Source organism: Achromobacter xylosoxidans (assembly GCF_001457475.1).
In the GTDB taxonomy this organism is placed as follows: domain Bacteria; phylum Pseudomonadota; class Gammaproteobacteria; order Burkholderiales; family Burkholderiaceae_B; genus Achromobacter; species Achromobacter xylosoxidans.
Genome location: NZ_LN831029.1, coordinates 1,705,428 through 1,763,098, shown reverse-complemented (window position 1 = coordinate 1,763,098; position 57,671 = coordinate 1,705,428). Strand labels below are relative to the sequence as shown.

The following is a 57,671-nucleotide window of genomic DNA, read 5'->3' as shown; positions in this document are numbered from 1 at the left end:
CAGCGGGCGCATCGTCGACGCGCTATGCGGCCGGCCGGTTTCGGAATTCGATCCTCATGGACCGGCCGCCGGCACCGCGGCCTGACGCCCTGCCCTGCATATCCGCCCGGAGTTCCCATGCCAAAACCCTCCTCCTTTTCCGCCCTGACGCTTCGACGCGCGCTGATGGCCGCCGGCCTGTTGCTGCCGCTGGGGACGCTGGCCAGCCCGGCCGGCGACGCACTGCGCCAGTTGCAGGGCGACGATTGGGTGACGCGCAACACCACGCTGGCCGATCTGGGCATCAGCGAGCCGGTGGTCCTGAGCAACAGCGACGCGCGCCATGAGTTCTACGTGCCGGTGCCGCGCGGCGTGCCGATCGCCGACGCCACGCTGAACTTCGATGCCAAATACACCAAGGGCGAGCCGGGCCGTACCAGCCTGGTGCTGTGGGCCGACGGCGTGCCGCTCAATGCGCAACGCATCGCCGACGGCGACGGCAGCATCGCGCACGGCTACACGGTGGACCCGCGACGCCGCGAGACCGGCTTCCTGCGGGTGGGCGTGGACTGGCAATCCGAAATCGCGCTGCGCCACTGCGAAAGCAACCGCGCCACCGCCAACGCGCTGACCATCTCGCCGCAGACGCGCCTGACCTACCGCTACGATGCCTCGGCCATCGGCAACCTGGATGATGCCTGGGGCACGCTGCCCGGCAAGCCGACCCTGATCGTGGCCGGCGCCAAGCTGGACCAGCAGGCCTTCGACAGCGCCTGGCGTGTCGGCGTGGCGCTGGAACGCGCCGGCAAGCGCGTCGCGGTGCGCGCCTTCCCCTCGGTGGGCGACGAGATCGACACGCGCGGCCTGCAGGCGCCGGCCGGGCTGGCGCAGGTGCCGGCCTTCGCCGCGCTGGCGGACAACGGCAAGCACAAGATCGCCAATGCCGCCGAGATCGGCGCTTTGCTGGTGATGGGCGCGCCCGCCGTCGCCGGTGACGTGGTGATCGCCGATGCCACGCTGCGCGGCAAGTTGAACGAAGCGCTGGACGCGTTGCAATCGCAGCTGGCCAACGATGCCGACGCCGCGGCGGCCTTCAAGTCCTGGCGCGAGCGGCGCGTGCCGCTGGCCAACGCCGACATGCAGTCCAAGGAAATCCGCCTGGCCGCGATGGGCCGCCAAGCCGTGATCGCATTGGCCGCCGATGCCGGCGCGCAGGGCGCGGGCGCGTTCGACACGGCCTGGCGACGCATCCTGGTGACGCGCCAGGTGCGGGTCAAGGCCGCGATGCCGCCGGAAACCTTCAAGGACGGCGGCCTGCGCCTGACGGCGCTGGGCGGGTCGCCCAACAGCTTCAACGTGGTCGCCAGCGGCGACTGGACCACGACGTTCCCGTTGGCCGCGGTGTCGGCGGACGGCCGCATGCCCGGCGAATTGGTCATGGACGTCTCGGCCGCGCCCGGCGCCTCGTCGACGCGCCCGGTGGCCTCCGTCTTCTGGAACGGCATCCTGCTGGCCGCCAAACAGCTGGATGCCGACGGTCGCCCCGAGCGTCTGACCGCCCGGGTGCCCGGCTACGTGCTGGGGGTCACCAACGCCGTGCGCGTCACGTTCCAGCGCCAGCCGGTGTCGGTGGACTGCAACGAGATCCCGCAAGGGTATCCGGTGAACGTGCTGCCGACCAGCTACGTCAAGCCGGAAAAGGCCGAACCGGACGGCACCTTCGTCGGCCTGCTGCCGCTGCTTGCTGGCACGCCACAGGTCGTCGTGCCCGACAGCTATCTGGCAAGCGCGCCCGACAACCTCAAGCGCCTGATCGGCATCGCTTCGGCCAGCGGCATTTCGACGACCCGCGCCGAACTGTCCGTGGCCGCCGGCGGCCAGGCCTTCAAGCCGACGCGCCCCTTCCTGGCGATGGAAGTGCCGGTGGAAGGCGCCAAGCCGATGGTGACGGTCACCGATCGCAGGCAACTGCGCGTGGACGGCAAGGACACGACCTGGCTGGACATATCGGGCCTGGAACAGCTGAGCTCGGCCGAGGTGGTCAGCGCCGCGGGCCAGGACGGCGTGTTGTGGCACACCCTGGGGCAGCGGGCCGGCATGCTGGACGCGCCGTTCGTGCTGAACCGCGGCAACGTCGCGCTGATTGGCGCCGCCGGCCCGGTGGCCTGGATCGACAGCGCCAACCCCGACGCCAGCCATCCGCCGGGCGCCGGGGAAAGCGCTTTCTTCGAATGGCGCCGCTACATCTCGTGGAGCGTGCCCGCCATCAGCGTCGGCCTGCTGGTGTTGCTGCTTATCCTGATTGTCGCGATGCGCGTCAGCCGCAGGAAGAACAAGGAAACCCGATAAACCCGGATCGGCCCGCCCATGTCTTCGCTCTACTGGCCCTATCTCATCGCCGACTACTACCGCGGCCTTGAGATCGTGACCGCCGTCGTTGGCGTGATCATCCTGCTTTCGAGCCTGGATGACCTGTTCATCGACGGCTGGTACTGGGTGCGCGAGCTGCGGCGCGCCTTGACGGTCAAGCGCCGCTACACGCCGTTGACGGCAGCGCAATTGCGCGCCAAGGAAGAACAGCCGCTGGCGATCATGGTGCCCGCCTGGCTCGAGTACGACGTCATCGCCTCGATGCTCGAGACGATGGTGTCGACGCTCGAATACAAGAACTACATGATCTTCGCCGGCACCTACCAGAACGACGAACGCACCATCAAGGAAGTCGAGCGCATGCGGCGGCGATATCGCCAGCTGATAAGGGTGGAGGTGCCGCACGATGGCCCGACCTGCAAGGCCGACTGCCTGAACTGGATCGTGCAGGCCATCTTCGCTCAGGACGCCCGCCAGCCCGTGCCGTTCGCCGGCGTCATCCTGCACGACAGCGAGGACGTGCTGCACCCGCTGGAACTGAAGTACTACAACTACCTGCTGCCGCGCATCGACTTCATCCAGCTGCCGGTGACGTCGCTGGAACGCCACTGGTACGAGCTGGTGGCCGGCACCTACATGGACGAGTTCGCGGAATGGCACACCAAGGACCTGGTGGTGCGCGAGAGCCTGTCGAAGATGGTGCCTTCGGCTGGCGTGGGCACCTGCTTCTCGCGTCGCGCACTGGTCGAACTGGCCGCCGAGACCGACAACCAGCCCTTCAACACCGACACGCTGACCGAGGACTACGACATCGGCGCACGGCTGGCGCAGCGCGGCATGCGGCAGATCTTCGGCAAGTTCGGCGTCGAGTACGTGACGCGGCGCAGCGCCTGGTTCGGACTGGGCAAGGAGAAGGTGTCGACCATCCACATGCCGCTTGGGGTGCGGGAGTATTTTCCCAACACCTTCCGCACCGCCTACCGGCAGAAGGCGCGCTGGACGCTGGGCATCGGGCTGCAGGGCTGGCAGCAGGTCGGCTGGACCGGTTCGCTGGCGACCAAATACCTGCTGTTCCGCGACCGCAAGGGCCTGGTGACCTCGTTCATCGCGATCCTGGCATACCTGCTGCTGGCCAACTTCTTCCTGTTCTACCTGGCCGACCTGTTCGGCTGGTGGACCGTGTATTACCCGTCCTACTTCCGCCCGGGCGGCTGGCTGGTGACGCTGATGTGGATCAATGCGGTGGCCTTGCTGCTGCGGGTGGTGCAGCGCGCCTATTTCGTCGGTCGCATGTATGGCTGGGAACACGCGATCCTGTCGATCCCGCGCATGATCGTCGGCAACTTCATCAATGCCATGGCCGCGGCGCGCGCCTGGAAACTGTTCATCGGCCACTTGATCACGGGCAAGCGGCTTGCCTGGGACAAGACCATGCACGATTTCCCGTCCACCGACCAGCTGGCGCAACAGCGCCAGCGCCTGGGCGAGCTGCTGCTGTCCTGGCAGGCGATCGACGAGGACAAGCTGGCGCGGGCGCTGGAGATCCAGTCGCGCGACAAGCGGCCGCTGGGCGAAATCCTGATGGAACAAGGCTGGCTGGACGAAGGCACGCTCAGAGAGGCGATCCACTTCCAGCAAGGCGGCCAGGCCGATATCGCGCCGACGCACGGCGAAAACAAACCCGCGACTCCATGAAGCCATTGACCCGTTCCTTCCTGCTGTCCGCCGCGCTGGCCTGCGCCGGCCACGCCGGGCCCGCCGCCGCGCAGTCGGCGCCACGCGCCGCCGAGGCGCCGCTGGAAGGCGCCGCCTATCAGTTCGCCGACGAGGGCTACAAGAGCTACGACGCGGGCAACTACGCGCAGGCCCAGCAGCAGGCCGAATCGGCCATCGCACTGCGCCCGGACGTGGAGCGGCTGCGCCTGCTCCTGATCTACGCGCTGCAGAAGCAGGGCAAGCTGCGGGAGGCGGACAAGGCCGCCGCCGACGCCATCGAGAGCGGCCTCGATACCCCCGCCTTGCGCCAAGCGCGCGCCAATCTGCGACCGCGCACCGCGCCGGCCGCCGCCGCGGGCGGCGGCGCGCCCGGCACCACCGCCGCCTATCGTCGCGGCTTCCCGATAGCCACGCGCGCCTACGCCGACTACAACCGCGGCGACTACGTTGCCGCGCAGCGCGGCGCCGAGCAGGCCTTCCGCATCGACCCCAAGCAGGGGCCGTGGGCCATGTTGTGGCTGGATGCGCTGGAAGCCCAGGGCAAGTACGCCGAGGCGCAGGCCGCCGCCGACAAGGCCATCGCGCTCGGCGCCCCCAACAAGAACGACCTGACCGCGCGCCGCGCCACGATGCAACGCCGCCTGGCCATCAAGCCCGCCGAACAGGGCTACCAGGCGCTGATCGCAAACCGACCCGGCGACGCGGTGCCGCTGGCGCGCGAGGCCGTGGCGCTGGCCCCGGATACCGCCAGCCACCGCCTGCTGTTGATGACCGCGCTGATGCTGGACAACCAGCTGGGCGCGGCCGAGGACGCCGCCACCGACGCGCTCGGGCAGGATGACGAGAACACGGTGGCGCTGGTGATGCGCGCCTACCTGCGCCAGCGCCAGGGCAAGACCGACGAGGCCAATGCCGATTTCGATGCCGCGCTCAAGCAGGACTGGCTGGACGACGACCAGCGCCGCAATGTGCGCCTGATCGCGGCCGACGCCGCGCTCGCCGGCGGCGAGACCAAGCGCGCGCTGGCGCTGCTGGAGCCGCTCGGGGCCAAGGACGAAGCCGCCGCAGCCCGTATCAAGCGGGCGCGCTCGGCGCCCACCGTGCCGGCCACGCTGACGCTGGCCAACTACCCGGCGCCGCTGCAGGATTGCCGCGATACGCCTTACGGCACGTCCTGCGAACTGCTGCCGTCGGACGCCGCCGGCAGCGGCGGCCCCGCGGCGCTGGCCTACGCCGCCTATGCGCGCGAGGACTACCAGGAAGCCATTGCGCAGGCGCGCAAGGCCGCCGAGCAGGATCCCGCCAACAAGGAATTGCAGCGCCTGCTGACCACCACGCTGGCCGCGGGCAACGCGGCGCAATTGGCCGAGGCCGAGAAACGCATGGGCGAAGCGCTGTCCGCGCAGCCCGACGACCCCGCCCTGCTGATGCAGCGCGGCTACCTGCACCAGCGCATGGGCAAACCCCGCCTGGCGCTGGAGGACTTCCAGGCGGCCCGCGCCACCGGCAAGGCGCCGCCGACCGTGATCCTGGACGAAGGCTATGCGTTGTCGGGCGTCGGCGACAAACGCGGCGCCGTGGAGAAACTGAAACAGGCCATCGACGAGGCCGATGCCGGCAAACTGGAATTGACACCGCAACAGCGCTACGACACGCGCAGCGGCATCGCCGGCCTGTCGCGCGAATGGGGCGGCTACGTTTCCGCCGGTTATCGCGGCGCGCGGCCGGCGTCTTCCGGGCTCGGGGGCGCGGCGATCACGGTGCCGGGCGATGCGGTGTTCAGCACCGCCGAGATTTTCTGGCGGCCGTCCGACTTCCTCAACTCATCGACGCGCACGTTCGAACTGTATGGACGGCTGTCCAATACGCTGTACGACAACGGCAGCCGCACCAAGAGCCAGACCGTCAGGAACCGTTGCGGCGAAGGGGTGATCGATGTCGCGGGCCAGAACAACGACGGCATCGCCGGCATCCCCACCACCGTCGGCTCGCTCGGCATGCGCTTCACGCCATCCACCGAGGTGGGGCTGACCTTCGGCCTGGAGCGCCAGTTCAACCTCGGAACGGCGACGCGCACCGGCATCCTCACTCCGCGCTCGACCGATACGTTCTGCGGCCTGAACAGCGCCAACCAGACCGCCCACTACAAGGCGGACGCCGGCAGCGGAGGCTGGCTGGCCTACGTCACCTACGGCCTGTACGAAGGCACGACGTTGCGCATCGACCGGCCCGACTGGTTCACGATGGAAGGCTATGTGCAGGCCGGGTATTCCTGGCAGGACATGCCGGCCCGGTTCTGGCTGCGCGACAACGCCACCGGCAAGGACTCGGACAGCGTCCGCGGCAAGCTCAAGCGCGACCAGGCGTTCGGCGCGGGGGAATTGCGGATCGGGCGCAGTTATCGCCTGGACGCCATCAGCGAAAAGCTGGTGTTCTTTCCCTATGGGGTGATCGGCGCCGACTGGCTGTGGACCAACAACAAGGTGACCGGTGTCCAGCTGGGCGACAGCAGCACCCATCCGCTGCAAGGCAACGGATCGAGCTGGTCGCTGGGCGCGGGCCCCGGCTTCAACCTGCGCTACTGGTTCCGCGAGGATCACTACAACGCGCCACGCTCCTACCTGGACCTGACCACCCAATACCGTTTCAACATCGGCGGCGGCCAGGCCGACCGGGCCAAGGGCCTGTTCATCAACCTGACCCTGTCCTACTGAGCCCCGCCGATCCGTATCCATGAAGGAATCCGCAAACATGACTACCGCTATCCGCCCCCTGCCCCGCCGCCCGCGCCTGGCGTCGGCCCTGTGCGGCTTGCTGCTGGCGCTGGCCGCCGCGGGCGCCCAGGCGCAGCGAGCCTCGTCCATCGTCATCCAGGGCAAGGACAACTGGCTGTTCCCGGGCTGGGGCAGCCTGACCCAGGTGGATACGCGCGGCATCGACGCCGCCACCCAGCTGGTGCGCGAAACCCGCGACGCGCTCGCCGCCAGGGGCGTCCAGCTGGAAGTGCTGGTACTGCCAGACAAAACGCTGTTCTACCAGGACAAGCTGCCGGACGGCACGACGCTGAGCGCCGATGTCAGGAAGCGCTACCAGACCATACAGGACAAGCTCAAGGCCGCCGGCATCTCCACCATCGACGACGAGGCCGTGCTGCGCCGCCTGAAGGATGGCGGCCAGGATGTGTTTTATCGCACGGACCAGCACTGGACCCAGGCCGCCGCCGACGCCACCGCCGAGGCCCTGGCCCAGCGCATCAGGCAGGACGTGAAGACGCTGGCCGGCAAGCCGGGCACCGGCATGGCGCTGGGCAGCGTGGTCAACGAACGCCGCTATGGCGATCTGGCCGAACTGTTCCTGACGCCCGAACAGCGCAAGCAGGCGGGGCGCGAGACCTTCACCGTGCGCCGCCAGGCCGACAACCAGAGCCTGATCGATGACGCGCCCGCCCCGGTACACGTGACCGGGCACAGCATGGTGCAACCCTACTTCGGCTTTCCGCAGAAGCTGTCCAATCTGCTGGATCGCCCCGTTTCCGTGAATTGGAAGCCCGGCAACGTCGGCCACTGGATCATGCTGCTGGAATACCTGGAGTCGCCCGCCTTCAAGCAGAACAGGCCGCAGGTGCTGGTGTGGCAGATGTTCGAGCCCACCTATGCGCAGGGCCCCGATGCCAAGGGGCTGTGGGACAACGCCTCCATCATGACCGCCGACGCCTGGCGCGGCCGCATGAAGGCGGCGGTGGGGCAATAGCGCCGTGGCGCAACCCGACAAGGCGGCGCCGCCCGAGACGGGCCATCGGCGCAACGCGATCGTGATCGGCGTGCTGCTGGCGCTCGGCCTGGGCTGGGGCGCCTGGTGCCTGGCGCAAGCCAGGCTGGGGGCCGCCGACGTCGCGCCCACGGCCTGGATGAACGGCACCGCGGGGACCGTGCTGAACCAGTCGCTGCGGCTGCCGGCGCAGGGCGCGGTCAACACCTGGAATGCCGCGATCCGCTACCGCCTGCTCGGCGACCTGGGCGAGCAGGTGGCCATGGGCTGCCCCCAATGGCTGTTCTACCGTGACGGCCTTCGGCCGCAACCCGGGGTGCATGTCTTCGATGAGCGCCTGCGCCTGATGCGCCACTGGGTCGAACAACTGCGCCAGCGGCAGGTGCGGCTGCTGGTGGTGGCGGTGCCCGACAAGTCGCGCATCGAGGCCGATCACCTGTGCGGCCAGACCGTCTCGCTGCCGATGCGGCGCACGCTGGACGACTGGAATGCCGCCCTGCATGCGCAGGGCGTGCCGTTCGTCGATCTGCGCGACGCCCTGGCACAGGCCGAAGCGCCGCGCTACTTCCGCACCGACGTGCACATGAACGCCACCGGCGCGCAGGCCGCGGCCGCGCGCGTGGCGCAGGCCGCCCTGCCGCTGCTGGGCGGCTCCGGCGCCCAGGCCTTCAAGGAAGATCCCGCGGGTGCGCCGCAGCCGCGCATGGGCGACCTGATCGTGCTGGCAGGGCTGGAGCAGGCACGACCTGGCTGGCGCCCCGATCTGGACCTGGCCGAGCCGCGGAAGATCGAACCGGTGCGCGGCGGCGGGCTGCTCGATGACACGCCACCGGTGGAGGTGTTGCTGGCCGGCAGCTCCAACGGCCGCCGCAGCAATTTCGCCGAGCGGCTGGGCATGGGACTGGGGCGCGAGGTCTGGAACCTGAGCCTGGATGGCGGGCAGTTTTCCGGGGCCTTGCTGGTGGCCCTCAAGCAGCGCGAGCAATGGCCCAAGAGCCTGAAGCTGGTGATCTGGGAGTTTTCGGAAATGGCGCTGTCGCTGCCGCTGACCGACGACGAGAAATCCGTGCTGGCCCGACTGCCCTGACCGAAGATGCTATTCAACTCCTACCTGTTCCTGCTGATCTTCCTGCCCATCACGCTGGCCGTGTACTACGGCGCGGGCCGCTTCAATCTGCGGTTGGCGGCATTGTGGCTGTGCCTGACCTCGTTCGTCTTCTACGGTTGGTGGAACCCGCAGTTCGTGGTGCTGCTGGCGGGTTCGATCGCTTTCAACTTCCTGGTCAGCCTGCTGATCCTGCACACCGCGGCACGGCCCCGGTTGCAGGGGCTGATCGTGGGACTGGGCGTGGGCGCCGACCTGGCGCTGCTGTTCCACTACAAATACTTCGCGACGCTGCTCAATTTCCTGACCGACCTGGGCATGACCAGTTCGACCATGGACGCGATCATCCTGCCGCTGGGCATTTCGTTCTTCACCTTCACCCAGATCGGCTACCTGCTGGATTGCCGCGCGGGCGTGGTCAAGGAACGCAGCCTGCTCAGCTACGTGCTGTTCGTGACCTTCTTCCCGCATCTGATCGCCGGCCCGATCCTGCATCACAAGGAGATGATGCCGCAGTTCGCGCAGCCCGAGAATTACCGCTTCAAGGCCGAGAACCTGTCGGTGGGCGGCATGCTGTTCGTGATCGGCCTGGCCAAGAAAGTGCTGCTGGCCGATGGCATCGCGCCTTACGCCGATGCCGGTTTCGCCGCGCCTGGCGAACTGCAGTTCTGGGGCTCGTGGGGCGCCAGCCTGTGCTATGCCTTGCAGCTGTATTTCGACTTCTCCGGCTATTCGGACATGGCGCTAGGCCTGGCCAAGATGTTCGGCATCCGCTTCCCGCTGAACTTCAACTCGCCCTACAAGGCGGGCAGCATCATCGAATTCTGGGCGCGTTGGCACATGACACTCACACGCTACCTGACCGCCTATCTCTACTACCCGGTGGCCATGGCCATTTCGAAATGGCGCACCGATCGCAATCTGCCGGTCGGGGCGCAGGGCGTGGCCACGGCGGGCGGTTTCCTGGCCAGCATCGTCACGCCGACGCTGTTCACGATGGCGCTGGCCGGCGTCTGGCACGGCGCCGGCTTCCAGTTCCTGGTATTCGGCCTGCTGCACGCCATGTACCTGTCGGTGAACCACGCCTGGCGCATCTTCGTGGTGGGCCGCAAACCCGCCGCCGCGCGCAACCTGAACGTGGTCAAGCGAGCCGCCTGCGTGCTGCTGACCTTTGTCGCGGTGCTGGTGGCGCAAGCGTTCTTCCGCGCCCACGGGGTCGGCGACGCCATGCTGCTGATGCAGGGCATGATCGGCCTGCGCGGCATGGAAACGCTGGACCTGGCCACCCACGTCAGCGGCCTGGCCTGGGGCGATGCCTGGCGCGTGCTGGTCGGCCACCACCTGCAGTTGATCTATGCTGTGGTGCTGCTGGGCATCGCCTGGTTCGCGCCCAATGCGCACCAGATCCTGGGCCGCTACTCGCCGGCGCTGTTCAAGCCGCAGGAAGCGCCTTCGCCCTGGATGCGCTGGCGTCCCAACCTGCCCTGGCTGGCCGCGATGCTGGCCCTGCTGTTCTTCTGCCTGGTCAACCTGCACAAGGAAACCCGGTTCCTCTATTTCCAATTCTGACCGCGGCGCGGTCGCGGAGTACGCTATGGACATCAACGATATCGAAGCCAAGGTGGCCGACCTCATCGAAGGCATCATCCTCACCAAGGTCGATCCCGATACCCTGCTGATCGAATCCGGGCTGGTGGATTCGCTGGCCGCCGTGGACGTGGCGTTGGCGGTGGAACGCCAGTTCGGCTGCAAGATCCCGCCGACCGAGATCGACGTGCACCTGGAGTCGGTGCACACGCTGGCGGCCTTCATCGCGGAGCACGCGCGCGCCTGACGTCTTCCTGGGGGGCAGCATCATGCGTTTCGACTTCAACGCCTACGATTTCGCCGATACGGCCGTCGCTGCCGACGCCATCGCGGTGGTCGACGCGCAGGGCGCGTTGACCTGGGCAGCGCTGCGCGCCGCCACGCAGGCCTGGGAACAGGACGCGCTGCGCGCCGGGGTCACCGCCGGCGTGCCGCTGGTGATCTCCGGCCACAAGGAAGCCGCCTTCCTGGTGGCGATCCTGGGGTGCCTGCGGCTGCGGGTGCCATTCGTGCCGGTCGACGTCATCAACCCGCCCGAACGCATCGCCCGCATCGGCGAACTGGTGCGCGCCGGCCTGCGCTACGACGCCCAGGCCAACACCTTCGCCGCCGGTTGCGCCAGCCCCGCGCCGCTGGCCGAGGCCGGACTGGCCTACATCATGTTCACCTCGGGCAGCACCGGCGACCCCAAGGGTGTGCAGATCGGCCGCGAAAGCGTCACCCTCTTCGCAGGCTGGATCCGCGACTGTCTGAACCTCGGCCCGGCGCCCGCGTTCATGGACCAGATGCTGTTCAGCTTCGACTTCTCGCTGTTCAACTGGGTCGGCGCGCTGGAACTGGGCGGCGCCTGCGTGCTGTGCCCGCGCGAGACGATCGCGCAGCGCGACCGCTTCGTGCAATACCTGGCCGACACCGGCATCAACGTCTGGGCCTCGACGCCGTCGTTCGTGCGCCAGCAGCTGTTCAACCCGGATTTCGACCACGCCCACCTGCCGCGGCTGCGCGCCTTCGTATTCGGCGCCGAGTCGCTCACGCCGACACTGGCCGAGGAGCTGTGGCAGCGTTTTCCGGACGTTCGCATCATCAACTCGTACGGCCCCACCGAGGCGACCTGCTCCACTACCTGGGTCGAGATCGACCCCGCCCTGCGCGCCCAGGCGCCCAACCCCTTCCCCATCGGCCGCGCCAAGCCGTATGCCGAGGTCTTCATCGAGAACGGCGAAATCAGCATTGCCGGCGACCACGTCATGCGCGGTTACCTCAATCGCCCGGACCTGAACGCCTCGCGCATGTTCACGCGCAATGGCAAGCGCGGCTATCGCAGCGGCGACCTGGGCGAGATCGATGCGCGCGGCCTGGTGACGTTCCGCGGCCGCATCGACGACCAGATCAAGTTGCACGGCTACCGCATCGAACTGGCCGAGATCGATGCCGCCATCGCCGCCCTGCCCGGCGCGCGCGCGGGCGCCACCGTCGCGCTGCGGCGGCCCGATGGCGCTATCATCCGTCTCATAGGATTCGTCGAACCGGCCGAGCCCGGCGCCGCGGGCCTGCAGCCGCTGTCCGCCGCGCTGGCGGACTGGAAAGCCCTGTTGGGCCGCAAGCTGCCTCCCTACATGATCCCGTCCGAACTGGTGGCCTGCCACCGCTTCCCGACGACCAGCACCGACAAGGCCGACCGCAAGCAGCTCGAGCGCATGTATCTCGACGCCCGCCTCAGCAAGAAACCGGAGCCGCAAGCATGATCCGTCGCACCCATTTCCCCATCCTGGCATTGACGCTGGCGCTGGCCAGCGCCAGCGCCGCCACGCAGGCCGAAGGCGTGCTCGCCCAGCTGTATGCCGCCCGTCCGCCGGCCGGCTCATCGTTCGTGCGGGTCGTCAATCCCGAAACGGGTCCCGTGCGCGTGCAGATCGCCAACGGTCCATCGCAGGAAATCAGCCCGACCCAGCCCGCCAGCACCTACGCCATCGTCAAGGGCAACCAGCCGTTCAACCTGCTGATCGACGGCAAGCCGGCGGCCAGCCTGCAGGTCAAGCCCGACACCTTCACCACGCTGGTGGTGCGGCGCGACGGCGTCAATGTCAGCTACACGGCCATCGACGACAGCAATGGCGCCCAGGACGCGCTCAAGGCCGAGCTGCGCTTCTACAACCTGGCGGCCGATTGTCCCGGCGCCAAGCTCGAGGTGAGCCCGACCGGCCCCACGCTGTTCCAGGACGTCCAGCCGGGTGCATCGATGGCGCGCGCCATCAACCCCGTCAGCGCCACGCTGGCAGCGGGCTGCGGCACCGTGCTCTCGCCCTCGCTGGCCCTGCCGGCCCTGCAACCCGGCGATCACTACAGCCTGTTCCTGACCGGCAGCGCCACCGCGCCCACCCTGCACGGCCAGGCCAGCGCCACGGACCCCTACGGCAAGTAAGGAGGCCGCATGCGCCGCGTATTCCGGGACGACCACGAACTCTTTCGCGACCAGGTCCGGCGCTTCGTCGCCCAGGAGATCGCGCCGCACTACGCCGAATGGGAAAAGGCCGGCATCGTGCCGCGCTCGCTGTGGCGCCGCGCCGGCGCGGAAGGCCTGCTCAACTGCGCCCTGCCCGAACCCTACGGTGCCGGCGGCGATTTCGGCCATGCCGCCGTCGTGATCGAGGAACTGGCTCGCGCGAATTTCCTCGGCATCGGCTTCTCGATCCATTCCGACATGGTGGCGCCGTATCTGGACGCCTTCGGCACCACCGCGCAGAAGGAACGCTGGCTGCCCGCCATGGCGCGCGGCGACATCATAGGCGCGATCGCCCTGACCGAACCGGGCGCGGGCAGCGACCTGAAGGCGGTGCGCACGCGCGCGCGCCGCGACGGCGACCACTACGTCCTGGACGGCCAGAAGACCTTCATCACCAACGGCGTCAATGCCGGCCTGGCGATCGTGCTGGCCAGCACCGATCCCGACCTGGGCGCGCGCGGCCTGTCGCTGTTCTGCGTCGAGGAAGGCCAGCCCGGCTTCACCAAAGGCACGCCGCTGAGCAAGATCGGCCAGCATTGCCAGGACACCTGCGAGCTCTATTTCGACGGGCTGCGCCTGCCCGTCGATTGCCTGCTGGGGCGCGAGAACAACGCCTTCGAATACCTGACCCAGGAACTCGCGCGCGAACGCCTGGCGATCGCGCTGCGCGCCGGCGCCTCGCTCGAAGGCATGATCGACGAAGCCGCCGAGTACACCCGCAACCGCAAAGTCTTCGGCCGCCGCGTCATCGACTATCAGAACTCGCGCTTCAAGCTGGCCAGCGCCCGCGCGCAGGCCACCATGCTGCGGGTGTTCCTGGACGACTGCCTGGAAAAGCACATGGCCGGCGAACTCGACGCCACGCGGGCGGCGATCGCCAAGCTCAATGCCACCGAAATGCAGGGCGCCATCCTGGATGACCTGCTGCAGCTCTATGGCGGCTATGGCTACATGGCCGAATACGGCATCGGCCGCGCCTGGGCCGACGCGCGCGCCCTGCGCCTGTTCGGCGGCACCAGTGAAATCATGCGGGAAATCATCGGCCGCGGCTTCGCCTGAAGCCGCGTGGCGTCAGACGCGCGCGGCCATCCAGGCGTCCATCAACGCGCGGGCCTCCGGCGTGTCGCCGATGACCCAAGGGTCGAGGGTGAATGCCACGATGCGCTTGGCGCCGTAGCCGCGGGCCACGTCCCATTGCTGCCTGACCCGGTTGAAATCGGCCGAGCGCGCCTTGAACGTGGTGCCGTCCGTCTTGCCCGACGGCAATTCCTCGAACAGCTCCATGACCAGGTCGAACGCGGCGCGGCGCTTGAGCAACATGTCGTGCAGCGGCTCCAGCGCCTGGTAGTTGGCCAGGCCCGCCACGCCCACGCCGTCCTGGATCATCGGATGGATGCGCACTTCGTCCAGCACCCGTGACCACAGTTGCATCAACGAGCCGGTGCCGCCGAGCCGGCTATGGTAGGTCGAGACCGACGGGATGCGATGGCAGCTGGCCAGCGAGGCGCGGGTGAAAGCGTCCAGCCATGGCACCAGCAGCGCCTGGCGCTCCGGCCGGGCCCAGTTGTACTGCTCCAGTTCGTACGGCACATACCAGCCGCGGAAATTGCGGCGCTCGGGCCAGGCGGCCGCGCGCATGTAGGCAACGCCGCGATCGCGGGTGTGGTCAAGGTAGGCCGCCAGCGCCGCGTCGTCGGGCGCGGCCAGCATGTTCCACCAGCGCTGATCGTAGGGCAGGCCCACATGCACGCCCAGGCCGCTACGGTCGGCTTCGTCGAAGATGGCATCCAGCATCGACCGCGGCGCCATCCAGTCATCCGGCCGGCCGCCTTCCAGGCCGACCCATTGCAGGAAAATCTCGCGGCAACCCAGCCGCCGGTAGGTGGCGATACGGCACCGCCATTCATCGCGCGTCAGGTCGAGATGGCTGAGCCACAGTTGCAGAAAGGTCGCGTTCAGCGAGATCGGCGGCGCGCAGGCCGCCAGGGGCGCAAGCGCGCCCAGCGCCGCCGCCTGCAGCAGGCGGCGGCGCGCCAGCGATTGAAGCCGCGGGCGCGTCAGGGAAAGGCCCCTTGCCGGATCAGCCGCGATTGCCGAACAGGCCGGACAGCGAAGCCAGCAGGTCGGTCGGATTGAAGGACTGGCCCGGCTCGACGGCGCCCTCGGGCGTGGCCTTGTCGACCAGCTGCGGCAGCAGCGCGGACAGCGAGCCCAGCACCGAACCGGTGTCCTGCCCGGTCTTGGCGGCCAGTTCGTTGACCACGCCGGGATCCAGCACCCGGCCAAGCTGATCGGCGCTGACCGGCAGGTTCTGGCCCTTGCCGATCCATGACGCGACGATTTCACCCAGGCCGCCCTGCTGGAAGCTGGCGATCAGGCCGGACAGGCCGCCGGGGTATTTGTTCAGTTGTTCGATCAAGGCCGGCAGCAACGAGGCCGAGCCCCCTTGCTGACCGCCGCCAGCCATCGAGGCCAGGGTATCCAATAGACTCATCGCCGTGCTCCAGGAAAATCGGAAATCCAGTATAGGCCCATGACGCCGCGCATTCCGTCATCCAAAGGATACCGGCCCCGATCTTTGCAAAACTTGTCCTTTGGCGCGCCGGCCGCGCCTCAGGCCGCCTCGCGCAGGGCCCGCAGCGCCTTCTGACCGGCGCGGCCATCGGCCGGCAGGCCCAGGGCGCGCTGCGCCGCCCGCAGCGCCTCGCGCGTGCGTTCGCCGATCATGCCATCGGGTTCGCCCAATTCATAGCCACGGGCAATCAGCAGCCGTTGCAATTCGCGCCGCTCGGCCCGCGACAGGCCGGGATCGTCCGTCGGCCAGGCCTGCGCCAGCGGCCCGCCGCCGCGCAGGCGGTCCGACAGGTGCGCGATCGCCAGGGCGTAGCTCTCGGCCGCGTTGTACGAGTACAGCGCATCGAAGTTGCGCGTCACCAGGAAGGCCGGCCCCGTGGGCCCGGCAGGCAACAACAGGCCTGCCGGGGCCTCTCCCGGCGGCAACGGCGTCCCGTCGACCCGCGTCACGCCCTGGCCGCGCCAGGACGACAGCGGCCGCTTGTTCTTGCGCCCGGCGCCGGCCGTGGCCAGGCCCGCGGGCAGCCTGACCTCATAGCCCCAGTCCAGGCCGCTGTTCCAGCCGGCCCGCTTGAGGAAATTGGCCGTGGACGCCAGCGCGTCCGGCACGCTGTCGATCAGGTCGCGGCGGCCGTCGCCGTCGAAATCCACCGCCAGCCGCAGGTAGGTCGACGGCATGAACTGGGTCTGGCCAAAGGCGCCCGCCCAGGACCCCTTGAGCTTGTCCGGGTCGATGTGCTCGTCCTGGATGATCTTGAGCGTGGCGTAGAACTCGCCGCGGAAGTACGCCTGCCGGCGGCCGAAGCACGACAGCGTCGACAGCGACGTCAGCAGCGGCCGGCCGCCCAGTGTGCGGCCGTAATTGCTCTCGACGCCCCACACCGCCGCGATGGTGGCGGGATCCACGCCATAGCGCGATGCGGCGCGATCGAGTTCGGCACGCCAGCGCGCGATACCTTCCTTGCCGTCGGCGACGCGCTCGTCGTCGACCAGCGCCGCCATGTAGTCCCAGATCGGCGTCTTGAATTCCGGCTGGGCGTCCAGCAGGCCGATCACGGCCATGTCGGGCGCCAGGTTGGCGGTGTGCGTGGCGAAAGTGGCGCCGGACACGCCGGCCTTGGCCGCGGGCGCGCGCAGGCCGGCCAGGCAGGTCGCGAACGCGTCGGCGGCCTGCGCGGAAGTGGACAGCGTCAGCGCCAGGGCGGCCAGCGACGCGGCGTAGCGGATTTTCATGTCGAAGGAGTTCCCGTGGAAGCGTCGGCCGGGTCGCCCTGCAGGCGCCGCTGCCAGTCTTCGACCTGGCCCAGCCGGGCGCGCTTCTCGAACAGCGCGCGCCAGTTGGGCGACAACGCCGGCAGCGCCGCCAGCTCGGCCAGCGTCGGCAGGTCCAGCACCCGGCGGTTGAGAATGTCCTGGATGCGGGCCAGCGACCATTGTGGATGGAGGCGGTCGCGCAGCGACAGCGTATCGCCCGGCGCCAGCCAACCCTCGCGCAGCACGCGGTAGTACCAGCCGGTCTTGCCGCTGGCCTGCACCTGGGCCGACATGCCCTGGTGCGCGAAACGGTGGTTCAGCTTCCAGCATGGCTGGCGTGCCTGGGATACCTGTATCAGCGCCCCGCCCACCGCGTACGTGTCGCCCACGCAGACATCTTGTTCGGTCATGCCGTGAGTGGAGAGATTTTCGCCGAACGCACCCGGGGCGCGCAGCACGGCGCGTTCGCCCAGTTCCCGCAGCCATGCGGGATAGTGCTCGCGGGCATAGTGATGCAGCGCCTTCTCCGGGCCGCCGTGAAAGCGGCGGTCAGCATGTTCGTCGCCGCGCAACCCCTCCAGGCCGAGCCACAACGGCCCTTCGACCGGATGCTTGTCGATGCCGCTGTCGCGGCCGGAATCCCCCAGCGGGCGCACCGCCCCCGCCAGCAGCGCGTCGATCACGATTTCCATGCCGTCATCCTCGATCCGCCTGCAGGGCAGCCAGTTCGGCCTCGTCGAAACCCGCGGCGCGGCGCGCCGCCAGGTTGAAGGGGCCGCGCAAGCGCGGCGCGTTGTAGCGGCTGGCCAGTTCGGCGTAACAGGCGACCGGCTCCCTGCCCTGCCGCGCGCACAGCAGCTTGTACCAATGATTGCCGATCGCCACGTGGCCGATCTCGTCGCGCAGGATGATGTCGACGATGGCCGCGCTGCGCGCGTCGCCGGCGCCCGCCAGCTTGTTGCGGATCAGTGGCGAGGCGTCCAGCCCGCGCGCCTCCAGCGTGCGCGGGACCAGCGCCAACCGGGCCAGCAGGTCGTCGCGGGTACGTTCGGCCATTTCCCACAGCCCGTCATGGCCGGGAAAATCGCCGTAGGCGTAGCCCAGGTCGGCCAGGCGCTGGTTCAGCAGCTCGAAGTGGGTGGCCTCTTCGCGCGCCACGCGCAGCCAGTCGCGGTAGAAGGCGTCCGGCATGCCGGCGAAACGCCAGAGGATGTCCAGCGCCAGGTTGACCGCGTTGAATTCGATATGCGCCAGGGCGTGCAGCAGCGCCGCGCGGCCCTCGAGCGTGGCCATGGAACGCTGCGGCACCTCGGACGGCGACACCAGCACGGGCACGGCGGGCCGCCCCGGCAGCGCGCCATGGGCAACGTAGTGGCGCGCGCAATCCAGCGGCGCCTGGTCGCCGATGGCGCGCACCCGCGCCAGCTTGTCGGCCCAGCCGACGGCGGCCAGCGCCTCCAGCGCCGCCGCCCGCAGGCAAGCCATGCCGCCTGTGCGAGGTTCATTGCCGCCCGGGGCGGCGATTGAATTGCTATCCATGAAAATTTCCGCCGCGAAACGGCTCGGGGCCGCACGCAAGACCATGACCATACGCAATAACCCTGCGCGCTCATCAGGCGCCGCGCACTGCGCGCCAGTGAAGACTTTATCATTCGTGCATGGATTCGCCGCTACGCCTGACCATCGAGACCGACCTGTCCGGCATCGACGCCCGCCAGTGGGACGCCCTGGCAGGCGACCAGCCGTTCCTGCGGCATGCCTTCCTGCATGCGCTGCACGACAGCGGCTGCGCCGCGCCGCGCACCGGCTGGTCGCCGCACTACCTGATGCTGTGGCGCGGCGATGCGCTGGCGGGCGCCGTGCCGCTCTACCTGAAATCGCATTCGCGCGGCGAGTACGTGTTCGACTACGCCTGGGCCGACGCCTTCGAGCGCCACGGCCTGCGCTACTACCCCAAGCTGCTGGCGGCGGTGCCGTTCACCCCGGTCTCGGGCCCGCGCCTGCTGGCCGCCAGCGACGAGGACCGCGACACGCTGGTGCGCGGGCTGGTCGCCTTCGCCGAAGAAATCCAGGTGTCGTCGCTGCACCTGCTGTTTCCGGCCGCGGACGACCTGCGCGCCCTGCGCGAGGCCGGCTTCATGGTGCGCGAAAGCGTGCAGTTCCACTGGACCAACCCCGGCTACGCCGACTTCGACGCCTTCCTGGCCACCATGAGCCACGACAAGCGCAAGAAGATCCGCCAGGACCGCAAGAAGGTGGCGCAGGCCGGGCTGGCGTTCCGCTGGCTGCGCGGCGCGCAGATCGACGCCGCCGAACTGGATTTCTTCCACCAGTGCTATTGCCACACCTACTTCAACCACGGCAATCCGCCGTACCTGAGCCGCGAATTCTTCCTGCGCGCCTATCGCGACCAGCCCGACGCCTTCGTGCTGATCTTGGCCGAGCGCGACGGCCAGCCGGTGGCGGCGGCCCTGAACCTGGCGGGCGGCGACACGCTGTACGGAAGGTATTGGGGCGCGACGGAATACGTGCCGGGGCTGCACTTCGAAACCTGCTATATGCAGGCCATCGCCTACTGCATCGCCCACGGCATGGCGCGTTTCGAGGGCGGTGCGCAAGGCGAGCACAAGATGGCGCGCGGTTTGCTGCCCACGCCCACCTGGTCGGCGCACTGGGTCGCCGATCCGCGCTTCGCGGCCGCGATCCAGCACTTTCTCGATGAGGAAACCGCCGCGGTCGACGACTACCTGGGCGAACTCGAGGCCCACACGCCGTTCAAGCGCGCGGCGGCGGATTGACCGCTCAGAGGAAGCGGTCCAGCAGTTTGCGGCTGTGCTTGTCGAGCGACAGGATGTCGCGCACCAGGTAGAAGATGCCGTGGCTGTCGGCAATCAGCAGCGTCTGCGGGTTCAGGCGCCGGATGTCCTCCTCGCCGCGCAGCGTGAAACTGGTGGGGCCCTTGTCGGTCTCCACCTTCCAGAGGCTGGGCGTGGCGAAGGTGGACACGCTGGCCAGCTTGCGGATCTCGGGCATGAATTCCCGCCCAGCCAGTTCCTCTTCGATCAGGGCGCGTTCGGCGGCGGGCACGTCGGCCAGCCGCTCGATCCACAGCAGTTCGCGGCCTTCGCCTGTCACCAGCGACAATCCGCGATCGGCCTCGCTGATCGGAAAGGCCCGCACCGGAATCACGCCTTCGTGCGCGACGCCGTCGGCGCCCTGGAACACCAAACGCCCGAACGCGTTGCGTCGCAGCTGGAAAACGGGAAGCGTCATGACGGTTATCTCGCTCAGGCCACGGCGGCCATGTCTTCGCTGCCGGAGGCCTGCGCGTCGGCCTCGTTCTGGCGCGCCTGCGCCTGGTACAGCCGGTAGTAGGCGCCTTCACGCGCCATCAGTTCCTCGTGCGGGCCCTGCTCCACGATCTGGCCGCGGTCCAGCACCACCAGCCGGTCGGCCTTGCGCAAGGTGCTCAGGCGGTGGGCGATGGCGATGGTGGTGCGCCCGCGCACCAGATTGTCGAGCGCCTTCTGGATTTCCTTCTCGGTGGTGGTGTCCACCGACGACGTGGCTTCGTCCAGGATCAGGATGCGCGGATCGATCAGCAGCGCGCGCGCGATCGAGATGCGCTGGCGCTCGCCGCCGGACAGCGCCTGGCCGCGTTCGCCGACCAGCGAATCGTAGCCATGCGGCAGCCGCAGGATGAATTCATGGGCATGGGCGGCGCGGGCCGCCGCCACGATCTCGTCGCGGGTGGCGTCCGGCTTGCCGTAGGCGATGTTCTCGGCGATGGTGCCAAAGAACAGGAAGGGTTCCTGCAGCACCAGCCCGATGTTGCGGCGATAGTCGGCCACCCGCACCGAACGGATGTCGGCGCCGTCCACCAGGATCGCGCCTTCCGACACATCATAGAAGCGGCAGATCAGGTTGATCAGGGTGCTCTTGCCCGAGCCGCTGTGGCCCACCAGGCCGATCATCTCGCCGGGCGCGATGCTCAGGTCCAGGCCGCGGATGACCTGGCGGTTGCCGTAGCGGAAACCGACGTCGCGCAATTCGATGCGGCCGTTGATCTGCGGCAGCTTGGCCGGGTTCTGCGGCTCCGGCACGCTCGACACGTGATCCAGGATGTCGAAGATGCGCTTGGCGCCGGCGGCCGCCTTCTGCGTCACCGACACGATGCGGCTCATCGAGTCCAGCCGCGTGTAGAAGCGCCCGATGTACGCCAGGAAGGCCGCCAGCACGCCCACCGTGATCTGCTTCTGCGACACCTGCCAGATGCCGAAGATCCACACCACCAGCAGGCCGACCTCGGTCAGCAAGGTGACCGTGGGCGAGAACAGCGACCAGGTGGTGTTGACGCGGTCGTTCACCTCCAGGTTGCGGTTGTTGGCCTCGCGGAAACGCGCCACTTCGCGCTTTTCCTGGGCAAAGGCCTTGACCACGCGGATGCCGGGAATGGTGTCGGCCAGCACGTTGGTGATCTCCGACCAGATGCGATCGACTTTCTCGAAGCCATGGCGCAGGCGGTCGCGCACCGCGTGGATCATCCAGATGATGAACGGCAGCGGCACCAGCGTGACCAGCGCCAGCCACGGATTGATCGACACCAGGATCGCCGCGGTCATGGTGATCATCAGGATGTCGTTGGCGAAGTCCAGCAGGTGCAGCGACAGGAACACGCAGATGCGGTCGGTCTCGCTGCCGATGCGGGAAATCAGGTCGCCGGTGCGCTTGCCGCCGAAATACTCCAGCGACAGCTGCTGCAGGTGCTCATAAGTGGTGGTGCGCAGGTCGGCGCCGATGCGCTCGCTGACCCAGGCCAGGATGTAGGTGCGGGCCCAGCCCAGGCCCCACGCCAGGATGGCGGATCCAAGCAGTCCGCCCAGGTACAGGCGCACCTTGCCATAGTCGATCGGCGCGCCGTTCTGGAACGGGATCAGCACGTCGTCCATCAGCGGCATGGTCAGGTACGGCGGCACCAGGGTCGCCGCGGTGCCCAGCAGGGTCAGCAGGAAACCGGCCAGCAACGGCAGGCGGTATGGCCGCGCGAAACGCCACAGGCGCAGCAGCGCCCAGGTGGTGGATGGGGATGCCTGTTCCTGGTTGCAGGTGGGGCATTCGTCCTGGCCGGCGGGAATGACGTTATTGCAGATGGTGCACTGGCGTTCGCCCGGCGCCGCCTCCTGGTGGCCGGACAGGCGGATGGCCTGCTGCGCCTCGAACTGGCCCAGCAGCCGCAGCGCGGCCGGGTTGCAGGCCAGGGTGAAGCGCCAGACGCCCAGGCGGGCGCTGTCGTCGTGCAATTCCAGCACGGCGGCGCCGGCGTGGTCGGAAAGATTCAGGGACAGTTGAGGGCCATAGGGCCAGGCTTCCCAGCCGGTATCGGCGGGATTGCGGGCGATCAGGCGGCGGTCGGTCACCGCGACCAGGCCCGGACGGAACTTCAGGCGCTGGTCCAGGTCTATTTCGAGCCAGGCCAGCAGGGTTTCGCCCTCCGCCAGTTCTGCGCGGAATTCATCCCGCCAGCGGGCAGGAAAGGCTTCGGCTAGGCCGGAAAGCAGGTGTGTTTTTTTCATTGGAACGCATACCGGGCCAGGACTCTGCCCTACAAGGCGGCGACGGCATCCCAACCCCGGGTTGGAAACGTGTCCCTTCCTTACAACACAACGAGTTCACGCCTTTGAAGGCGTCGTATAGTATCAGCCGATTTTTCTAATTAGGAATATCTGGGATCCCCCACTCGTTGGCATTATTCTTAAGGCGCAACCCCAATAAATTCGCGGTCTTGCATAGGGGCGTCCGCGCGTGCCAACCTGCTTCTCAAGTAAATTAAAACATGAAAAAGAAAGACATTGAATTTCTCGATGTCGTGGCTTTGCGCGGCCCGAACATTTGGACGTACCGTCCGGTACTTGAGGCGTGGGTGGACATCGGCGAGCTGGAGGACTACCCCTCCAACACGATCCCCGGCTTCTACGAGCGGCTGACCGCCTGGCTGCCTACCCTGATCGAGCACCGCTGCAGCCCGGGTGTGCGTGGCGGTTTCCTGTCGCGCGTCAAGGAAGGCACCTGGCCCGGCCACATTCTCGAGCATGTCACCCTGGAATTGCAGAACCTCGCCGGCCTGCGCGGCGGTTTCGGCAAGGCCCGTGAAACCTCCACCCGCGGCGTCTACAAGGTCGTCGTGCGCGCCTGGCAGGAACAGGTCACCCGCACCGCCCTGAACGAAGGCCGCGACCTGGTCATGGCCGCCATCGAAGACCGCCCGTTCGATGTGGACGCCGCCGTGGCGCGCCTGCGCCGGCTGGTCGACAAGCACTGCCTGGGTCCCAGCACCGCCTGCATCGTCGATGCCGCCGACGACCGCGACATCCCCTACATCCGCCTGTTCGAGGGCAACCTGGTGCAGTTCGGCTACGGCTCGCGCCAGCGCCGCATCTGGACGGCCGAGACCGACCGCACCAGCGCCATCGCCGAAGGCATTTCGCGCGACAAGGACCTGACCAAGGAACTGCTCTCGACCTGCGGCGTGCCGGTGCCGGAAGGCCGGCTGGTCGACAGCGAGGACGACGCCTGGTCAGCCGCCGAGGACATCGGCCTGCCGGTGGTGGTCAAGCCGTACGACGGCAACCACGGCCGCGGCGTCTTCACCAACCTGACCACCCGCGAAGAAGTGGTTTCCGCCTACCGCGTCGCGGTCGACGAAGGCAGCGGCGTCATCGTCGAACGCTTCGTGCTGGGCAACGAACACCGCCTGCTGGTGGTCGGCAACCGCATGGTGGCCGCCGCCGCGGGCGAGCCGGCCTGGGTCACGGGCGACGGCAAATCCACCATCACCGAACTGATCGACAGCCAGATCAACACCGACCCGCGCCGCGGCCGCACCGAAAACCACCCGCTCAACCCGGTGCGGCTGGATTCGGCCGCGCGCCTCGAGATCGCCCGCCAGGGCCTGTCCGAAGACAGCGTGCCGGCCGATGGCCAGCGCGTGCTGGTGCAGCGCAGCGGCAACGTCGCCTTCGACGTCACCGACCGCGTGCACCCCAGCGTCGCCGCCACCGTGACCCTGGCGGCCCGCGTGGTCGGCCTGGACATCGCCGGCGTCGACCTGGTGGCCGAGGACATCTCACGTCCGCTGGACGAACAGCGCGGCGCCATCGTCGAAGTCAACGCCGGCCCCGGCTTGCTGATGCACCTGAAGCCGGCCGACGGCACCCCGCGCCCGGTCGGCCGCGCCATCGTCGATCACCTGTTTCCCGAAGGCGACGCCGGCCGCATCCCCATCGTCGGCGTCACCGGCACCAACGGCAAGACCGTGGTCGCGCGCCTGGTCGCGCGCCTCCTGCACCTGTCGGGCAAGCGCACCGGCCTGGCCTGCAGCGAAGGCCTGTACCTGGACCGCCGCCTGGTGCAGAAAGGCGACCGCGCCGACTTCGCCTCCGGCACGCGCGTGCTGATGAACCGCAACGTCGATGCCGCCGTCATCGAGAACGACAGCGGCGTGATCCTCGGCCAGGGCCTGGCCTACGACCGCTGCCAGGTCGGCGTGGTCACCAACATCGACGACGCCGACCATCTCGGCGACTTCGACATCAATGAAACGGAACGCATGTTCAACGTGTTCCGCACCCAGGTCGACGTGGTGCTGCCGACGGGCGCCGCCGTGCTCAACGCGCGCGATCCGCGCGTGGTGGAAATGGCCGAGCTGTCCGACGGCGCCGTGATCTTCTTCGGCATCGATCCCGCCCTGCCCGCCATCACCGCCCACCTGCAACAGGACGGCCGCGCCGTGTTCGTGCGCGACGGCGGCATCGTGCTCGCCCAGGGCGCCCACGAAGAGCGCCTGGCCGACGTCGCCGCGATTCCGCTCACCCATGGCGGCCGCGTCGCCTTCCAGGTCGAGAACGTGCTGGCCGCCGTCGGCGCCGCGTGGGCGCTCGACATTCCGGTCGAACTGATCCGCGCCGGCATCGAGACCTTCGACATCGACCAGGCCGACGCGCCCTGGCAGTTCACGCTGTTCGAGCGCAACGGCAGCACCGTGGTGGTGGACGACGTCCACAACGCCTCCGCGCTGCGCCCGCTCATCGCCGCCATCGACCAATTCCCGTCGACCACGCGCGCCGCCGTCTATTCGGCCGGCGCCGACCGCCGCGACGCGGACCTGATCGAGCAGGGCAGGCTGCTGGGCGACGCCTTCGACCGCGTGGTGCTGTACGACGACGCCACCGTCACCAGCAAGCGTCCCGCCGGCCAGGCGCGCGCGCTGCTGCGCCAGGGACTGGAACAAGGCAGCCGCGTAAAGCAGATCATCGACGAGCCGGACCACGGCAAGGCCATCGAGAGCCAGCTGTCCGGCATCGCCGCGGGCGACTTCGTGCTGCTGCAATCCGACGAAGCCTTCTCCGGCCCCACCATCGATCTCGTCCGCCGCTGGATCCAGCAACACTGACATCATCGCGCGCGCCACGGCCATCGCCGCCGGCGCGCGCAAGCTAGACAGGAATACCTGCCATGGAAGTTTCCCGTATCCGAGCGCTGCGCGGCCCCAACCTGTGGAGCAAGAACACGGCGATCGAAGCCATCGTGTCGTGCGCCGACGCCGAATGCTCCATCGACAACCTGCCCGATTTCGAAGCGCGCCTGCGCGCGCGGCTACCGCAGACCGGCCTGCTGCGTCCCGAGGGCCACCAGGGCGCCGTCTCGATCGCGCACGTGCTGCAGATCGTCGCCCTGACGCTGCAGGCCTACGCCGGCTGCCCCGTCACCTTCGGCCGCACCTCATCCACCATCGAGCCCGGCGTGTTCCAGGTGGTGGTGGAATACAGCGAGGAAGAAGTCGGCCGCCTGGCCATGGACCTGGCGCAGCAGCTGGTGCAGGCGGCGCTGGACGATGCGCCGTTCGACCTGGCCGACGCCCTCAAGCGCCTGCGCGAGCTGGACGAGGACGTGCGCCTGGGCCCCAGCACCGGCTCCATCGTCAACGCCGCCACCGCCCGCAACATTCCCTACCGCCGCCTGACGCAAGGCAGCATGGTGCAGTTCGGCTGGGGCAGCAAGCAGCGCCGCATCCAGGCCGCCGAAACCGACCTGACCAGCGCCATCTCCGAATCGATCGCGCAGGACAAGGACCTGACCAAGATGCTGCTGGACGCGGCCGGCGTGCCCGTGCCGCTGGGCCGCTCGGTCACCACGGCCGAAGACGCCTGGGCCGCGGCCCAGGAGCTGGGCGGCCCGGTGGTGGTCAAGCCGCGCGACGGCAGCCAGGGCCGCGGCGTGGCGGTCAACATCGAGACGCGCGAGCGCGTGATCCAGGCTTTCGAAGTGGCCGAGGAGATCAGCTCCGAAGTCATCGTCGAGCGCTACATCCCCGGCCACGACTTCCGCCTGCTGGTGGTGGGCGGCGCGCTGGTCGCGGCCTCGCGCCGCGATCCGCCGCAGGTGACCGGCGACGGCGTGCACACCATCCGCCAACTGGTCGACCAGGTCAACGCCGACCCGCTGCGCGGCGACGGCCACGCCACGTCGCTCACCAAGATCCGCTTCGACGACATCGCGCTGGCCACGCTGAAAAAGCAGGGCTTCGACGCCGATTCGGTGCCCGCCCCGGGCACCCTGATCTTCCTGCGCAACAACGCCAACCTCAGCACCGGCGGCTCGGCCACCGACGTGACCGACGAAGTGCACCCCGAGATGGCGGCGCGCGCGGTCTCCGCGGCCCGCATGATCGGCCTGGACATCTGCGGCGTCGACGTGGTGGCCGAAAGCGTGCACTACCCGCTCGAAGACCAGAACGGCGGCGTGGTGGAAGTGAACGCCGCGCCCGGCCTGCGCATGCACCTGAACCCCTCCTTCGGCAAGGGCCGCGCCGTGGGCGAAGCCATCATCGCCAACATGTACGCCGATGGCGACGACGGCCGCATCCCGGTGGTGGCGGTGGCCGGCACCAACGGCAAGACCACCACGGTGCGCCTGACCGCCCACATCCTGGGCACGGCCGGCAACCGCGTCGGCATGACCAACTCCGACGGCGTCTACGTCGACAACCTGCGCATCGACACCGGCGACTGCAGCGGTCCGCGCAGCGCCCGCAGCGTGCTGATGCACCCGGACGTCGACGCCGCCGTATTCGAGACCGCGCGCGGCGGCATCCTGCGCGAAGGCCTGGCCTTCGACCGCTGCAACGTCGCCATCGTCACCAACATCGGCATGGGCGATCACCTCGGGCTGGGCTACATCAGCACCGTCGAAGACCTGGCCGTGGTCAAGCGCGTGATCGTGCAGCACGTACATCCGAGCGGCACCGCCGTGCTCAACGCCGCCGATCCCATCGTCGCGGAAATGGCCTCCAGCTGCCCCGGCTCGATCACCTACTTCGCCGAGGACCGCAACCACCCGGTGATGGCCACGCACCGCGCCCAGGGCCTGCGCGTGGTCTACCGCGACGGCGACGCCATCGTCGCGGCCCAGGGCGGCGAGGAAACCCGCTTCCCGCTGGCCGAGATTCCGCTCACGCGCAACGGCACCATCGTGTTCCAGGTCGAAAACGCCATGGCCTCGATCGCCGCGGCCTGGGCGCTGGGCCTGGACTGGAGCATCGTGCGCCGCGGCCTGGCGACTTTCGTCAACGACGCCCAGACCGCGCCCGGCCGCTTCAACGTGTTCGACTATCGCGGCGCCACCGTGATCGCGGACTACGGCCACAACCCGGATGCCATCCTGGCGCTGGTGCGCGCCGTCGACGCCATGCCGGCCAAGCGCCGCTCGGTGGTCATCAGCGGCGCCGGCGACCGCCGCGACGAAGACATCCGCATGCAGACCGAGATCCTGGGCGAAGCCTTCGACGACGTGCTGCTGTACCAGGATCAATGCCAGCGCGGCCGCGCCGACGGCGAGGTGCTGGCCCTGTTGCAGCAAGGCCTGGTCAACGCCAGCCGTACTCGCCACATCGAGGAGATCCACGGCGAGTTCCTGGCCATCGACACGGCGTTGGCGCGCCTGAACGCCGGCGACCTGTGCCTGATCCTGGTGGACCAGGTGGAAGAAGCGCTGGCGCACATCGCCCAACGCATCCGCGAAGCCTGATCCCGGTCGCGGGACCGAATGAAAACGGGGCGCCTTGTGCGCCCCGTTTTCATTGCCCGGCCCTTCAGCCGCGGGCCGATAGGTCGGGTGCCGCCGCCTGGTACCGGTCCGTCACGTGGGTGCAACCGAGCGCCGCCATCGCGGCCAGCGCCAGCAGGATCGTGCCAAGGAATCGTTGCGTCATGCATGTCCTCTCTGTGTGAAGGGGGCCCGGCCACGCGGGCAGCAAACCCGTGCGTGGAACCTGCCCCAAATATACCGGTGCCCCGGCCACCCGGCCAGCCTCGGATGGCCCGCCTGCCGGCCTCAATTGCCGTCCCGCCCGAGGCGCGGGTCGGGCAGGCCTTCGTCGGGTAGGGGTCCGTTACCTGCCCCGCTCAAAACGGCTCAAGACGTTGCTCAGATGTAACTTCCCCTCCTGGTGCGCCTGCGCTACCTGCCGTCGAAAGACGCGCGCTTTGCCCCGTCCCCCGCCGTTACATTTGCCCACAGCGTCCTTTGACAGGGCTCGCGGACGGCCTGTACCTTGAACTCAAGCTGATCAGTGTCCAACTCAACCGCGAATGCACAAGCTTATCGGCCATAAGCCGCCGCATCCGCCACAACGAAGAGAGGTCACCATGAATAACGACATCATCGCTGGCAAGTGGAAGCAACTTACCGGTAAGGCCAAAGCGGCCTGGGGTGAACTCACCGACGACGAGTTGACCCGTACGGAAGGCAACGCCGAGCGCCTCGCTGGCCTGATCCAGGAGCGCTACGGCAAGACCAAGGAACAGGCGGAAAAGGAAGTGCGCGATTTCTTTGATCGCAACCCCTGATCCCCACGCCACCAGGAGAAGCTGACATGTTGCACTACGCCGTAGTTTTTTTCGTTATTGCGATCATCGCGGCTGTCCTGGGCTTCGGCGGCATTGCCGCCGGCGCCGCGGGCATCGCCAAGATCCTGTTCTTCGTCTTCCTGGTTCTGGCGCTGCTGTCCATCCTGGGCGGCGCATTCCGCAAGAAATAGAAGAACATCGCACCCCGAGAATTTTCGCTTAGCCGTTGCGTCCTGAACGCGCTGAAAACCACATACACAAGGAGCACAACTATGGAATTCCGCAAGCTGATCGCCGCCGCCGCACTGGGTACGGGCGCTGTCTTCACTTCCATGGCCTTTGCCGCCAATGACGGCAAGCCCAAGCAATCCGTGGGCGAATACGCCTCCGACGCGACCGTGACCACCAAGGTCAAGGCCGCCTTTGTGGCCGACAAGCAACTGAGCGCGCTGGACATCGCCGTTGAAACCACCGATGGCGTGGCCAAGCTGACCGGCACCGTCGGCACCGCCGCCGAAGCCGACCACGCCGCCACCGTCGCCCGCGGTGTCGAGGGCGTGAAGCAGGTGATGAACAACATCAAGGTCGACCCGGCCAAGAACAAGAAGTAACCCGCCGGGCCTTGATGGCCATCCAATGAAAAACCGGCGCCTGTGCTCACACACAGGCGCCGGTTTTTCATTGGGCGCGGGATCGCGGCAGCCCGAAGCGCGCGCCAGACCGTTTTGCCGCCAGCGCTACCGCGGCCCGCCTGACAGGCACAGTCCGGTCATGCCGGACCCGCGCGAACACTCAGACGTCCACCGTGCCGCGCCCGATCTCCAACGCGCGGCCGCCCACCTGGATGCGGCCATCGGCCTGCACGTCCAGCAGCAACCGGCAAGGACGGCCCATCTGGTCGCCCTGCTCCACCAGGAAACTGGCGGGCAGCGCGTGCTGCCGATGCCGCAGCCAGCCCCCCAGGTTGGCGCAGGCCGAGCCGGTGCCGGCATCTTCCTGCACCCCGCCGCCGGGCTTGGCGTAGAAATAACGCGTCACCACGACGTCGCGCCCGTCCTGCCGGCGGTTCGGGTCGAAGGCGAACAGATAGCAGACCTTGCGCCCCAGGCTGTTGGCCTGCCAGCGCTCCAGCTGCGAAGCATCCGGATGCGCGCGCCGCAACGCGTCGACGTTCTTGAGCGGCACCAGTAGCTGGTCCGCGCCCGTATCCACCCAGATGGGATCATCCGCCAGGTCGTCCAGGTCCAGCCCCATCAGCCCGGCAATATCAGCGGCCGGCAGCGTCGGCGCCGCCGTGCGCACGCCATTCGGGCAAGGCGCGGTGAAAGTCCAGGCGTCACCCTGCGCGGTGACCGGCACGACGCCGGCCTTGAATTCCAATGTCAATGCATCGCCACGCTTGAGCAGGTCGCGCACCACCTGCGACGTGCCGATGGTCGGATGGCCCGCGAAACCCATCTCGAAGCCGGGCGTGAAGATGCGCACCCGCGCATCGGCCACGTCGGACGGCAGGATGAAAGTGGTTTCGGAAAGATTGAACTGCGCCGCCAGCTCGCGCATGGTGGCATCGTCCATGCCACGCGCGTCTTCGAATACACAGAGGGGATTGCCGGTGAAGGTGCTGGAGGCGAAGACGTTGAGAAGACGGAATGCGTAGGTGGCCATGGGCTGGAGGGAGGTTGCCGTGAGGAGGAAGGCCATTACTTTATCGCAACGGGCCGGCCAAGAGACGCTCCCAGTGCTGCCGGGTCCGCCCTCACCCCGAATCAATAAAAATTAATGATTATTGGCCAAATCAAGTGCAATCAACATCTCTAAATTTCTTAACCTACCCCTTAATTTCTTTGAATACTCAAAAACCGAACTATTCTCCACCCCACAAATAATTCCCGAGATTCTCTCAACCTCAAAACGCACAATAAAACGGCCATTAATTAAAATATGATATATATCCTCATCCTCACCAGGTGTACACACAAAAACTTGTGCTGAATCAATTTTTCCATAATTTTCTCGCAAGAACCTCATGATCAATTCATTTTTCTTTATCGACAAATCGGACGCTATCAGTTGATTCCTGATCGTCAATTCCGTACGAGTTCCTCTCAGCCTCACCCATCTCTCCCGGGTTACCGTAATTTCACGCCCAACACAGCCTAGATAAAGATTTTCACTTAATAAAAATCATCATCCAACATCCCTTCCGATTTCAGAATGGCTATAAATTTCTCATAGGCAACCTTATCCAACTCCAGCAGATCATCCAACAAATTCTCCTGACTACCTCGTTATTGAAGATCGGGTTGATGCTGCCGTCGTTCGCGTGCGCCGCGTCACGGTCACCTACATGCCAGCTTCAGCACGCAGCCTGTAGCCAGGGCAGATGATATTGACAACCCATGCCTTTCTCGCTACTTACCGGAATAGTTGTAGGACGCCGGCAATTCATAGTCCTCTGGAATGTCGGCCCATGGCCTGTCGTCAGCCCACCCGATATTTTCAATGTCATCACAAATACGCTCAAAGAAGTCCGAAAGCGCCCTCGAGGAAGATCGAGCCATCGCTAGTGCGTACTTAACCGCCACCAAGTCATTAATTCTTACAGCCTCGTCCAGGGCATCCAAATGCATCTGAAAGTCCGCCACTTCACCACTAAATTCACCATCTAGATTCGACGTGTAATCAATCTTCCAATTTTCACTGAAAAACCCTTTTTTTAAACCTGACAACTCATACAGGCAGGGCATTACAAATTTAAGCTCGTTGAATCCTTTAAAATCAAACATGTAACTTTTGCATAACTCATAAATCTCAGGAACAGCAGATGTTTTTGGCACATCGCGCAGCCTCCCTCCCTCGGACCAACCAACCCGGTCGAGGTCTTCCACGATATTCGCAAAGAATCCCTCGGCAATATTTGAGCGCCCCCTCACCCTCACCAATGCACACATGATCGCAGGGAGATCAGACTTCCGCACAGCCGCGCTCAGGAAATTTATCGCCAAACCAAGCTCTGCAACATCCTCATTAAACTCATCATCCAAATTTAAACTATAGTCAATGCTCCAATCAGCGCCCACAAAATCGCCACCAATTCCGAACATAACATGCAATTTCGGCAACATTAATTTTATTTTATTTATATTAATCATTTCAAATTCCTCCCACGCGCCGCTCTCGTCTTACGATCATTAACAGAACCATCCAGGTTTAAAACATACCGAAAATTTCCGTGCTTATCAAAAACCTCAATATGATCCATATGCGTCCCATCCAAATAGAATTTGTCGCCTTTTCTAATATTATTACCAATACGACGATCCGCTTGATAAACAGTCTGTCCGTGGTAGTGCTGGCTCGTTTTCCGGGAGGCGTCTTTTATTTCACTACCGAACCCAGGCCGCTCTAGAAATTCCGCCGCCTTTCCAACTGCGTCCTTATTCGGCTGGTATCGGACATTTTCTTTGTGATCCTCACCTGCTTTGCCATGTACCGAATGGCTCTTTGCCGGTGACTTCCCCCCCTTCCCCGCTCCGCCGGTAATTGCCCCCAGCACCGCCCCCGACAGCAACTCGGCCCGCTCTTTGTCGATGCCATAAGTGCGCGCTAGCCGTTCTGCAAACTCGGTACTAGATACAACACCTTCGGCGTCTATCTGCTGCGACAGCAAAGGCCCCATATCCGCCTTCATCTGCCATGGGATATCGCTGTCTCCCAGCACACGATCTATCGCATCGCGGATCAGCATGCTGTTTGCCGGGATATCGCCATACTCCTTCCGGCACGCATTTGGATCGGTGGCGCAGACCGAGATCAACCGGTCCTGCTGCGCAACACTCAGCCGCTCCATCTCCTCGATGACTTGATGGCAATCGCCGCGAGCGCCGCAACCTCGTGCGCGCTCCGCGAACTCGTCCAACTGAGGTGCGTTCAGATTGTTATTCTCGACCGCATTCCTGCCCGCCTGCGCGCCAGTCACGCCGCCGGCCGCATCCCCCGTGGCGAGGCCACCCGCAATTCCCGCCGCCAACTGGCTCAGCGCGCTTACCTGCTGCTTCTCGGTTTCGCTCAGCGCGTCGGGGTCTTTACCTGGAAACAGCTGCCGCGCGATCACCCGCGCCGCCAGTTCGCCGCCGCCCGCGCCCAGGCCGCCAGCCAGCGGCGATTGGCCGTTCAACTGCGCCGTCACCGCGCCCAGCACCGCGTGCGCCATGGCGTTGGCCGCGGGATTGTCCTCGCCGATCCGCCGCTTGATTTCGGTCGCCAGGTAGGGCGCGGCGGCGCTGCCCAATGCGCCGGCCAGGTTGTCGCCCGCCAGTGCCGTCAGCGCGCCGGTCACCGCCTGCGCCGCTTTCTGCAGGTCGCTGCCGGTGCCGTAGTGCTTCATGGCATTGGCATACGCCCTGTCCATCACGTCCGCATCGGTGTAGAGCCGGCCCTCCTTGCCCAGCTGTGCCCTCGCCTCGGCCAGCGCCTTCGGGTCCGTCTGCGCCTTCAGGCCCGCGATATCGCCCTGCGTGCGGATGACGTCCATCGACTGGCTGCCGATCTCGCCGATCAGCTGCACCTGCCTGAGGCGGTTCTGCTCTTTCTCCTTGTTGAAGATCGGGCTGATGCTGCCGTCGTTCGCGTGCGCCGCGTCATGGTTCAGTTCCGCCACGTCCTGGCGCTGGTTGTCCTGGTCGCGCACGCGTAAACCGCCTTCGCTCACCGCCGCCCGGGTGGTGCCCGACGCATGCCCCCCGTGATTGGCGCCGGACAACATGCCGCCGGCCGCATTGGTCAACAGGTCCTTGCCCACCGGCCCGCCGGTTCCCATCGAACCGCCGCTGTGCCGCGCCTGGAAGTCCGCCCGGTTGTCGATGTCGCGCCAACCCAGCGTGCCGGTATCCAACAGGTTCTGGTCCGGGCCGGCCGTGCTTGCGATCACCGCGCCATCCAGCTGGGTGTGATGGCCCACGTTGATGTCGTAGCCGCCCCGGCCCGCGAACAGGCCCGTCTGCTCCTTGACCGAATCGAAGTCGCTGCGCAGTTTGTCCTGGCTGGCGCTGATGTTCGCCGTGCCGCTCATCGAGCCGAAGCTGAAGCTGCCTCCCGCGCTGATGTCGCGCTGGCGCGCGGAATAATGGTCACTGTCTTGCTCGCTCTGCAACGTCAGATTGCGGTCGGCGTTGACCTCGATGTATTCACCGCCGACCTGCGCGCCCTTGAGCAGCGTGTCCCGACCGCTGGCCAACATCACCGTGCCGCCCGCGTCCAGCGAGGTCTCGGTATGGGTCAGCCCACGTCCTTTTTCGCGGCCTTTGCCCGCATTGACGCCGGCCGATACATTGATGCCGTAGCCCCCGGCGCCCGCGCCGATGCCAATGCCGACATTGCCGCCGTGGCTGCTGCTTGTGCCGTCGATGCGCTCGACGTTCCGCGCCGACAGCAATTCAATATCGCGGTCGGCCGAAAGCAGCACGTCACCGCCGGCCTTGACCCGGGTGCCGGCCAACACGACATCGCCGCTGTCGGCCCCCCTGCCCGCGCCGGTGGCGGTGATCGAGATATCCCGCCCCGCATTCAGCGTGCTGCCCTGCGCGCGCCGGCTCTCGCTGCGCGTTTCGGTTTTGGACGACTGGCTGCCATAGGAAATGTTGACGCCGATCGTGTTGGTCGCCCCCTGCGCCGCATCCTTGTCGCCGGCGCTCAGGCCTGCCGCGGTGTTTTTTGCATCGGCGGCTTGCGTCAGCAGATCGTCCCGCTCCAGCGCCTGCGCGGCCTGGACGCCGGACAGCGCCGCCTTGGCGCCCTGCAGCGCCCGCAACCGCCCGTCGCTCTCTTGCCCGGCCTGCCGAGCCGCGCTGACCGCGGTGTTGAGCGCGCTGCCCACCGTTCCCGACAGCGCGATGGTCAGGCCGCGTTGTTTCGATTCAAAGGTCTCGTGGCGGGTACGCTCGTCATAGCCCGGGTCGATACGCACGCTGTCGCCAGTGATGTCCAGGTCCGTCCCCGCCACCAGGTCGGCGCCGCGGACATGCACGCGGTTTTCCGCAGTGATGGTCACGTTGCCCTGGGTACTGCCTATGGTGCTGGCGCTCTGGCTCTGGATGACGCCGTGCTCGTCCGCTTCGTGACGCGAGGACTGGTTGCCGAGGGTGAAGCCGATGCCGCCGCTGTCCAGCAATCCGCTCTTTTTCTTCTTTTCCAGCAGGTAGTGGGATTCGGTTTCGGTGGCCGCTGAAATATCGACGTCGCGCCCCGCGCGCAGATTGACGTCGCGGTCGCCGACAATGGCCGAACCGGTCACCGTCAGGTCATTGCCCGCCACGATGCTGACCCGATCTCCGCTCAGCACGCTGCCCGCCTCGCGCGTCATGCGGTCGTCCTTGACCGTATCGCTGCCGCTTTTGCGCAGGAAGCCTTTTTTCTCGGCGTGTTCCCGCGACTGCCGCGTCTCGCTCTCGGTGCTGCTGGCGATCCGCACATCCTGCCGCGCCTGCAGGGCGAGATCCCCCTGCTCGCTGTGCAGCGTGCTGGCCGTCACGGCGATATCGCCAGTGCGGGCGACGATCGTTATGCCATCCTGGCCACTGAGCGTGCTGCCGGTGGCTTCATTGCGCGACGATTCCATCTCGCGCCAGCCCTTGGTCTTGCCGTCACGCGTATGCTCGACGTCCTGATCGGTCACGCGCCGACGCGCGCTGCCGACGGAGACGTCGTTGGCCTCCAGGCTTATGTGTCCCTGCCGACTGTCGACCTGCGCGCCTTCCAGCACGGCGGCGTTGCCCGCCAGTACTGTGACGCCTTTATCACCGCTCACGCTCGCCAGGCTCAAGCGCTGCTCTTCCCGCTGGTTGTCGACCGAAGACGTGCTGCTGCCGGCCTTGAGCCGGGTCGTGTTGGTGGTGGAGGCCGCCGACAACCGCACATCGCCCTCGGCCTGCAAGTGCGCCGAACCGCCCGCGGCGACCTGGCTGCCCTGCAGGACCAGATCCCGCCCCGCCGTCACGCTGACGTTGTTGCCCGCCTTCAGGCCGCTGCCCTGCGACTGCTGCCATTCGCCGCTGACTTGCGCCATCCGCTGGCCGGCGGTTTCCATGCCCGAACGGGTGCGGTTGCCCATGGCGCCGGAAATCACGTCGACGCTGGCAGTGTGGCGGCTCTGCGCGACGCCGATGTCCAGGCTGTCACGCGCGCTCAGGTTCAAGTCGTGCGTGGCGTCCAGCCTGGCGCCCCGCAAACGGATGTCACCGCCGCTCAAGGCAATGTCGGTGGCGCTCATGCTGGCCTGGCGCAACGCGTCCTGCAGATTGCTGCTGATTGCCAGGTGATCCGCCTGTATATCGATGCGGTCGGCCTTGATATCACCGCCTCGATGCAGGAACTGGTCCGCATCGATCCCGAGCGCCCGGTCGGCGAAGAGATTGCCCGCGTTATCGACGCTGCCTGCCGACAGCTGAAGGGCGCCGCCGCCAACCAGCGCGCCATCGCCAGTAAGGCGCAGCGTGGATGCGGCAAGGTAGACTTTGGGCACCCATACGGTCTGCGGACCGGTAGCGGTATCGACCGATTCGCTCACCATCCACACGATATCCTGCTGCAGCGCCGCGATCTGGGCAGGCGTCAAGGCCACGCCTGGCACCAGTTGCAGGTCTTGCGCCGTTTTTGCGCCATTGGCCATCAACGCCTGGTACTGGTCCATCGCGCTTTCACCGCGCACGGACGGCCGCCCGGTCAATTGCAGCAACTGTTCCCGCACCAGGCGCTGTTCGTAGAAGCCATCCCCCAGGCGCTTGTGCGCCCGCGCCGGATCAAACCCGACCTGCTTCAGCAGATAATCACTGCTGATGAATCCGCTGCGGCTGGTGAAGCGGGCATCGGTCACGACCAGGTATGGGCTGTCCTGGGCCGCGGGCTGGCGGAACAGGCCGTTGTCCGGGATCGAGGTCGCCACGCGGCGCAAATGCCGCTTCTGCGTCAACGCCTGTTCGGCGGGCAGGAGCGGACGGTCGCTCGCCAATTGTGTATCGCCGTCGATGCGGTCCGCGTCCGGCACCGTGACCGCCAGCGGGTTGCGCTCCCATTCGGCGCGTTCGGCCTGCACCGCCTCGAATGCGGCGGCCACGTCGCTGATCTGCGCCTGCGCGACTGTGGTGTTGGTGATGCTGGCGCCGCGGATGGTGACGTTGCCATTGCCGCTGATGATTCCATCGACGGTACTCAGCGCCGTGGTGACGTCGCGATTGAAGGTCGGATACCAGTGCACCGTATCCTTGTCGTAGTGGTCGACAATGATTTCCTGGCGCCGCTCATTCACCGAATACCCGCGGTTGTCGACCACGCCGTCATCAGGGATATCGAGGTTGCCGTTTGCGGTGATGACGCTGGCGTCGTTCAACAGGCTGCCGGAGATGCGCAACGCCATGTCGCCGCCCGCCAGGATGCGGGCGCCCGTGCCTTCGGATACCAGGCTGTCGCGCGTGACGGTGCTGGTGACGGTGCGCTCGCGGAAATTGCTGTAATCGGTCACGAAAGGCGCGGCGGCAATATCGACGTGCCTTTCCGGATCCCACTGTTCCAGGCGCCCCCAGTCGAACTCGCGCCAGACGGTGTTTTGATACGGCGTCGGCACGAGGCCCTGCCGATGCCCGCGCGTTTCGTAGAAGGTCATGGCATAGCTGCCATCCGCGCCAGGCACCAACGCCAGATAGTTGACCCATAGGTCGGTCAGCTTCCCCCATCGGTTGCGGACCCGCAGCTGTGCGCGTTTGGCCGGCGCATCGATCGCCAACAGGGTGCCGTACGGGTTGCTTTTGGCGGCATCCTCGTCCTGGAAGGTCAGGCGTTGCGTGGTGGGCGCCACGCTGCTCAGGTCGGGGTTGACCTTGGAGCCGTAGGAACGCCAGTAGTAGTTGTAGCGTTGCCACTTGGTGGCGGGATCTGTCTGCGCGTCCCGGGCGATCACCAGGCCTTCGCGCAGGTTCTCCAGGCGCTTGGCTTCGATCGCCACGTCGCCATCGGCTTCAATGACGCTTGCACGGTTCTCCAGCAGGTCGCCACTGCCCAGGTTCAGCGCGCCGCCGCTATACAGCAGGCTGCCGTCCCGGTTGCTCAACCGTTCCCGGGCCTGCAACGACAGCTGCTGCGTCGCGGCGACCACGCCATCGCGGCCATGGTTGTCGATCACGCGGCCACGCACGGCGACGTCATCGCCCATCACGCTCGCGGCGTTGTCCAGCGTATCGACATCGAGCGCCATGCGGTCGGCTTCCAGCCGCCCCTGGTTGCGCAAGGCGCCCGTCGTCACTTGCAAGTGCCTGGCCGCCAGGGATCCCTGGTTGGTCAAGTGCGTGGAGTGCACGACAAGATCGCCCGGCAACAGCCATTCGGCCTGGTTGGTCAACGCGCCATCCACGGCAAGCGTGGCCTGGGCATTACTGCTGATCGTGTCACCGGCCTGGTGGGTGTAGTCCTGCCCGATCGAAAGGGACAGCGCGTCCTGGCTGCGCAGGGTGCCCGCCCGGTTGTCCAGGGCATGGGCATCGATGGCCAGCGTGCCAGCGCTTTCCACCAACCCGCCCTGGTTGAACAGGAACAGCGCGGAAGGCGAATCCGCTTCGTCCGCCTGGATCCGCAGCGCCCCGTTGGCCTGGATGCTGCCCTGTCGATTGTCCAGGCTCGCCAGTCCCGACAGCGTGAGGCTGCCGACGCTCTGCAAACGTCCCGACGTGTTGTCCACCGAGCGGGCCGCCACGCCGGTATGGATTGCCCCCAGCAACAGGCCGCCATCGCTATTGTTCAACCAATCTGCCGTGATGTTCAGCCGCTCCTGGCTGGTGATATTGCCGCGCCCGCTGTTGTCCAGCCGCGCCGCATCCAGCAGGAATGTCCTGGTGGCAACCAGCTGGCCGGCCTGATTGTCCAGTTGCTCGCTGTTCAGCGTCAGGGCATCGCCGCTGTGCATCTTGCCTTGCCGGTTATCCAGCATGGCAACGCGGTAGTCGCCCGCCCCCTGGCTGATGAACATGCCATCGGCGTTGTTCAGGTGATCGGCGACCACGGCCAGCCCGCCCCGGCTGCTGAAAACGCCAGCCCGATTGCCGACCCGGGCAGCAACGATCCGCTGATCACCATTGCTGCGCACGGCTCCACGGTCATTGCCCAATCGTCCGACAATGCGTAGATCGAGCTCGCGCTGGCTGTCGATTGCGCCGCCTTCGTTCAGCACCTGTCGCGCATCGAGTTGCAAGGCCTCGCCGCTTTGCACGTGGCCGTCGCGGTTGTCCAGCGATTCGCCCAGGTCGAGCCGCAGTTGGCGCTCGCTGTGAATCAGGCCCTGCCGCGTGTTGTCCAGGCCTTGCGCGGCCAGCGCCAATCCCGCGCCGGTCGATATCCGCCCCGCGGCGTTGTTGAGGGCGCCGGCGCGGGCGCCCGCCTCGGCGCCTTGCACGTCCAGCCGCCCCCCGACGCTGATGTCGCCGGCCTGGTTATCGATGTCCTGCGCAACGCGCAGCGTCAGATTTGCGGCCGACCGCAGCGCGCCCTTGCCGTTGTCCAGGGCATTCGCGGCAAGCGTGGCGTCGCCCAGCGTCTGTATCGACCCGTCCCGATTGCTGAACGCGCCACCGACGGCGGACCACTCCCCCTGGCTGCCCATCCACCCTTGCGTATTGAGGATGTCCTGCGCATGCAACCGCTGGCTTTCGCGGCTGAAAATACGGCCATCGCCGTTGTCCAACGCGCCCGCGAACCAGAGATCCAGGCTGGCGAGCGACTGGATGCTGCCTTGCGCGTTGCGCAACTGCCCGGCACGAACCGCCATCTGGCCGTGGCCGGTCAGCATGCCGCCCTGGTTGTCCAGCGTTCCGTCCAGCGTCAACGCCAACGCCTGCTGGCTCAGGACGACGCCTTGGTGGAGATTGCGCAGCGCTCCTCCCGTCAACGACATGGCGCCGCCGCTTTGCAGCGAGCCCGCGCCGTTGTCGAGCAGGCTTGCCGCGCCGCCCTGCCAGGTCAGCGCTTGCCCGGCCGTCAGGATGCCCTGCCGGTTGACGAGATCGTGGAAGGTGCCGAGGCGCAGGTCGCCGCCCGATTGCAGCCTTCCGGCGGTGTTATCGAGCCCGTCCACCGTCACCCGGACCTGCTCGCCTCCCAGGGCGGTCGCGTCGCGGTTATCCCAATGGCCGCCTGCCTGGACCGACAGTGTCCGCCCGGCTTCGAGCCAGCCCTGCGCGTTATCCAGCGCCTGCCGCGCCGTCAGGCGCAGGTCGCCCTGGCCAATGAGTTGCCCTTGCCTATTGCGGACGCGCTGCGCCGTCACATCGACCTGCGCGGCGGCAATCATTCCGCTGGCATTGTCGAGCACGCCCTGGGCATTCAATTTCAGCCCCTTGCCAACCCGCAGCGTGCCTTCGCTGTTGTGGAAATCACCACCTGACACAACGTCCAGCGACTCCGCGCTGGAGATCATGCCGGACCGGTTATCCATGCTTGCGGCGCTCAGCGCCAGGTCACCATTGCCGCCCAGTTCGCCGCCGCGGTTATCCAGCAGGCCAGCGATGCGCCCATGTGATGCGCCACCGCCGAGCATCACCAGGCGTCCCTGTCGGTTGTCCAGGGAGCCGGCATCCAGCTCCAATTGGCGGGCTTCGATCACGCCGCCGCTGTTGTCCAACACCCCCGTCAAGGCGAAGCGGCTTTCTCCGTCTTCCACCTGGGTCCAGACGGCGGCCTGGTTGAGCAGGCTGTTGCCACCGACCCGCCAGCTGCCGGCTCGGACCTTGGCCTGTTGCGCATCGATGGCCCCGGTGGTGCCCAACGCCAACCGGCGGCTGTCGATCGTGGTTTGCCGCAGCGCGATCTCGCCGTCTTGCGCGTGGATACGCAATTGGTCTGCCGCAAGCGTGCCCTGGCTCAGGTCGATGCGGTTGCCCTTTATATCGATTGATTTCCGGCTCAGCAGATTGCCGCTGGCCCGCACGTCCTGCTGGCTGGTCAATACCAGGTCCGCCATCCGAGTCAGCGAGCTGTTGATGTCGCTGCCGGCCAGCAGGTTGCCGCGGCTCTGGATGCCCTGCCCGGCCGTCAGCCGGACGTCACCCGCGGCCGCCAGCGTGCCGGATTGTTCGATGTTCCCGGTCCGGCTTGCGACCGACAGCGCGCCGCCGCCATACAGCTTGCCGTGATGCTCGAGGCCGTCCCGCGCCGCCAGGGAAATATCACCGCCCGCCTGGGTCACTGCCTCGGTGGAACCGGATAGCCAGCTGAGCCTGCCTTCGCTGCTGACCGTCAGCGTTCCCGCCGCCTGCAGATGCCCGCCCTGATTGCGCACTCCCACTCCGGCCTCAGTGCCAATCATGCGGATGTGGCCGCTGTACATGCCGCCCAGCTGGCCCATGTCTATCGCCAGTTGCGGCGTCATGGCTTCAGCGCCCAGCGGCGCGACCGTTTTCGCATCGGCGCTGACGCGGTTGCGCCCCGCTATCACCGACACGGCCTCCCTGGCCCAGACGCCGGCGTTTATTTCGACCGCGCGCGCCAGGATGTCCACATAGGCGGTGTCATGGCGCGCATCGCCGTTCAGGCCGCCGCCTTCGATGCGCACGACGCCCCGCTCGACCTGGAATCCCGCCAGGCTGCCGTCGGCGTTGCGCTGCGGACTGCCGGTGCTTAGCGTCATGCGCCCCGCATTGATCGTGCCGCAGCCATCGCACACAATGCCCGACGGATTGGCCACGATGACCTGCGCCTTGTCGCCCGCCACCTCCATGAAGCCGCGCAGCATGCTGGGATTGCTGCTGTTGATCTCATTGAGAATGACACGCGCCGTGGCGCCGTTCGGACCGAAGTTGGGATTGCCCTGGATCATCCCGGCCAACCCGGTGGAGGTCATCGTGGCCGAGTTGTTCAGAATCGCGCCACGCCGATCCACGTCGAACCGCAGGTACCGGTTGTGCGACAACCCGCCCTGATCGGGCGCGGCAATGTTGACTTGCGGCAGACCATTCTGCGTGGTCACCACATGCGGGCGCTGCCCGGTTGGCGCCGCGCCGTCGGCAACGATTCCGTCCGCGGCCGCCGGCCTGCCAGGCATGACCAAACCCGCCAGCCAGACGGTCCACAGGATGAAAGCGAAGCGGTAGCGGTATTGCATGAGCCAGGTCTTTGAAAAAGCGGGATCAGATTTCCAGATTCATGCTGAATCCGATCGTCATTGCCGCGGTGTGGAAATCACGCGGCTTGTAGAGGGGCACGCCGGCAAACAGGTCATAGCCAAGTTTTTTCCAGAGCGCGCCCCGCACGCCCAAGGCTGCGCCCGCCAACTGGCGTCCGACCAGATATCGGGCGCCCTGGCCGCCTACCCACCCATAGTCCAAAGCCACATACAGCGCATCGCTGGATGAAAGCCCGTTCCAGGCCAGTTCATTGCGCCAGAGCAGGCCGTTCTCGCCGGACAGTGTCTGCTCGCCGTCAAAGCCGCGCACCGTATAACGGCCGGCAATGGCCATGCGTTCCTGTGGCGTCAGCGCGTCCGGGCTCCATTGGCCCCTGACGATCGCCAGATATCGCCAAGGCTGCTTGCCCCAGGCGAAGGGTTGATTGAGGCTTACGTCGCCCGACAGCACACCGCCGCGGGCACTGCCGCTACGCGACGCTTCCTCGGGCGCCGCGAGGGCGCCGAATGCGCCGGTGCCGTGGCGCCAGCCGAGGTTCGCATCCAGCGTGGCGCTTCCGAGATAGCTGTGCTGGTTGACGCCGAACTCCCATCCGGCCGTGCGGCGCCGCTGCTGCTCGATGGCGATGTCATTGACGGCATTGGTGGAGTATTTGCGATACACACGCAGGTTGAGCGTGGTCTTGTGGGACTGGTCGCGATATGCCAGCCGTGACACGGCGGCCTGAAGGCTCGCGCTTTTTCCGCTGTACCGGAGTACTTCGTTGGCGCTGGGGATGTTCTGGTGATAGGCGTAGTTGTTGTAATTGACGGAGTAGGCCCAATAACCGACCGGGAATACGTAGTTCAAGGCATGTGAACGGTTGCCGAGCGGCGCATGCTGGAACAGATCCCTGCCGACGTTGGCGTAGAACAGATCGTTGTGCGCGAAGGGAGCATCCACGGCCAGGGTGGCCGAGCCCAGGTAACGCCCGGTGCTATCCGAACCGCTATCGTCCAGGCCGAGGCTCAGCCGGATGGGTCGGCTTTCCTGCCAACTCACCAACAGGTCGCTGGTGGCCTCGCGCTGCCCTGGCGTGATCCGGATATCGGCGGCCGCGCTGGGGACTCGCTTGAGATTCTCCAGGCCCTGCTCGATATCGCGCAGATTGAGAATATCGCCGGACGATGCCGGGATGGCATTCCATAACCGGCCGCGCCACGACACTGGCTGGTCGAAGCGGATATCGCCAACGCGACCGGGCAGCAGCGTCAATGTCAGAAGGCCGCGGGTGAGGTCCTGCTCGTGCGCCATCACGCGTGTCGTGACGTAACCTTTGGCCAGAATGGCGTTCTGCACCCGGTTGATGGCCGCCGTGATGCCCTGGCCGCCCAGGCAGTGGCCTATTGTGTCGGCGGCGGCATCGAGCGCCCATTGAAAGCTGGCGGCGGAATCGCCGCTCAGCCGCAGGGTATCGATGACGAAGCAAGGGCTTTCATCGGCGGGATAATCGGATGGGGAGGCTTCAGGGCGAGGGAGGCGCTCGTCGACCCGCGGGGTATTCTGCTGTTGCAGGACACGTTCACGCTCTTGCTGGCGCAACTGCTCGCGGGCATCGATGGAGAGTGCTGGCGGTGTCGGCGCCTCTGGCACCGAGGCGCCGAAAACCGGTGAAACGACGGCGGCGAGAACCAGAAACCCTGGCCCCAGGAAAAACAACAGCTCACCGCGACGACCGCACCGCATCTCTGCTCCTTGATTGCGCGGAGCCAGAGTAGCAACGAATTACCAGCGTACGTAATTGTTAAATGGTCGTACAAATTCAAGCGCCACCGCGGATGCGGGAAATGGCGCGCGATATTTCCCGCGCGTGACGCCGCGGTTTCTTCGCCTGCTTGCTTGTTATCTTGCGGGCTTTACCAGATGGCGAAGAACAGCACCCAGGACCAACAGAAAGGCGCCAGCCCGGCGGCCAGCACCAGCCATGCCGCGGTCTTCCTGAACACGCCGACCGGACGCTGGTTCAACAGGCGCGCGAACAGGCGCAAGGTCCACAGCACCGCCAGCGTCAGCAGCGTGAAGCGCACCGGCGCCGCCCAGGCGGCGCGCACGCCTTCGTGCTTGAGCAGGTTGATGGTGGTGGCGGACAGGCCCAGGAACACGCCGATGCCGGCCGAAGGAATCAACCCCTGGGCCAGCTTGTGCAGGCCCGGACGGAACCAGCGGTTCGCTTCCTGACCGGCGACCGGAGCGGCCGGCGCCAACCGGTCGGCGATCCACAATGACAGGAAGGTGGCGCCGCCCACGCACACGGTGGCGCCGACCACGAACATCAGGATGCCCGCGCCATCCAGCCACGAGAAGCTGTCGTTCACTTCCGGATAGTGCGTCAGGATGAACCACGGCGCGTTGTCCAGCAGCGGCCACATGATGTCGTGCTCGACCAGCCAGGTCGCGGCCCACTGCTTGGCGGTCACGTACCAGGGGCTGGCGCTCCAGAGGAAGGCGCCCATGGCGATGCCCATCAGGCCGAAGCACAGCAGCGCGGTCTGCCACGGTTCGCCATCGGTGACGCTGACGACCTCTTCCTCGGGCGAGCGCGGCGTCAGTGCGATGGCGCCGCGATAACCGCTGCAACGGCCGCATACATGGCAGTCGCCGGCGCCCTTCATGTGCCGCAACGGCACCAGCGGCGCACAGTTGATGGGCTCGATGCGGATAACCGGATGGCGCCACTTTTCCTCGTCGACCTTGAAGTGCCACGGCGCCAGCTTGGCCAGCAGATTGAAGACGCCGTTGACCGGACAGAGGTATTTGCACCAGACCCGCTTGCTGCGGCCGTAGCGCCAGCCGACGACCATGGCCGCCGCGGTGGAGCCGCCGAGCACCGCCAGCACCGCCAGCGGATACTGGTAGACGCTGACCAATTGTCCGTAGATGGTGGTCAGGGCGAAGGCCACGAACGGCCAGCCCCCCCAGCGCATCCACTTGGGAATGGCATGCCCCTGGCCGCGTTCGCTGGCCCATTCGGTGAGCATGCCCTCCGGACAGAACCAGCCGCACCAGGCGCGTCCCAGGATCGGCATGGAAATCAGCACGAACGGCCACCATACGCCCCAGAAGGCGAACTGGGCCACGATGGTCAGGTTGTTGAATACCGACGCCGAGTTGTCCGGCAGGGGCATGATGGCCGGAACGATCAGGAGGAAAGCGTATATCGCAACAATGCCCCACTGCAGCTTGCGCAACAGAGGGGCATGGTCTCGGAGAAAGTCGGCGATACGGGAGGTCGCCCTCCCGAGTGCAGCTGCCATGGTCAAACCTTCATTAATTCAGTCCGATCAATACGTCGGAGTCCGTGCTCAAGAGGCGGCGCGCGCCGCCACCGGCGCGGGCTTGCCGCCCACCCAGCGCAGCAGCGCCCACACCACGATCCAGTAAGCAACCCACAACAATACCGAAATCAGGGCCGGCAGCGCACGATAGCCGGCAAAATCAGCCAGAACCTTGCCGAAACCGGTGCTGTCGCTGAGCAGCCACGAGCTGTCCCAGACCGGATCGATGATGGTCGGCAGCACGTCCAGCGAAATCAGGTGATCCAGGCCGCCCACCAGCAGCGCCCCCGCCAGCAGCAGCAACAGGATTTCGGTCACGCGGAAGAAACGGCGCCAGGTGATGAGCTTGCCGCCCAGCTGCAGCAGCCAGAAGGTCAGCAGCGCCACCACGAAGCCGGCCACGCCGGCCAGCGCCAGCATCAGCATGTTGCCGCCGCCTTCGCCGGCCGCCACGGTGCCGTACAGGAACACCACGGTTTCGCTGCCCTCGCGGGCCACGGCGATGGCCACCAGCACGAACAGGCCCCACCAGTTGTCATTGGCCATCGACGAGCGGGCGCCGCTTTCAAGCTCGCCCTTGAGCGTGCGACCGTGCTTTTTCATCCACACGACCATCTGCACCACCAGCGCGCACGCCGCCAGCGACATGATGGCCTGGAACCATTCCTGGCCTTCGTCGCTGAGCCACGAGGATACGCCCAGCAGCACCAACGCCAGCGCCACGGCCAGCGCCAGCCCGGCGCCCACGCCGCCCCACAGATATTTCAGTCCGCGTTTGCCTTCGGGCGTCGAGCGCAGCCAGGTGTACAGGATGCCCACCACCAGCATGGCTTCGACGCTTTCGCGCCAGACGATGAAAAGAACCTGTTCCATGTATTGCGGCTGCCTATTCCTTGGGCTTGACGACCAGCGTGCCTTTCACCGCCTGGTGGAAGTCATCGAAGAAGGGATACTCGCCGGGACGCGAGATGGTGATGACCACGAACGACTTCACGCCGGGACCCAGCACCTTTTCCTTGCGCAGCGGGATGCTTTCGAACTCGACCGGCTCGTTGCTTTCGTTGATCAGTTCAATCTTGAAACGGCCGGCAGGGACTTCCAGCGTGGCCGGTTCAAAGGTGCCGTTGGGCTTGAACGTCAGCGTGAACGTGGGCAGTTCGTCCGCTTGCGCGGGCGCCATGCCGGCCAGGCACGCCAGGCCGATCGACAGCGCGGCGCAGATGCGGAGCAGAGGGCGCGCGATTCGCACGATCAGTAGCCGCCCTTCTTGCCGGTGCCGGCATAGACGAATTCGTATTCCAGGTCGAACGGCTGGAACCAGTCGCCCACGCCGGTTTCCTTGTCGATGTGGCGGCCGAAGTGGCTCATCTTGTCGGCGGTCGGCGGCAGGATGGTGTACTTCAGCTTGTACTTGCCCGGGCCTTCCAGCTTGATGTTCTCGCCGTAGTGCGGGCCGTCATTGGCGACCATGGGCATGAAGGTGCCCTTCTGCACGTTCTGGCTGCCGACCTTCTGGATTTCGTATTTGACGACCAGGTAGGGCATCCATTCGCCTTCGGGAAAGCCGGTGGGATTGCCGGCCGTGGCGTGGATGTCGGCCTCGAGGTGGATGTCGGAATCCTTGGCGGGGCGCATCATGCCCGGGGGGTCCATTTCGATCGGCTGCAGGTAGACCGCACCGATTTCCATGCCGCCCTTTTCCACGGGCTTGCCGATGGGGTATTCAGCCGCTTGGGCGGCGGACACGCTCAAAGCGACAATGGCCAGGGCCAAGGCTTTCTTCATCATGTGGGTCATCCTCGAAGCTCGATTGAAACGACGGATCCTAAAAACATAAACAAGAACCGTTTGCATTAATGTAACGGAAAAATCTGACACCTCCCTGAATCAGATAAGTCCGAAATCCGCGGATTGTTGCGTCCAATCAAGCAAAACAAAACCGGCGGGCAACGCCACGCCGGCCGGTCGACAGTCGGATCCGCGGCACCGCCGCGGTCGGACGTTGCGGTTAGGACTTGCGTCCGCCGCCCTGCGAGCCCCCGGGGGTGAACGGGAAGTTCGAGAACATGGCGCGGGTCTGGTCCTGCATCTGGTCCTGCATCTGCACGAACAGGTTTTTGCTCTGGTCGATGTAGTTGTTCATCATGTTCTGCAGCATCGGCGTCTGCACGTTCATGAACTGGGTCCAGGCCTCGGGACCGAACTGGCTGCCATACAGGCCCTTGGACTGTTCGGCCATGCGCTGCTGGATTTCCATGAAGGCCTGGATGTTCTTTTCCAGGTAGGAACCCATGATGCCCTGCATCGCGTGGCCGTAGAAACGGATGATCTGCGACAGCATGTTCGACGAGAACATGGGCATGCCGCCGCTTTCTTCTTCGAGAATGATCTGCAGCAGGATGCTGCGCGTGAGGTCTTCGGCGCTCTTGGCGTCGACGACCTGGAATTCCTCGTTGGCCAGGACCAGTTGCTTGACATCCGCCAGGGTGATGTAGGTACTGGTCCGAGTGTCGTACAGGCGACGGTTGGGGTACTTTTTAATCAGGCGCAGGCTGGCGCCGGTTTGTGCTTGCGTCATGGTTGTCCCCGGATCGGGCGATCTCTAAGACTTCGAATAGGGTGAAGTGTAATGCCGCGGCGCCGTCTCCCCGAGACACCGCGGCGCGAAAGGGCCGCCCGCCGGGCGACCCGCGATGCGTCAGCCCATGTGCAGGCCGCCGTTGAGCGAGAAGTCCGCGCCGGTGGAAAAGCCGGATTCGTCCGAAGCCAGCCACGCCGTCATCGAGGCGATTTCCTCGGGCGTGCCCAGGCGCCGCACCGGGATGGTGGCGACGATCTTTTCCAGCACGTCGGGACGAATGGCGCGCACCATATCGGTCCCGATGTAGCCGGGCGAAATGGTGTTGACGGTGACGCCCTTGCTGGCGACTTCCTGCGCCAGCGCCATGGTGAAGCCGTGGATGCCCGCCTTGGCGGTGGAGTAGTTGGTCTGGCCGAACTGGCCCTTCTGCCCGTTCACCGAGCTGATGTTGATGATGCGCCCCCATTGGCGCTCGACCATGCCGTCGATGACCTGCTTGGTCACGTTGAACAGGCTGTTCAGGTTGGTGTCGATGACCGCGCGCCAATCATCGGCGGTCATCTTGCGGAACAGCCCGTCGCGGGTGATGCCCGCGTTGTTGACCAGCACGTCGACCGGGCCGAGTTCCGCGGTGACACGCTCGAAAGCGGCCACGGTGGAATCCCAGTCGGACACATTGCCGACGGAAGCATGGAAGGTATATCCCTGCGCCGCCTGTTCATCCAGCCATTGCTGGTAATTGCGGCTCGGGCCGCAGCCTGCCACGACGCGAAAGCCCTCTTTGGCCAGGCGTTGGCAAATAGAGGTGCCGATCCCGCCCATCCCGCCTGTAACGTAAGCCAGTTTTCCGCTCATTGGACTTCCTCCTGTGTGCGACGGACGCCTCGTTGATTGACTTCTTATTGGCCTGGGCCCACCGCATGCGCGGCTTCAGGCAGCCCTGACCTTCACATACCTGCCCGGCGCCGGTTCTATCGGCCGGTACCGGGCGTTACCTGATTTTGCACGCGCCTTGACCTGCTTGCCGGAATGCCCGGCCAGCCAGGCGGCCCAATCGGGCCACCAACTGCCCGGCTTTTCCTGCGCCTGGGCCAGCCAGGCGTTGGGATCGCCCGGCAATGGCTGGCCTGCGCCACCCATATTGTCCGCCACCCAATAGCTGCGGCGCTTTTTGGCGGGCGGGTTCACCACCCCGGCGATATGGCCCGAGGCGCCCAGCACGAAGCGTTGCGGCCCGCGCAGCACCTGGGTGGAGGCATAGGCCGACACCCACGGCACGATATGGTCTTCGCGCGAACCGAAAATATACGCCGGCATCGACAGGCGCGTCAGGTCCAGCGGCAGCCCGGCGGCCTGGGCCCGTCCCGGCACCTTGAGATTGTTTTCGAGATAGGTGTTGCGGAAGTACCAGGAAAAGAACGGCCCGGGCAGGTTGGTGCTGTCCCCGTTCCAGAAAAGCAGGTCGAAGGCCGGCGGCTTCTGGCCTTTCAGGTAGTTGCCGACGACGTAGTTCCAGACCAGTTCGTTGGGGCGCAGGAACGAGAAGGTGGTGGCCAGGTCGCGCCCGGGCATCAGCCCGCCGTTGCCCAGTTGATGGTCGCGCAGCAACGCGTGCGCTTCGTCGACGAAGACATTCAGGATGCCGGTGTCGTGGAAATCGAGCAGCGAGGTCAGCAAGGTCAGCGCCGCGACCGGATGTTCGCCGCGCGCTTCGGCCAGCGCCAGCGCCGAAGCCAGCATGGTGCCGCCGACACAGAAGCCGAGCGCGTTGACCTGCGGCTGGCCGGAGATGTCGCTGGCCACGCGCAGGGCCTGCAGCACCGCGTCGTCGAGGTAGTCGGACCAGGTCGCGCGATCGATGCCGTCGGTATCACTGGCCAGCGGGTTGCGCCAGGAGATCAGGAACACCGTGAAGCCCTGCTCGACCGCGTGGCGCACGAACGAGTTGTCGGGTTGCAGGTCGAGGATATAGAACTTGTTGATGTTCGGCGGCACGATCACCAGCGGCCGCTCGTGCACCGTGGCGGTGGCGGGCTTGTACTGGATCAGCTGGAACAGCGCATTTTCGAACACCACGTCGCCGGGCGTCACGGCCACGTTGCGGCCGATCTCGAACTGGGTTTCGTCGGTCTGGGTGATGCGGCCTTTCTTGACGTCGCCGAGCAGGTTCGCCAGGCCTTCGTTCAGGGCGCGGCCGGCGCTTTCGACGATGGACTGCTGGGCATCCGGATTCAAGGCCAGGAAGTTCGACGGCGACAACGCGTCGACCCACTGCATGATCGAGAAACGCAGGCGATCGCGCATCGGTTCGCTGACCTGGGCCGCATCGACCATGCGCGACATGGCCCGGGCCGACAGCAGATAGGTGTGCGCCATCAGCAGATGCTGGCCACTGGCCGCCCAGGCCTCGCCGCCGAAACGGCGGTCGGCCGGCGGGGCCAGCGCGCCGCGGCGGGCGTCATCACACAGCCGCTGCCATTCGCGCGAGAATTCAGCCTGGATATCGGCCAGGACGTCCGGAGCCACGCTCACCGGAAGAGGCCCTGAAGCGGAGAGATTGGCATTCACTTCGACACCTTGTTATCGAGACTTCCCGATTGATGTTGCATGTCGGGTCCGGGGCTGTCAATGCGGGTATTCAATGAGGCAGCCAGGGCCGCCCGCCCGCGCGTGCGGCCGCTTTGCGCGGGATCAAACCGGATCGAGCCAGGCCAGCAAGGCCATCCTGCCGGTCTCGCCGTCGCGCCGGTAGGAAAAGAACCGCTCCGCGTCCGCCACCGTGCACAGCCCGCTCAGGCTGATGTCCTGCACGCCGGCGCGGCGCAGACGGAATTGCGCCAGTCCGGCCAGGTCGGCCAGCCATTTGCCAGGCACGCCCGGGCGCGGCCGGAAATAACGTTCGGCGGCGGGGTCATCGGCCATGAAGGCGTCCAGCACGTCACGCCCGACCTCGAAGGCGTCCGGCCCGATACCGGGGCCGATCCAGGCGCGCCACGCGGTGGCATGCGGTGCCTTGGCGCGCATTGCCGCCAGGGTGTGCTCCAGCACGCCGCCAGACAGGCCGCGCCAGCCGGCATGCGCCGTGCCCAGGACCCGCCCGCCCGCGTCGGCAATGACCACCGGCAGGCAGTCCGCCACCATCACGGCCAGCACGCGGCCCGGTTGCGCGGTGACGCTGGCGTCCAGCGCGGGTTCGTCGGGCAGGCCGGCCGCGTCGGCATCGACCACCTCGCTGCCATGCACCTGGCGCAGCCATAAGGGTTCGGCCGGCAGCGCGGCCCGCAAGCGGCGGCGGTTCTCTGCCACGGTGTCGGGATCATCGCCGGCACGGCGCCCCAGGTTGAGGGTGTCATGCGGGGCAACGCCCACGCCGCCGGCCCGGGTGGTGCAGAAATAGTTGACGCCGGCCCAGGCGGGGCCGGTCACGACGGGCAAGCCTTCAATCACGCGTTCCATGCGATCGCTTCCTGGACCAGGGTCATGTCCGCCGGCACGGGGGCGGCGAACTGGACCTCGCCACGCCCGCCCGGATCGTCGAAATGCAGGGCGCGGGCATGCAGCATCTGCCGCTGCGCGCCCGCGATGTTCTTGCCACCGTAGATCGTATCCGCCAGCAGCGGATGGCCGAGGCTGGCCAGGTGCACGCGGATCTGGTGGGTGCGGCCGGTCTCCAGGCGACAGACCACTTCGGTGGCGCGGCCGCCGGGATCGATCTGGCCGCGTCGCGCGGGCGCGTAGTGGGTGACGGCCGGCTTGGGCGCCACCGGCCGCTCGACGCTCATGCGCACCGGCACCCGCGGATCGCGCCCGATCGGGCGGTCGACCTTGCCGGCGGCGGCCAGCCAGCCATGCGCCAGCGCCACGTACTCGCGGCCCATGCTGCGCGCCTGCAGCTGGCGCACCAGGTGCGTCTGGGCGATTTCGTTGCGCGCCACCACCATCAGGCCGGACGTATCCTTGTCCAGCCGGTGAACGATGCCGGCGCGCGCCACCTGGGCCAGTTCCGGATACCGGTGCAGCAGGCCGTTGAGCAGCGTGCCGCTCCAGTTGCCGGCGCCAGGGTGCACCACCAGGCCGGCCGGTTTGTTCACCACGATCCAGTCGGGGCTTTCATCCACCACGGGAAAATCGATCGCCTCCGGCGCGAACGCCAGGGCTTCCGGCGCGGGCTGGGCCCAGACGGCGATCTCGTCGCCCGGGCCGACGGTCTGGCGGACCTTGCCAGGCGCGCCATTCACCTGTACGTTGCCAGCCTCGATCCAGCCTTGCAGGCGGCTGCGGGAATGATCCGGCAACAACCCCGCCAGCACCTTGTCGAGCCTATCGGCGCGCGTGCCCGACGGCACCGTTACAAGTTGCGGCTCGCCCCGCTGGTTTTCACCGGAGGATTCGCCGGGAAAGCCCAGGAGTTCATCGTCGGAAACGAGATCTGCGGGGGTGGCTGTATCAGACATGGAGACAAATCATATAATCAGCCTGCCATGCTAACACCAAGGATACGATTCTCGTGATTCACCACTCCGCAGCTCCCTTGAACCCCGCCTCCCGAAGCGGGTCGGTTTTGCGCGTGGTTATCGCGCTATTTGCCGTCATCGCGATCGCCGGTTGCGGTTCGACCAACAGCAAGTACGACAAGACCACCAACTGGAGCGCTGAACAGCTCTACGCCGACGCCAAGGCCGAAATCTCGTCGGGCGGCTGGAAGGAAGCCCGCGAGCGACTGACCGCCATCGAAAGCCGCTACCCGTTCGGCGTCTACGCCCAGCAGGCCCTGCTTGAACTGGCCTACGTCAACTGGAAGGACGGTGAAAACGAACAGGCCCTGGCCGCGATCGACCGCTTCCAGCAGCTCTACCCGAACCACCCCGGCACCGACTACGCGCTGTATCTGAAAGGCCTGATCAACTTCACGCCCGCCAGCGCCTTCATGAGCAGCATCACCGGCCAGGATCCGGCCGAGCGCGACCCGAAGGGCCTGCGCGCTTCCTACGACGCGTTCAACGACCTGATCAAGCGCTACCCGGAAAGCAAGTACACCCCGGACGCCGAAAAGCGCGTTGCGTGGCTGGTCAACACCATCGCCATGAACGAAGTCCACGTGGCCCGCTACTACTACGAGCGCGGCGCCTACATCGCCGCGGCGAACCGCGCGCAGACCGTCATCACCGACTTCGAGGGCGCCCCCGCCACCGAAGAAGCGCTCTACCTGATGGTGCAGTCCTACGACAAGCTCGGCATGACCGAACTCAAGAACGACTCGCAGCGCGTGTTCGACAAGAACTTCCCCAACAGCACGTTCAAGGACAAGGGCCTGAAGGCTGACAAGAGCTGGTGGAATCCGTTCAACTGAACTGAACACCGCCGCATGGGAAAAAGCCCTTCGATTCGTCGAAGGGCTTTTTTTTGGGTCCGTGTCGTCCTCTTGTGGTCCTATTCCTGCTTGCGCCGGTAGAAGGCCAGCACTTCCTCCAGTTCGCGCGTCCGCGCGAAGGGCGGCAGGCCGCGCCACAGTCGCTTGCCGTAGGGCTTCTCGACCAGTCGGGCATCGCCCACCATCAACACCCCCCAGTCGGATTCCGTCCGAATCAGGCGGCCGGCCCCCTGCTTGAGCGAGATGGCCGCCTCGGGCAATTGGTATTCCGAGAAGGGATTGCCGCCGTGGGCGCGGCAGGCTCGCAGCCGCGCCTCGATCACCGGGTCGTCCGGCGGCGCGAACGGCAGCTTGTCGATCGCCACCAGCGTCAGCACGTCGCCCGGCAGGTCGATGCCTTCCCAGAAACTGGCGCTGCCGACCAGCACCGGATGGGTCAGCTTGCAGAACCTGTCCAACAGATCGCGGCGGGTGCCCTCGCCCTGCTTGAGCAACGGCCAATCGTGGCCGGCATCGTCGAAAGCGTCGGCCAACAGGTTGGCGACCTTGTCGACCGCGCGCAAGGTGGTGCACAGCACCAGCGTGCCGCCCGGGCTGGCCTGCAGCAACGGCAGCAACGTCTGCACGAAACGGTCGAGGAACTGCGGCGACTGCGGTTCAGGCATGCCACGCGGCACGAACAGCAGCGCCTGCTCGGGATAGTCGAAAGGCGATTCCCACTTGCCGGTGCGCGCTCGCTCCAGCCCCAGCTGGCTGGTGAAGTGGGTGAACTCGCCGTTCACCGACAGCGTGGCCGAGGTCATGATCCAGGCCTGCCCGGGCTTGCGGTATTTGGAAAAAGCCTGCGCCACCGACAGCGGCGCGGAATGCAGCCGCACGTGATGCTGGCCATGCTCGACCCAGCGCACCGCCGGGCCAGTCCATTCACCTGCCGCCGCCGCGCCTTCGAGAATGGCCGTCGGCGTGGACAGGCCGTCCGCCAGCGCCGCCACGGGCGCGGGCGCCTGGTCGTCGCGGCCCCAGCCTTCATCATCGAAACCGGAGCCCCCCGCATCGCGCCCGGGCGTGGCCCAGCGTTTCAGGCGCACCGCGATCTCGGCGCCGCTGCGCGCGGCCGCCACCAGGTCGGGATGCCGCTCGGCGACCGAGCCCAGCGCGTTGGTGGCGACGTCGATGGCTTCGCGCAGCACCGCCAGCGCGGTGTCGAACTCCTCGGCATTGGGAATGGCCTCGAACGTGGCCTTGCGGCCCGGCATCCGGTCCAGTGGCGCACAGGCCAGGCGCAACTCGCGCGCCGCCGTCTCGACGTGGCGCGCCACGTCGCTCCATTTGGTGGCTTCGCGCGCATAGGCCAGGCCCGCGGCCTCCAGCGCGCGGCCAAAGTCCAGCAACTGGTGGGTCGACACGCTGCTGCCCAGGAAACGGGTGGCGGTGTCGGGCAGTTGATGGGCTTCGTCGAAGATGACGGTGTCGGCCTCGGGCAGCAGATCGGTGACGCCCTCTTCGCGCAGCACCAGGTCGGCCATGAACAGCGCATGGTTCACCACCACCACGTCGGCCTCCTGGGCCTGGCGGCGGGCCTTCACCACGAAGCAGTCGCGGATGCGCGGGCATTCCTGGCCCAGGCAGTTCTCGCGGGTCGAGGTAACGCGCTGCCAGATATCCGCATCTTCGGGCACCTGCGCCAGGTCGCTGCGGTCGCCCGTCTTGGAAATGCCGGCGAATACCTGGATCTGGCGCAATTGCTGGATCTCGGAACGCGATTTCAGCGCCCGGTCGTCTCCCTGCAGGCGATCCAGGTGGTAATGACAGACATAGTTGCCGCGGCCCTTGAGCAGCGCGGCCGTGACGGGCGCGGCCAGCGCGGCGCGCACGCGCGGCAGGTCGCGGGCGAACAGTTGGTCCTGCAGTGTGCGGGTGCCGGTCGAAATCAGCACCTTGCCGCCCTGGATGAAGGCGGGTACAAGATAGGCCCAGGTCTTGCCGATGCCGGTGCCAGCCTCGGCCACCAGGGTGGCGCGGTCCCGGATGGCCTCGCCAATCGCCTGGGCCAGTTCCACTTGGGACGGGCGCGGCTTGTAGCCGGGCAAGGCCGACGCGAGCGGGCCGTCCTCGGCGAAGAATTCGGAGATGTCCAGGTCCAGCATGGAAACAGCCTAGCGTCGCAAGCGACCGTGCCGGGGGACGGTCGGGGCGCCAGACACTGAGTGGGTGGGAAAGGATCAAATGATACCCGCTGGCGCCGCCCTTTTCCGCCGCAAGCGTCGCAAACGATGCACCTGAGGGGGACGGATGCATCCCGCCTGGCACTTTCTGTAACAGCGGCTTATGGCACAATCCGCCCCTTGTTTTTCCTTTTTGCCGTCGTATCGAGATGTCTGAAACTTCCGTTATCACGAACGTCGCCGCCGGCGTCGACAATGCCCGTATCGTGGCCCAGCTGGCCACCGAGCTTGGCGCGCGCGCCTCCCAGATCGCCTCGGCAGTGGAACTGCTGGATGACGGCGCCACCGTGCCGTTCATCGCACGCTACCGCAAGGAAGCCACCGGCGGCCTGGACGACACCGTCCTGCGCAACCTGGAAGTGCGCCTGGGCTACCTGCGCGAACTCGAAGAGCGCCGTGGCGCGATCCTCGAATCGATCTCGCAGCAAGGCAAGCTCACGCCCGAACTGCAGCAGGAAATCGCCACCGCCGATACCAAGCAGCGCCTGGAAGACCTGTACGCGCCGTACAAGCCCAAGCGCCGCACCCGCGCCCAGATCGCGCGTGAGGCCGGCCTGGAACCGCTGGCCGACGCCATCCTGGCCGACACCGCGTGCGATCCGGCCGCGCTGGCCGCCCAATACCTGAATCCCGAAGCCTCGATCAACGATGCCAAGGCGGCGCTGGACGGCGCCCGCGACATCCTGGCCGAGCGCTACGCCGAGAACGCCGACCTGCTGGCCGACATGCGCGAGCACCTCTGGTCCACCGGCTATCTGTATTCCAAGATGGTCGACGGCAAGGAAACCGAAGGCGCTAACTTCCGCGACTGGTTCGACTTCAACGAGCCGCTGCGCACGCTGCCGTCGCACCGCATCCTGGCGCTGTTGCGCGGCCGCCAGCAAGGCGTGTTGGAAATCCGCCTGGGCCTGGAAGCCGAACTCGAAGCGCAACTGCCGCATCCCTGCGTGGCGCGGATCGCCAGCTTCCTCAAGCTGGGCAACGGCCTGTTCGCGCTGGACGCCTCGCCGCGCGCGCGCTGGCTGGGCGAAGTCTGCCGCTGGACCTGGCGCGTCAAGCTGGTGACGGCCTTCGAAAGCGAACTGATCGGCCGCCTGCGCGAGACCGCCGAGGCCGAAGCCATCCGCGTGTTCGCCGCCAACCTGAAGGATCTGCTGCTGGCCGCGCCGGCCGGCCCCAAGGCCGTGCTGGGCCTGGATCCCGGCATCCGCACGGGCTGCAAGGTGGCGGTGATCGACCGCACCGGCAAGGTGGTCGACACCACCACGGTCTACCCGTTCGAGCCGCGCCGCGACCGGGAGGGCACCATCAACACCCTGGCCGCGCTGGTCGCGCGCCACAAGGTTGACCTGATCGCCATCGGCAACGGCACCGCCTCGCGCGAAAGCGAGAAGCTGGTGGGCGACATGCAGGAACGCTTCCCCGACCTGAAGGTGACGCGGGTGGTCGTGTCCGAGGCCGGCGCCTCGGTCTATTCGGCCTCCGAGACCGCCGCCCAGGAATTCCCCGACCTGGACGTGACGCTGCGCGGCGCCGTGTCGATCGCGCGCCGCCTGCAGGATCCGCTGGCGGAACTGGTCAAGATCGATCCCAAGGCCATCGGCGTGGGCCAATACCAGCACGACGTCAACCAGCGCGAGCTGGCGCGTTCGCTGGACGCGGTGGTCGAGGATTGCGTGAACGCGGTCGGCGTCGACGTCAACACGGCATCCGCGGCGCTGTTGGCGCGCGTGTCGGGCCTGAACTCGCTGCTGGCCAAGAACATCGTGGCGTGGCGCGACGAGAACGGCGCCTTCCCCACCCGCGAGCAACTGCGCAAGGTGCCGCGCTTTGGCGACAAGGCGTTCGAACAGGCCGCCGGCTTCCTGCGCATCCCCAACGGCGACAACCCGCTGGACGCCTCGTCGGTGCACCCGGAAGCCTATCCGGTGGTCGAGCGCATCGTCGCCAAGATCAAGGCGGAAGTGAAACAGATCATCGGCCAGCGCGACGCGCTCAAGGGCGTGTCGCCGTCCGATTTCACGGACGAACGCTTCGGCCTGCCGACGGTGCGCGACATCTTCGCCGAACTGGAAAAGCCCGGCCGCGATCCGCGTCCCGAGTTCAAGACCGCGCAGTTCAAGGAAGGCGTCGAGACGCTCAACGACCTGTATCCCGGCATGGTGCTCGAAGGCGTCGTGACCAACGTCGCCAACTTCGGCGCGTTCGTCGACATCGGCGTGCACCAGGACGGCCTGGTCCACATCTCGGCATTGGCCGAG

41 protein-coding genes (2 of these 41 cut by a window edge) are annotated in these 57,671 nt (G+C 66.6%); 19 read left to right on the top strand and 22 right to left on the bottom strand.

The features are described from left to right. The 11 genes in view from wecB to AT699_RS07860 are tightly spaced (at most 37 nt apart) and all read left to right on the top strand, a layout consistent with a single transcriptional unit that may run on beyond the window. A protein-coding gene (gene wecB, locus AT699_RS07910; protein WP_024068171.1) for a non-hydrolyzing UDP-N-acetylglucosamine 2-epimerase crosses the window boundary here: on the top strand, window positions 1-85 show its end. The gene continues 1,076 nt to the left of window position 1, outside the view; only the last 85 of its 1,161 coding nucleotides appear in the window; the start codon falls outside the window, past its left edge; it ends in the stop codon at window positions 83-85. Window positions 86-117: 32 nt separating this feature from the next. After that, window positions 118-2,328, top strand: coding sequence for a cellulose biosynthesis cyclic di-GMP-binding regulatory protein BcsB (locus AT699_RS07905; RefSeq protein WP_024068170.1), 2,211 nt, complete (start codon window positions 118-120; stop codon window positions 2,326-2,328). An 18-nt stretch (window positions 2,329-2,346) separates the two neighbouring features. Beyond that, complete coding sequence (locus AT699_RS07900; RefSeq protein ID WP_024068169.1) at window positions 2,347-4,044, top strand: glycosyl transferase family protein; 1,698 nt, start codon at window positions 2,347-2,349, stop codon at window positions 4,042-4,044. Next, complete coding sequence (locus tag AT699_RS07895) at window positions 4,041-6,779, top strand: NfrA family protein (RefSeq protein WP_054499369.1); 2,739 nt, start codon at window positions 4,041-4,043, stop codon at window positions 6,777-6,779. Before AT699_RS07900 ends, AT699_RS07895 begins: the two co-directional genes overlap by 4 nt. Before the next feature lie 37 nt (window positions 6,780-6,816). Then, the gene (locus AT699_RS07890) at window positions 6,817-7,815 is read left to right on the top strand and encodes an alginate O-acetyltransferase AlgX-related protein (RefSeq protein WP_006384425.1); all 999 of its coding nucleotides are present in this window, start codon (window positions 6,817-6,819) and stop codon (window positions 7,813-7,815) included. 4 nt (window positions 7,816-7,819) lie between these two features. Further along, the gene (locus AT699_RS07885) at window positions 7,820-8,920 is read left to right on the top strand and encodes an alginate O-acetyltransferase AlgX-related protein (RefSeq protein ID WP_006384426.1); all 1,101 of its coding nucleotides are present in this window, start codon (window positions 7,820-7,822) and stop codon (window positions 8,918-8,920) included. A 6-nt stretch (window positions 8,921-8,926) separates the two neighbouring features. Next, window positions 8,927-10,507, top strand: coding sequence for an MBOAT family O-acyltransferase (locus AT699_RS07880; protein WP_006384427.1), 1,581 nt, complete (start codon window positions 8,927-8,929; stop codon window positions 10,505-10,507). Window positions 10,508-10,532: 25 nt separating this feature from the next. Then, a complete protein-coding gene (locus AT699_RS07875; protein ID WP_006384428.1) occupies window positions 10,533-10,772 on the top strand; it encodes an acyl carrier protein in 240 nt (79 codons plus the stop codon). A gap of 22 nt (window positions 10,773-10,794) precedes the next feature. Next, entirely contained in the window at window positions 10,795-12,270 is a 1,476-nt protein-coding gene (locus tag AT699_RS07870) for an AMP-binding protein (RefSeq protein ID WP_006384429.1), read from the top strand. Then, complete coding sequence (locus AT699_RS07865; protein ID WP_006384430.1) at window positions 12,267-12,947, top strand: alginate O-acetyltransferase AlgF; 681 nt, start codon at window positions 12,267-12,269, stop codon at window positions 12,945-12,947. Before AT699_RS07870 ends, AT699_RS07865 begins: the two co-directional genes overlap by 4 nt. 9 nt (window positions 12,948-12,956) lie before the next feature. Further along, a complete protein-coding gene (locus tag AT699_RS07860) occupies window positions 12,957-14,087 on the top strand; it encodes an acyl-CoA dehydrogenase family protein (protein WP_006384431.1) in 1,131 nt (376 codons plus the stop codon). A gap of 12 nt (window positions 14,088-14,099) precedes the next feature. Here the strand turns inward: AT699_RS07860 and AT699_RS07855 are convergent, their stop codons facing one another. The 5 genes from AT699_RS07855 to AT699_RS07835 form a co-directional block, all read right to left on the bottom strand. After that, window positions 14,100-14,945, bottom strand: a complete 846-nt coding sequence (locus AT699_RS07855; protein WP_411469339.1) for a DUF4434 domain-containing protein — start codon at window positions 14,943-14,945, stop codon at window positions 14,100-14,102. Window positions 14,946-15,108: 163 nt separating this feature from the next. Then, window positions 15,109-15,522 (bottom strand): YidB family protein, encoded by a 414-nt coding sequence (locus AT699_RS07850; protein ID WP_006384432.1) that lies wholly within the window; start codon window positions 15,520-15,522, stop codon window positions 15,109-15,111. Window positions 15,523-15,641: 119 nt separating this feature from the next. After that, window positions 15,642-16,835 carry a lytic murein transglycosylase gene (locus AT699_RS07845; protein ID WP_024068167.1) on the bottom strand — a complete coding sequence of 398 codons (1,194 nt, stop codon included), beginning with the start codon at window positions 16,833-16,835 and terminating at the stop codon, window positions 15,642-15,644. Next, a complete protein-coding gene (locus AT699_RS07840) occupies window positions 16,832-17,548 on the bottom strand; it encodes an MOSC domain-containing protein (protein WP_024068166.1) in 717 nt (238 codons plus the stop codon). The genes AT699_RS07845 and AT699_RS07840 overlap by 4 nt, the downstream gene beginning before the upstream one ends. Before the next feature lie 4 nt (window positions 17,549-17,552). Beyond that, window positions 17,553-18,395 carry a ferritin-like domain-containing protein gene (locus AT699_RS07835; RefSeq protein WP_020924612.1) on the bottom strand — a complete coding sequence of 281 codons (843 nt, stop codon included), beginning with the start codon at window positions 18,393-18,395 and terminating at the stop codon, window positions 17,553-17,555. A gap of 119 nt (window positions 18,396-18,514) precedes the next feature. Here AT699_RS07835 and AT699_RS07830 point away from each other — a divergent pair, with 119 nt between their 5' ends. After that, the gene (locus AT699_RS07830; protein ID WP_024068165.1) at window positions 18,515-19,654 is read left to right on the top strand and encodes a GNAT family N-acetyltransferase; all 1,140 of its coding nucleotides are present in this window, start codon (window positions 18,515-18,517) and stop codon (window positions 19,652-19,654) included. Window positions 19,655-19,658: 4 nt separating this feature from the next. On the opposite strand, the gene AT699_RS07825 is transcribed toward AT699_RS07830, so the two are convergent. After that, window positions 19,659-20,129 (bottom strand): cyanophycin metabolism-associated DUF1854 family protein, encoded by a 471-nt coding sequence (locus tag AT699_RS07825; RefSeq protein WP_054499373.1) that lies wholly within the window; start codon window positions 20,127-20,129, stop codon window positions 19,659-19,661. Window positions 20,130-20,143: 14 nt separating this feature from the next. Beyond that, window positions 20,144-22,429 carry a cyanophycin metabolism-associated ABC transporter gene (locus tag AT699_RS07820; RefSeq protein ID WP_020924614.1) on the bottom strand — a complete coding sequence of 762 codons (2,286 nt, stop codon included), beginning with the start codon at window positions 22,427-22,429 and terminating at the stop codon, window positions 20,144-20,146. Between the two features lie 260 nt (window positions 22,430-22,689). Between AT699_RS07820 and cphA (AT699_RS07815) the strand changes: the two genes are divergently transcribed. The 5 genes from cphA (AT699_RS07815) (at window position 22,690) to AT699_RS07800 (ending at window position 29,370) form a co-directional block, all read left to right on the top strand. Then, on the top strand, window positions 22,690-25,305 hold the full coding sequence (gene cphA, locus AT699_RS07815; RefSeq protein ID WP_006389415.1) for a cyanophycin synthetase: 2,616 nt from the start codon (window positions 22,690-22,692) through the stop codon (window positions 25,303-25,305). Window positions 25,306-25,367: 62 nt separating this feature from the next. Continuing rightward, window positions 25,368-27,938 carry a cyanophycin synthetase gene (gene cphA, locus AT699_RS07810; protein ID WP_006389414.1) on the top strand — a complete coding sequence of 857 codons (2,571 nt, stop codon included), beginning with the start codon at window positions 25,368-25,370 and terminating at the stop codon, window positions 27,936-27,938. Window positions 27,939-28,558: 620 nt separating this feature from the next. Continuing rightward, window positions 28,559-28,759, top strand: coding sequence for a CsbD family protein (locus AT699_RS07805; RefSeq protein WP_006389412.1), 201 nt, complete (start codon window positions 28,559-28,561; stop codon window positions 28,757-28,759). A 26-nt stretch (window positions 28,760-28,785) separates the two neighbouring features. Next, window positions 28,786-28,950, top strand: a complete 165-nt coding sequence (locus AT699_RS30860; RefSeq protein ID WP_006389411.1) for a DUF1328 domain-containing protein — start codon at window positions 28,786-28,788, stop codon at window positions 28,948-28,950. An 81-nt stretch (window positions 28,951-29,031) separates the two neighbouring features. Then, window positions 29,032-29,370 carry a BON domain-containing protein gene (locus AT699_RS07800; protein WP_024068163.1) on the top strand — a complete coding sequence of 113 codons (339 nt, stop codon included), beginning with the start codon at window positions 29,032-29,034 and terminating at the stop codon, window positions 29,368-29,370. A gap of 181 nt (window positions 29,371-29,551) precedes the next feature. Here the strand turns inward: AT699_RS07800 and AT699_RS07795 are convergent, their stop codons facing one another. The 14 genes from AT699_RS07795 to AT699_RS07735 form a co-directional block, all read right to left on the bottom strand. Further along, complete coding sequence (locus tag AT699_RS07795; RefSeq protein ID WP_024068162.1) at window positions 29,552-30,424, bottom strand: PhzF family phenazine biosynthesis protein; 873 nt, start codon at window positions 30,422-30,424, stop codon at window positions 29,552-29,554. Window positions 30,425-30,535: 111 nt separating this feature from the next. Then, window positions 30,536-30,787 carry a hypothetical protein gene (locus AT699_RS31465; protein WP_145964674.1) on the bottom strand — a complete coding sequence of 84 codons (252 nt, stop codon included), beginning with the start codon at window positions 30,785-30,787 and terminating at the stop codon, window positions 30,536-30,538. A 383-nt stretch (window positions 30,788-31,170) separates the two neighbouring features. After that, on the bottom strand, window positions 31,171-31,911 hold the full coding sequence (locus AT699_RS07790; RefSeq protein ID WP_145964673.1) for a hypothetical protein: 741 nt from the start codon (window positions 31,909-31,911) through the stop codon (window positions 31,171-31,173). Beyond that, window positions 31,908-41,897, bottom strand: a complete 9,990-nt coding sequence (locus AT699_RS30855; RefSeq protein WP_024068161.1) for a hemagglutinin repeat-containing protein — start codon at window positions 41,895-41,897, stop codon at window positions 31,908-31,910. Before AT699_RS30855 ends, AT699_RS07790 begins: the two co-directional genes overlap by 4 nt. 25 nt (window positions 41,898-41,922) lie before the next feature. Further along, the gene (locus tag AT699_RS07780; protein WP_024068160.1) at window positions 41,923-43,644 is read right to left on the bottom strand and encodes a ShlB/FhaC/HecB family hemolysin secretion/activation protein; all 1,722 of its coding nucleotides are present in this window, start codon (window positions 43,642-43,644) and stop codon (window positions 41,923-41,925) included. Window positions 43,645-43,814: 170 nt separating this feature from the next. Further along, window positions 43,815-45,212 carry a 4Fe-4S binding protein gene (locus AT699_RS07775; RefSeq protein ID WP_047992323.1) on the bottom strand — a complete coding sequence of 466 codons (1,398 nt, stop codon included), beginning with the start codon at window positions 45,210-45,212 and terminating at the stop codon, window positions 43,815-43,817. Window positions 45,213-45,260: 48 nt separating this feature from the next. After that, window positions 45,261-46,106 carry an FTR1 family iron permease gene (locus tag AT699_RS07770; RefSeq protein ID WP_024068158.1) on the bottom strand — a complete coding sequence of 282 codons (846 nt, stop codon included), beginning with the start codon at window positions 46,104-46,106 and terminating at the stop codon, window positions 45,261-45,263. Window positions 46,107-46,119: 13 nt separating this feature from the next. Next, window positions 46,120-46,413 (bottom strand): cupredoxin domain-containing protein, encoded by a 294-nt coding sequence (locus AT699_RS07765; RefSeq protein WP_045953324.1) that lies wholly within the window; start codon window positions 46,411-46,413, stop codon window positions 46,120-46,122. Window positions 46,414-46,484: 71 nt separating this feature from the next. Next, entirely contained in the window at window positions 46,485-47,021 is a 537-nt protein-coding gene (locus tag AT699_RS07760) for an iron transporter (RefSeq protein WP_006389401.1), read from the bottom strand. A gap of 220 nt (window positions 47,022-47,241) precedes the next feature. Then, window positions 47,242-47,811: a polyhydroxyalkanoate synthesis repressor PhaR gene (phaR, locus tag AT699_RS07755; protein ID WP_006389400.1), complete on the bottom strand. Its 570-nt coding sequence runs from the start codon at window positions 47,809-47,811 to the stop codon at window positions 47,242-47,244. A gap of 120 nt (window positions 47,812-47,931) precedes the next feature. After that, window positions 47,932-48,669 (bottom strand): 3-ketoacyl-ACP reductase, encoded by a 738-nt coding sequence (locus AT699_RS07750; RefSeq protein ID WP_006389399.1) that lies wholly within the window; start codon window positions 48,667-48,669, stop codon window positions 47,932-47,934. A gap of 75 nt (window positions 48,670-48,744) precedes the next feature. Beyond that, entirely contained in the window at window positions 48,745-50,382 is a 1,638-nt protein-coding gene (gene phaC / locus AT699_RS07745) for a class I poly(R)-hydroxyalkanoic acid synthase (protein ID WP_026383742.1), read from the bottom strand. A 123-nt stretch (window positions 50,383-50,505) separates the two neighbouring features. After that, a complete protein-coding gene (pgeF, locus tag AT699_RS07740) occupies window positions 50,506-51,270 on the bottom strand; it encodes a peptidoglycan editing factor PgeF (protein ID WP_006389397.1) in 765 nt (254 codons plus the stop codon). Next, window positions 51,258-52,268 carry an RluA family pseudouridine synthase gene (locus AT699_RS07735; RefSeq protein WP_006389396.1) on the bottom strand — a complete coding sequence of 337 codons (1,011 nt, stop codon included), beginning with the start codon at window positions 52,266-52,268 and terminating at the stop codon, window positions 51,258-51,260. The genes pgeF and AT699_RS07735 overlap by 13 nt, the downstream gene beginning before the upstream one ends. A 107-nt stretch (window positions 52,269-52,375) precedes the next feature. Here AT699_RS07735 and AT699_RS07730 point away from each other — a divergent pair, with 107 nt between their 5' ends. Beyond that, window positions 52,376-53,164 (top strand): outer membrane protein assembly factor BamD, encoded by a 789-nt coding sequence (locus AT699_RS07730; protein ID WP_006389395.1) that lies wholly within the window; start codon window positions 52,376-52,378, stop codon window positions 53,162-53,164. Window positions 53,165-53,244: 80 nt separating this feature from the next. Here AT699_RS07730 and AT699_RS07725 read toward each other — a convergent pair whose 3' ends face one another. Continuing rightward, entirely contained in the window at window positions 53,245-55,332 is a 2,088-nt protein-coding gene (locus AT699_RS07725) for an ATP-dependent DNA helicase (RefSeq protein ID WP_006389394.1), read from the bottom strand. A gap of 227 nt (window positions 55,333-55,559) precedes the next feature. Between AT699_RS07725 and tex the strand changes: the two genes are divergently transcribed. Continuing rightward, window positions 55,560-57,671: the 5' portion of an RNA-binding transcriptional accessory protein Tex gene (gene tex / locus AT699_RS07720; RefSeq protein ID WP_024068156.1), read on the top strand. The gene runs 264 nt beyond the window's last position; only the first 2,112 of its 2,376 coding nucleotides appear in the window; its start codon is at window positions 55,560-55,562; its stop codon lies off the right edge, out of view.

Bases quoted from the DNA above. Each gene is read 5' to 3' on its own strand.
- AT699_RS07870 (WP_006384429.1), top strand. From the start codon at position 10,795: ATGCGTTTCGACTTCAACGCCTACGATTTCGCCGATACGGCCGTCGCT.
- AT699_RS07750 (WP_006389399.1), bottom strand. From the start codon at position 48,669: ATGAGCGGAAAACTGGCTTACGTTACAGGCGGGATGGGCGGGATCGGC.
- AT699_RS07900 (WP_024068169.1), top strand. From the start codon at position 2,347: ATGTCTTCGCTCTACTGGCCCTATCTCATCGCCGACTACTACCGCGGC.
- cphA (WP_006389414.1), top strand. From the start codon at position 25,368: ATGGAAGTTTCCCGTATCCGAGCGCTGCGCGGCCCCAACCTGTGGAGC.
- AT699_RS07850 (WP_006384432.1), bottom strand. From the start codon at position 15,522: ATGAGTCTATTGGATACCCTGGCCTCGATGGCTGGCGGCGGTCAGCAA.
- AT699_RS07840 (WP_024068166.1), bottom strand. From the start codon at position 17,548: ATGGAAATCGTGATCGACGCGCTGCTGGCGGGGGCGGTGCGCCCGCTG.
- AT699_RS07880 (WP_006384427.1), top strand. From the start codon at position 8,927: ATGCTATTCAACTCCTACCTGTTCCTGCTGATCTTCCTGCCCATCACG.
- phaR (WP_006389400.1), bottom strand. From the start codon at position 47,811: ATGACGCAAGCACAAACCGGCGCCAGCCTGCGCCTGATTAAAAAGTAC.
- AT699_RS07830 (WP_024068165.1), top strand. From the start codon at position 18,515: ATGGATTCGCCGCTACGCCTGACCATCGAGACCGACCTGTCCGGCATC.
- AT699_RS07860 (WP_006384431.1), top strand. From the start codon at position 12,957: ATGCGCCGCGTATTCCGGGACGACCACGAACTCTTTCGCGACCAGGTC.
- AT699_RS07820 (WP_020924614.1), bottom strand. From the start codon at position 22,429: ATGAAAAAAACACACCTGCTTTCCGGCCTAGCCGAAGCCTTTCCTGCC.
- AT699_RS07780 (WP_024068160.1), bottom strand. From the start codon at position 43,644: ATGCGGTGCGGTCGTCGCGGTGAGCTGTTGTTTTTCCTGGGGCCAGGG.
- AT699_RS30855 (WP_024068161.1), bottom strand. From the start codon at position 41,897: ATGCAATACCGCTACCGCTTCGCTTTCATCCTGTGGACCGTCTGGCTG.
- pgeF (WP_006389397.1), bottom strand. From the start codon at position 51,270: ATGGAACGCGTGATTGAAGGCTTGCCCGTCGTGACCGGCCCCGCCTGG.
- AT699_RS07865 (WP_006384430.1), top strand. From the start codon at position 12,267: ATGATCCGTCGCACCCATTTCCCCATCCTGGCATTGACGCTGGCGCTG.
- AT699_RS07905 (WP_024068170.1), top strand. From the start codon at position 118: ATGCCAAAACCCTCCTCCTTTTCCGCCCTGACGCTTCGACGCGCGCTG.
- AT699_RS07825 (WP_054499373.1), bottom strand. From the start codon at position 20,129: ATGACGCTTCCCGTTTTCCAGCTGCGACGCAACGCGTTCGGGCGTTTG.
- AT699_RS07895 (WP_054499369.1), top strand. From the start codon at position 4,041: ATGAAGCCATTGACCCGTTCCTTCCTGCTGTCCGCCGCGCTGGCCTGC.
- AT699_RS31465 (WP_145964674.1), bottom strand. From the start codon at position 30,787: ATGAGGTTCTTGCGAGAAAATTATGGAAAAATTGATTCAGCACAAGTT.
- AT699_RS07805 (WP_006389412.1), top strand. From the start codon at position 28,559: ATGAATAACGACATCATCGCTGGCAAGTGGAAGCAACTTACCGGTAAG.
- AT699_RS07775 (WP_047992323.1), bottom strand. From the start codon at position 45,212: ATGGCAGCTGCACTCGGGAGGGCGACCTCCCGTATCGCCGACTTTCTC.
- AT699_RS07875 (WP_006384428.1), top strand. From the start codon at position 10,533: ATGGACATCAACGATATCGAAGCCAAGGTGGCCGACCTCATCGAAGGC.
- AT699_RS07890 (WP_006384425.1), top strand. From the start codon at position 6,817: ATGACTACCGCTATCCGCCCCCTGCCCCGCCGCCCGCGCCTGGCGTCG.
- cphA (WP_006389415.1), top strand. From the start codon at position 22,690: ATGAAAAAGAAAGACATTGAATTTCTCGATGTCGTGGCTTTGCGCGGC.
- AT699_RS07770 (WP_024068158.1), bottom strand. From the start codon at position 46,106: ATGGAACAGGTTCTTTTCATCGTCTGGCGCGAAAGCGTCGAAGCCATG.
- AT699_RS07835 (WP_020924612.1), bottom strand. From the start codon at position 18,395: ATGGATAGCAATTCAATCGCCGCCCCGGGCGGCAATGAACCTCGCACA.
- AT699_RS07765 (WP_045953324.1), bottom strand. From the start codon at position 46,413: ATGGCGCCCGCGCAAGCGGACGAACTGCCCACGTTCACGCTGACGTTC.
- AT699_RS07795 (WP_024068162.1), bottom strand. From the start codon at position 30,424: ATGGCCACCTACGCATTCCGTCTTCTCAACGTCTTCGCCTCCAGCACC.
- AT699_RS30860 (WP_006389411.1), top strand. From the start codon at position 28,786: ATGTTGCACTACGCCGTAGTTTTTTTCGTTATTGCGATCATCGCGGCT.
- AT699_RS07790 (WP_145964673.1), bottom strand. From the start codon at position 31,911: ATGATTAATATAAATAAAATAAAATTAATGTTGCCGAAATTGCATGTT.
- AT699_RS07725 (WP_006389394.1), bottom strand. From the start codon at position 55,332: ATGCTGGACCTGGACATCTCCGAATTCTTCGCCGAGGACGGCCCGCTC.
- AT699_RS07760 (WP_006389401.1), bottom strand. From the start codon at position 47,021: ATGATGAAGAAAGCCTTGGCCCTGGCCATTGTCGCTTTGAGCGTGTCC.
- AT699_RS07845 (WP_024068167.1), bottom strand. From the start codon at position 16,835: ATGAAAATCCGCTACGCCGCGTCGCTGGCCGCCCTGGCGCTGACGCTG.
- AT699_RS07800 (WP_024068163.1), top strand. From the start codon at position 29,032: ATGGAATTCCGCAAGCTGATCGCCGCCGCCGCACTGGGTACGGGCGCT.
- AT699_RS07735 (WP_006389396.1), bottom strand. From the start codon at position 52,268: ATGTCTGATACAGCCACCCCCGCAGATCTCGTTTCCGACGATGAACTC.